Below are 57,201 nucleotides of genomic sequence, written 5' to 3' on the forward strand. Positions count from 1 at the left end.
TAAGATGCAGAGCCGCATAGGTCGCCGTCATAGAACAGATTGGCCCGCACGCCGAACCGCGAGAGCAAATTAGACAAACGATCCATTGGCCGATCCTTGACGAGTCAGAACGCACAGACCATACCATCTGCGTTGTCGTTCAGTGCCTGTAGCGAACATGCCGGCGTAAATCAGCCAACGGATAAAGTGATCACTGAGCAGCTCAGCCTCCCTTTCCAGTTCGGCTGTTAAAAAAACAACACCGTTGTTTGAAAGCACCAGCAAATCAAGTGCTCACTCTTCTATTTTACAGTACCTGGCAACAGCACTTTGCGGTGCAGTCGATCAGATATCCGGAAGGTTGATCGTAAGCTTCAGCCTAGCGCTCTTCGAATTTAATGTCGTCGAGCTTCGGCCCAACCATTCCCCCGACCTACTCTTCCCTCCCCTAGAGGGGGCGTGCCGAGATAAGCCAAAAATTAGGACATTCGTTCTGTAAGTAACTGTTTTTAAGGGAACTGCTCATGTGCTGCGGAAGGACGGTCGAGAATAGAGGGTGGCCACTTGGGATTCTAACCAGCCCTGCTTACAAACCTTGGCTACGGTTTGCGTCGTAATAACGAGCCAGCCGCATTCTCCTCGAAAGCTCCAGCTTCCTCGATATAGCCGTGTACGGTGCCATCGTGCCGCCAGCCACCCTGTCGTTTGATCTCAAGGAAATCCGCCCCAGCCCGATGCGCACTGGTAGCCAGTCCCCGACGCAGACTGTGGCTGCTCAGTTCGGGCACATACAACAGCCCTGCGGCTTCGGCACGTGCCGTCAGGATGGTATTCACGCTGCCCTCGTGCAGTGCCACCTCGCCGAGTACGCCCCAGCGGCTGATGCGCCGGAACAGTGGCCCCTGAACGATCTGAGCCGCGTCCAACCACCGGCGTAGCGCTGTCGCGGGGCAGCAGATGCTGTCGCCGTATGGGATCGCCTTGTCGAGTCCCTCGCCCTCCTGATCGGTCTTGGAACGGGGCAGCGTGATCCGTAGACCTTCCTGCTCCCACTCGAGGTATTGCATCTCCAGCGTGACCAATTCGCTGCGCCGGAACGCACCAAAATACCCGACCTGGAGCAGTGCACTGTCCCGCAGTGTCGCCAGTCCGTCGAGCGTGTTCAGGTGCACCACGATGCGTTCGAGATCCTCTAGGACCAGGGCCTTGGCTTTTTGTCGAGGCCGCCCGTTCACCCGCTCAATACCGCGCAAGGTTTTGCCCACGGTGGCGCTGGCGGTAGGGTCAGGAAAACCCTGATAACGGTGCCATTGCGACAGCGCCGTGAGGCGCAGGGCCAGGGTGCGCGGGTTCAATACTTCCGCAAAAGACAATAGATAACGAATCAGCGCGGCTTCATCGCACGGCAGCACGCCGCCCCAGGCCTGAAAGTGGCGAATGGCCGAGCGGTAGGTTCGGCGGGTGTTGTCGGAGGTGGCGGCCGCGAGAAAGCGCTGGTAGCGCTGGGCCAACTGCTCCGGGGTAGCGAGCGTACCGTTGGTACGCGCAAGGGCTGCTCGCTCGTCGAGCAGTAACGGGGTGGCTATTTCATCGTTATTTCTTGTAGTCATCAAGAAACGCCTGTTTAGGCCGTGCGTACTGCGGATTATAGAAGCGAATGCCGAGCGTGAACGCCTAACTCGCGATAACCGCGCTTATCGTGGGTCAACTGACGGTCTCAGTCGGCTGAACTATTCTGTACTTAAATCGAGGTATTACGTTTTCCATAATACGGTACGAAAAAATCCGAGGTGTTCATGGCCCGTTCCGGCGTCCTCTACCTGCATGTTGCCCAGGCGGCCACCCAACTGGTGGCTGCGGGCCACAACCCCACCATTGACAGCATCCGCGTCGCCCTGGGTGGGACGGGCAGCAAAAGCACGATTGCTCCGTTGTTAAAGCGTTGGAAAGCCGCGCATCCCGGCACGCTGGCCCAGGCCGAACTGGGATTGCCCGCGGAGCTGGTCCTGGCGCTGAAAGGACTGTACGAAAAAGTTCAGGCGGAGGCGGCCGTCCAACTCCAGCAGGCCGTAGCGGCTCACCAGGCAGAGGCCGACGCGTTGCAGGAACAGTTGCAGCAGGCATTCGTCGAGCGCGACGCGCAACTCAGCGTTCAGGAGCAGCAGGCCCAGGCACTTGCCGTAGCCACTACGCGCAGCCAGGGGCTGGCTGACACCCTGCAGCGTCAGGAGATCGCCCTGGCCAGCCTGGGCAGTGAAAAGACCGGGCTCGAACAACGTCTGGCTGACCGCGCCGCCGAGGCGGCCGCACTGACCCGGCAACTGCAACAAGCGCGGGAGCAGTTTGAGCACTACCAGGCATCGGTCGCGCAACAACGCAGCGACGAGCGCCAGGCCACTGAGCAACGCCAGCAGCGCCTGGAACACGAATTGGCAGCGCTCCGGCAGCGTCTGCTCGCGCAGCAAACCCGCCTGGGCGAACTGCAGGCGCAGGAACAACGCCTGGTGCAGGACCATGATCGTCTAGAGAGCACCCTGCTCACGACGCAAGCGACGCTCGCGCAGAGTCAGATTGCGCATGAACACGTCTTACTTCAATTCACCGACTTGCAACAGTCGCATCAGGCACTGGAGCAGCGCCATGGCCAAGGTGAGCAGCGTTTGGCTGAGACGCGGACTTACCTGGCCGTCAATGAACGGGAGCGAAGCCTGCTGGCGGAACGCTTAAGCCAAACTGAAAGCCAATTGAGCCAGTTGGCCACAGAAAAGCAGCTTCTCGTGCAAGACAACGCGGTGCTGTCAAGCCAGCTCGCAGAGTCCAGAGCGATGAAGCCGAAGACTTGTTGACCGAAAAAGGCGCCTACCTCAGGCGCCTGAAACCATCCTCCAAACCAAAGGAGCCAAACAGGAGGACAGTGGAGCAATCAACTCTTCAATACACAGCCTTGCTGGAAACCAAGGTCGTAGATGAGGAGAGTCGCCATGCGTAACGCCATTACCTACACCGTCCTTGCTACCTTCATAGCCCTTGGAACTGTTGCCACGGGATTTGCCGAACAGGCCAAAGCCCCCGCCCAAAGCAGTGCCGAGACAAATAAGGGTGAGGACATGCACATGATGGACGGCAACCATATGCCGATGATGGACATGCAGGAAATGTCCAAGATGATGAAAAACTGCAATACAATGATGGAGAACATGAACCAACACATTGGAATGGAGTCCCCGAAGGGCGATAGCAAGGCACAATAGCGATCTGGTTCACGTCGGCCGTCTCCGTCCCTCGCCGGTGTGCGCCCCGACACGGAGGCCGACCTTGCCGCTCCAGATATCGTTCTCAAAACTGCCGAGGAGCTGCTTCCCCTCATCGACGGCCTTGTAGTAATTCAAACCACCGACCAAGGCGACATCATCTGCAAGCGGGTAGCTCCAGGTAGTGCCGGTATAGTATTGGTTTCAGGCATCCTTGAGACAACTGGTGTAAAGGCTGAAGCCAAGGTTGTCGTTGGGTGTGTAATCACCGCCGACTATCCACGGAGAGCCGACTTCGCCTGCGTAGAAGGTTGCAAAATCATCCCGCATGCTGCTGGAGCTGGGTTGGCTCATCGCGTGCAGGCGTCCGCCCTGTAGCACCAAGCCCTCGACACTGGTGTTGTATGCGGTGACGCCGCGGAAGCTTTCCGGAAGCAGTCGCGAATCGCCGTACTGCACGACAGGCGTGACAGGGAAGACATCGCCTACTTTGATTTCAGTGTCCAGGAAACGGGTCTTTACGGCGCCGCCGAGCTTGGAGTAATTGTCCTCGGCCTGGCCGAGCCCGACTCGAATCGGCCTATGACTCCGTGGGCCCATTCTTCCGAGTAGCCATTTCCTGTACTGCTGGACTGGCCTTTGCGAAAATCACGGTTGAAGTAGAAATTTCGATTGAGGATGCTCAGGCTGCTGCCTTCGATGAATCCCTCGCCTTTTTCCTCGGCGGCCATTGCAGCCTGCGCAGCGCTGATGCTCAAGACGATCTGAGAAAGTCCCAACAGGGCCTTGTTGTTCATAAACGCTCTTGATGTTTTGGCAGATTTTTCATTGTGCGGTTGTGTATATGCCGAAGCGCGCCGGGCATAGCCGGGTGCGCTTCTTACATACTTCCACATGCAAAATAACGTCAGGGTGACGTGAAAATTACTTTTCCGTCAGCAACACGTCAACAATGCTCAGTGCTGGCTCCTGCAGTCCGTTCCTGATACGCGGTACTCCAGAATATGCAGGTTTCCGCTCGAATCCTCGTAGGTCATTTGCGCAGGCATCACATCGCAGTTGCCATTGGTCGACGTGACGTGAATGACCTTGGCGATGTCGAGCTTCATGCCATAGCGGTAGTGAGTGACTTCTGGCGGGTTCTTGCCTTGGGCGCTAGCGTATTCGCGCATGGATTGCTCGTTGGCCTGGATCATCTTACCGTACAGGCGATCGGAACTGCCATCGGCCCATACGGTGGATGACAGCAGAGTCGCACTCACTATCAGCAGCAGTCTTAGGTGTTTCATAACGGCGATCTCCTCTCGGGTTTTCGATCCACGATTCAACTCTACCTCCGTAGTTAAGTACGGAATCAAGGAGGGAGGAGATGAAGGTCCTGGTTTATGGCGCCGAGATAAGATGGTAGGGCTTAAGTACACTTTCGTCGGGTAACAGCAGCGCATTACTGCGCCACCGCCCCCAAAGAACCGGGCATGAGAGTCGCGCCTCATCCGGCTCAAGTCTTTCGTCAGCACCATGGTCTAGTACCGGGCAATCAATCCACGTCTATCGCAGCTCGACGTTGGGCAAAGTAAGACGACCACGCAGGATCACAGGGATTGGCCAAGTTACGTAGTGCCGTTTCTCGATCCGGCTTAGGTATGTGCGCCACGTAATCACGCTTGATCGTCTTCACGAAGCTCTCGGCCATGCCGTTGCTCTGCGGGCTGCGAACTGGGGGGTCACCGGCTGCAAGCCGATCTGTCGAGCAAACAGGCACGTCTGGTCGGCGGTGTACGCCGAGCCGTTATCGCTTAGCCATTGCACCGGCGTGGCGGGCAGTTGATCACCGAAGCGCCTCTCCACGCTTTCCAGCATCAAGTCGCGGATATCATCGCCGCTGTACCCGGTCGGGCTCGCGACCTAGCCGATGGCCTCGCGATCACAGCAGTCCAGGGCGAAGGTTACGCTCAATTTGGCTCCGTCCTCGCAGCGGAACTCAAAGCCGTCCGAGCACCAACGCGTATCGCTGGTTTGCACCGCAATACGGCCTTCGTGCCGACGCGGCACGCCGGGCTGTTTTCGTAGACAGATTCAGCAGCGGTTGCAGGTGCTCGCCGCACTGGATCACCCAGCGCGCCAGGGTTTGGCGGGGGATATCGACGCCGTGACGACCGAGGATTTTTTTGAAGCGGTGCAGCGGCAGACCATCGACGTATTTGGTGATCAACAGCATCGCCAGGACGCTAGGACTGGCCATGCTCTTTTCGATCAGTTGAGCCGGTTTGTCGGCGGTGACCGGTGCGGCTTCACAGCCGCGGCAGCCGTAGACCTTGTCCGCTGGTTCCCTTCACAACCACTGGCCAACGCAGAGCGTTTTACCCATGCAGCGAAACGATTAGCGGACAGGAAACGGTCCCGTGGCTCGCACAACAGTCGTGAACCAGTTGCACCAAAACAGACTCGATCCGTCGCAGATCCGCGAGCTTGCCACGCACATCCCCAAGCTTCTGCTCGGCGAGCACGCGCGCTTCATCACAGTGAGCGCCGTCATCGAGCCTCAACAGCCCGGCCACTTCTTCGAGGCTAAAGCCCAGCCGTTGCGCGGACTTTACGAATTTCACCCGGGCGACATCGGGGGTTGGGGAGCAATGGAACTGAAAACCAACGTAAGCCGAATTAGAGTTCGTTTTACTCGTCAGCGACTGCGAATTAACGAACTTTGATTCGTGAGAAAGGTTTATTGCACTGATTTTCGGGTGTTGGTGACCTTTCCTCGCGATAGCGGAAACGGTTTCATAAAACGGTCGTTTTTCGAAACTATCCAGACGTTGCAAGGGTTTGCGGGGCAGCGACTGAGCTTAAGTGCACTTTCTGTTCCGTTGCTCCCCCAACCCCTATTTCCAGCAGCGAGGTGATGAATTCGTTTTGCTGTTGTGCGGCGGCGACAAAAGCAGCCAAAGCCGTGATATTGAAGCGGCTAAAAAACTCGCCAGCGAGTGGAGGTCAGAATGAGCGAAAAAATTTACGACTACGACCCAGCAGCAGCCCTAGACGGCCCTGAAGCAATCGCCGTCTTCATGGCGGAGCCCTGCCATTTCCTCTCAGCGCCATAATCCAGGACCTTCATCTCCTCTCTCCTTGATTCCGTACTTAACTACGGAGGTAGAGTTGAATCGTGGATCGAAAACCCGAGAGGAGATCGCCGTTATGAAACACCTAAGACTGCTGCTGGTAGTGGGTGCGACTCTGCTGTCATCCACCGTATGGGCCGAGGGCGGGAGCGACCGAGCGATTGAGCGAATTGCTGCACGCGAGAGGGCTGAAGCGACCCTGGTGGCGGAAACCGTCAAGGAGATTAAGCAACTGGGCCCCACGGCGGCAGGCCGTAGCGAAGCGCAGCCCGCCTGTCCGCCTGCAAAGTAGAGCCTGTGCTACTCGACCAGATGCAACGTGAGCCCACTCTGCTGAGGCGCGAGGGCAAATAGCAATACCAAACTGTGCCCTTTGCAAGTGCTCCTTTGGCCATTCAGCGGCGCTCATTGAGCGCCGCTTTTTTCTAAGCGCAAGCCGACCAACAGGGGCGCCTTACGCAACGGGAAATCCTCGGTTAACGCCCGAGTTGTCCCCATGCAGCGAAACGATCAGCGGACAGGAAACAGTCCCGTGGCTCGCACAACAGTCGTGAACCAGTTGCTCCAAAACTGACTCGATCCGTCGCAGATCCGCGAGCTTGCCACGCACATCCCCAAGCTTCTGCTCGGCGAGCACACGCGCTTCATCGCAGTGAGCACCGTCATCCAGCCTCAACAGCCCGGCCACTTCATCGAGGCTAAAGCCCAGCCGTTGCGCGGATTTAACGAATTTCACCCGGGCGACATCCGCCTCACCGTAACGGCGAATGCTGCCGTAGGGCTTGTCCGGTTCGGGTAACAGCGCCTTGCGTTGATAGAACCGGATGGTTTCCACGTTGACCCCGGCCGCCTTGGCGAAAGCGCCAATGGTCAGGCTTTCCAAATTGTTTTTCATACCGCTTGATTCCGTACATGACTACGGGACTAACCTTAAACCATCGATCAAATGCTCGAAAGGAGAAATGCATGTCTGAACCATCAAACGGGCGCGCCCCTCTTGTCGCCGGGGGGCTTGCGGCGATTCTCGCCTCGGCTTGCTGTCTCGGGCCGCTGATTCTGATCGCACTGGGATTCAGCGGGGCCTGGATCGGTAACCTGACCGTGCTGGAACCGTACCGCCCGCTCTTCATCGGCGCGGCACTGGTGGCGCTGTTCTTCGCCTACCGGCGCATTTTCCGCCCCGCTCAAGCCTGCGCACCGGGCGAGGTCTGCGCCATCCCTCAGGTACGTACCTCCTACAAGCTGCTGTACTGGCTGGTGGCGGCCTTGGTGCTGGTCGCGCTCGGCTTCCCCTACATCCTTCCCTTGTTCTACTGATCAGGAGTTCACCATGAGAAAACTGCTCGCATCCTTAGCCCTCGCCAGCCTGGTCGCCACACCCGTCTGGGCGGCCACGCAGACCGTCACCCTGGCGGTGCCGGGCATGACCTGCGCCGCCTGCCCGATTACGGTGAAGACGGCGTTGACCAAGGTCGATGGCGTGACCAAGGCTGAGGTGAGTTTCGAGAACCGCGAGGCCATCGTCACCTTCGACGATACCAAGACCAATGCCCTGGCGCTGACTAAGGCGACCGAGGACGCTGGCTATCCGTCCAGCGTCAAGCAATAGGAGGGACTTCCGATGGCAAATCCTCTCAATCTGTTCACGCGGATCGGTGACAAAGCCGGCTCCGTCGGCGTGCTGATTTCTGCCATAGGCTGCGCCATGTGCTTTCCCGCCCTTGCTAGTCTGGGGGCCGCGTTCGGTCTGGGCTTTTTGAGCCAGTGGGAAGGCCTGTTCATCACCACGCTGCTGCCTCTGTTTGCTGGACTGGCTCTGCTCGTCAATGCCCTCGGCTGGCTCAATCATCGGCAGTGGCGACGGACTGCGCTCGGCCTGATCGGTCCTACCCTGGTACTGGCAGCGGTATTTTTTATGCGGGCTTATGGCTGGCGGAGCGGTTGGCTGCTCTATATCGGCCTGGCCCTCATGTTTGGGGTGTCGATATGGGATCTCGTGTCGCCCGCTCATCGCCGTTGTGGGCCGGATGCCTGTCCGACGCCGCCAAACCAGTGAACCTGACAAGAGACGATCTAATGAGTAACGAAATGACCGAACTGAAAATCATTGGTATGACCTGCGCCTCCTGTGTCGTGCATGTGAAAGAGGCCTTGGAGAAGATTCCGGGCGTGCATCGGGCGGATGTTTCCTACGCCAGCGGGAAGGCCGAACTGAAGGTCGACGAGGGCGCAAGCCGTGAGCAGATGCAGGCCGCTGTCGAGGCCCTGGGGTATCGAGCGGCGTTCGAAGACGCCATGGTACAAGCCCGTCCTGGCCTGCTCGATAAGGCACGGGGTTGGTTGAGCAGCACTGACGCCGGGAAAGAGGGCGACAAGCTCCACGTCGCGGTCATCGGCAGTGGTGGCGCCGCCATGGCGGCCGCGCTCAAGGCGGTGGAAGGCGGTGCCCGCGTCACCCTGATCGAGCGCGGCATCATCGGCGGCACCTGCGTCAACGTGGGCTGCGTGCCCTCCAAGATCATGATTCGTGCCGCGCATGTGGCCCATCTGCGCCGCGAGAGCCCGTTCGACGCCGGGCTTTCCGCCATGACGCCGACCGTCCTACGCGAACGTCTGCTCGCGCAGCAACAAGACCGTGTCGCCGAACTGCGCCACGCCAAGTACGAAAGCATCCTGGAGAGCACGCCGGCGATCAGCGTGCTGCGCGGCACCGCCCGTTTCCAGGACGGCCACACGCTCAGCGTGAAACTGGCCGAGGGTGGCGAGCACATCGTAGCCTTCGACCGCTGCCTGGTCGCCACCGGCGCAAGCGCGGCCGTTCCACCGATTCCAGGACTGAAAGACACGCCGTACTGGACCTCAGACCAGGCACTGGCGAGCGATACAATCCCTAAGCGGCTCGCCGTGATCGGCGCCTCCGTAGTGGCAGTGGAACTGGCGCAGGCCTTCGCCCGGCTGGGTAGCGAGGTCACGATCCTGGCACGCAGTGCGATGTTCTTCCACGAAGACCCGGCCATCGGCGCGGCGGTGACGGAGGCCTTCCGTATGGAGGGCATCGAAGTGCTGGAGCAAACGCAAGCCAGCCAGGTGTCCCACGCCAACGGCGAGTTCGTACTGGCCACCAACCATGGTGAGTTACGTGCCGACCAACTGCTCGTCGCCACCGGCCGCACGCCCAATACCCAGGGCCTGAACCTGGAAGCGGCCGACGTGCAGCTGGACGAGCGCGGCGGCATCCAGATCGACGAGCGCATGCGCACCAGCGCAGCGGATATCTATGCGGCCGGCGACTGCACCGACCAACCGCAGTTCGTCTACGTCGCGGCAGCGGCTGGCACCCGCGCGGCAATCAACATGACCGGCGGCGAGGCCAAGCTCAATCTCGACGTCATGCCGGCCGTGGTGTTCACCGATCCGCAAGTGGCCACCGTCGGCTACAGCGAAGCCGAAGCGCAGCACGCCGGGATCGAAACCGACAGCCGCACCTTGACCCTGGACAACGTGCCGCGCGCGTTGGCCAACTTCGACACGCGGGGTTTCATCAAGTTGGTTGCCGAAGCGGGCTCCGGCCGACTGCTGGGAGTGCAGGCTGTGGCCCCGGAAGCAGGAGAACTGATCCAGACGGCGGTACTCGCCATCCGCAACCGTATGACCGTGCAGGAATTGGCTGACCAGTTGTTCCCCTACCTGACGATGGTCGAGGGACTGAAACTCGCCGCACAGACCTTTAACAAAGACGTCAAACAATTGTCCTGCTGCGCAGGGTAATGAGAGAGGGAGGTTGAAACATGAGCAACACGGCAGACGATCTCGGTAGGTGCGACAGCCTACGCAAGACATGGCAGTTGGTCAGCTTCTGGGGCCTGCCTGCCGTCGTGGCGACGATAGCGATTGTTCTGTCTAATCGACGCCCCGCGTTGTTCCTGGCAGCAGGCGCCGCGCTGGCCGTGATGGGCGGCGCCTGCCTGGTCAACGCCACGCGTTGTCGCCGCCTTCACTGCTACATAACGGGGCCTCACTTCCTGTTGCTCGCAGTTGGTGCGCTATTGGCTTATGTGTTTGACCAAAACGGCGAGCATCTCTCCAGGTTGTGGCTGCTACTGGCTCTGGGAGCTGCACCGTTGCTCATCTGGCTACCTGAGCGCCTAGCCGGAAGGAAATATCTGAGCGCCCCAGTTTGCGGTGAAGGTCGGGAGTGTCGGCGATGAATGCCTACTCCATATCCAGATTGGCCGAGGACGCGGGCGTCAGTGTCCATATAGTCCGAGATTATATGCTGCGCGGCTTGCTGCACCCCGCGCGGCGCACGGAAAGCGGTTACGGCATTTTCGATGAGCGGTCCCTGGCGCGGCTGTGCTTCGTACGTGCCGCCTTTGAGTCCGGTATCGGGCTCGACGAATTGGCGCGGCTCTGTCGAGCGCTCGATGCAGACGATAGTACCGATGTGATCGGGTGTATCGACCGCTTGCTTGGGCAAATCGCGACCCGGCTGGCAGCTTTAGACGCAGTGAAAACGGAGTTGGCCGGGCTGACTCATCGTGCCATCGAAGGTCACACCCATGCGTAATACCAACCAATCCGAATCAATCAAGATGCCCCGCTGGCACGCCTACACGTGGGGTGTGCTCGCCGCGCTCACTTGCCCCTGCCATCTGCCGGTGCTGGCATTACTGCTCTCGGGGACTGCGGCCGGGGCCTTCGTCAGCGAGCATTGGAGCCTCGCGACGCTCGTGCTGACGGTTCTCTTCGTCCTCTTCCTGAGAGCGGCTCTACGGGCCTTTCGGAAGCGGGCGTGACCCGCTCGGAGCACGGCGCGGTCTCCGCTGCCGAGTTGCGGCAGGCTTGGGAGCGTTGGGAATTGTTGCTGCACTGCCAGCCGCAGGTCGATCTGCGCGCAGGTTCGATCGCAGGTGTGGAAGAGTTACTAGGTTTTCTTGGACGATGGAGAAACCCCATCATGAACGCAAACGACACCCCCACTATCAGTTGCTGCGAATGTTGCAAGGAAATTTCCCTTGACGCCGCACTGACGCCGGAAGGTACCGAGTACGTCGTGCACTTCTGTGGCCTTGAATGCTATCAGCGCTTCATATCGCGCGCGGATAAGAGAGCGGCATCCGAGCCTGATCACCCCTGCACACCAGAGGTCAGTACCCGTCACGACGACTAATCTTTGCCTCTGGAAAGTGGCTCTGGTTTTTTTTAGAAAGCGTGAGTCCATTGAGATTTAATGCAAGTCCGCTCGTGGCTAATGTAAGCCCGAAGGCTTCGTCAGTAGTTTTATCTAGGCCGATGCCCGGGAGGATGGCAGCGTGCCTACAGGGCGTCAAAACCGGCTACCCAGAGTCAAATTCACCCCACAGTACAGCGATGCTATAGAGTTACTCGTCAGTCCTGCAGCATCAGTTTTACTCTGCACCTCCATTGTATTCAGTCTGCCGGCAGCCCATTTGCACGAATAGTCTAGTCCTGATAGTCAGGAGCAAGCGCTGCCAAAGGAGCAACGTGTTTAGAACCCGCCTGCAAGCATGAACATAAAGCAGAAATATCCTCTTGAAGGGCCATCGCCTGCGCCCAAATACTGTCGACATCACTGGTAGCCACAGTGAGGGGGAAACCTTCCAGTACCGTCATGGCCATGCCATGCAGGCGTAGGAAGTCTTCTCGAATGCTGCCGACCCCTCCGATTTCAGCAAGGCAGGCATCCAGCCGGTCGACCAAGTTGAGCAACTGAGCGGTGTCGTAGCTTGCACGCAGAGAGTCGAGTACCTTGGTATCGACGTCCCCATAAGGTGTCACGCGGAACGAAGCTGGCGGGATATGCATCAGTTCGTCACCTCAACGTTGCTGTCAGACATCTGTTTCGCACGCATTGATCCCGCAGCCTGCTGGAAAATGGAATCCTTGATCCAGGGTTCCGGTGGGCGTTTGAGTTTCAGGTTGAACTCCCCAAAACGTTTGACATTGCTGGTTAGGTAGGGGCTGAGAAACGATACGTCGTCGTCAGTGAACTGCCAGCCATCACGGGCGAGCTTCTGCAGGATGCGCATCATGTCCACGGTGTTCTGCAGGATCACCGACGAGGCCACCATGTCGTTGTAGCGCAGGCGTTTCTGTTGCTCGTCCGGATCGTTTTCGGCGATCACGTCACCGCCAAAGGACAGCCACTTAGAGAAGCCGTTGTAGGACTCGATCTTATTGGTGTTGGCGGTGACTTCCTGGCGCAACTCGCGGCTGCCGATCCAGTTGAGTAGGAAGATCGTCCGGATCACGCTGCCCAGCGCTTGCGCGGCATGATAGAGCTTGTTGCGCCGACTGTAGGAGCCAAGTTTGCGCAGCAGCATAGGTGAGGAAATCTTGCCGGCCTGGATTGACAACGCGACCTGCATCAGATCCTGCCAGTGGGTTTCGATCAGGTGCCAGTCGGCGGTGTCGGTGAACAGACGGTTGATGTGTTTATACGAAACGCCGCGATCTGGCCGGCACATCACCAGGTCGCGCCAGTTGCGGATACGCGGCATCAGATTGATGCCCAGCAGATGAGTGAAGGCGAACACCGTGGCCGACTGGCCCTGGGTGTCAGAGTACACCGTATCGGGTTCGACGCTGAGGTCGACCTTGAGCAACCCCTCAATCACATAGATTGCCTCCCAGATACCAGGCGGGATGAAGTGCTGGAACACCGCGATGTAGTTATTGGCCACGTGTCGGTACGCCACGGCCCCCATCTTGCGATAGCGGAAGTGGTAGCCGGCCAGCAGATTGTCGTCATAGAAGTCGAACTGCGTACCGTCCGCGGCCACCGCCTTGCCATCGCCCCAGAGCTTGGGCAGGTCAAGTTGCAGATAGAGTTCCACCAGCTCGCGGTTAGCCTTGTCTAACTTCTCAAGCGAGAGATGGCGGCGATTCGTATAGGACAGCATGTGCGGCGTGACATTACCGGCCAGATGCCGTGCGGCCTGGTTGGGGCCAAGGTTGCAGCCCATGGCGAAGATCGTCATCAGGTAGCGCTCGGCCGGTTCTTTGAGCTTTGGCTCGTTGCCGGACATCGGCCCGAAATGCCGAGTGAACTGAATCCAATGCTCAATGTTGGCCATGATGTCGAGCACGTGCCTGGCCGGCATGCGCTGCATAAGCGCCGTCTGTAGCGAGATGGCCGAAGGCGGGATGTCCCGCGCTATCACTCGGCGTAGCACCGGTTCGCCGGCTTCATTGATCGATACGTCACCTCGGCAAGAAGGGAATTTTTCATCCAGATGCTGCGCGGTTTCCTCCAGCTGAATCTTGAGGGAGGCGACAAACTCCTTCGCCGTGCCAGGCAGCCCCACCTTTTCGCAGTAGGCCGGTAGACGATGGAAACATTCTTCCCAGGGCAGCAACTGCTTACGGTAGTCGGCGAAAGATTCCGACCCCAGCACGCACATATCACCCGAGCGCAGCTCACTGGCCAGGTAAGAGAACACGCAGACTTCCAGATAGCGCCGGTTGGTAGGTGGCCCTTCACTGGCAGGACGACGCACGACCTTAACCCAGCGCTCCGACGCAAACGACAAGTCGACATGCTCGTCGATCCACTCGCGGTGTAGATTTTCGCTGTCCTGGATGAGCTGAAGCGCCTGGATAAGTGAGCGATCCTGAGTCGTGGGTTCCAGTTGAAGAAGGTGGCTCAGACGGAACAACAGCGAGCGATGGGACTTGAAGTGCTTCCAGATCAGCGGCAGGTAGTTGTTACCGCCCGTAGCCTGGACTTCGGCGCAAGTCTCGCGCAACCGATCCAGGTTGCCATCGGGAGAGAGGAATTCCCGGATCAGACTGCCAGCCTCCTGGTCATCCGGTTCCTGAACAAGAATCTGCACCACGCCATCCAGGGTGGCCGCCAGTTGCTCCAGCTTCTGGCGTTGCCGCGCCTGGATTTGCTCCAACTCCTCCTTGGCGCGTTTGTGGATCGTCGAAATCCGTCGGATGAACATCTCGGCCAGGTGATCCCGAGTTCGCACCCGCATCCGATAGATCAAGGCCAGCATCAGTGTGTAGCGTTTCGGCAGCGAGCAGTCCTTCAGCTCGGCGACGTCCGACGCGGCGGCTTGGGTGGCGAAGTGGCGGATCTTAGCATCGACGACCCCCTCAAGAATGGCATCCAGATCTCCGAAGCTCTCTAACCACGCCAGGTGGTCGATCAACACCTCCAGGTGCTTGCGGGAAGGCTTCTTGGGTGCCTGCTTGAGTGCGTTGAAGTCACTCTGCCGACGCCCGAAATCCGTGTCGAGCAGCTCCTTTAGCTTGTAGATCACCTCGATTGGCGCTCGGAGCACGATCAGGTTGAAGGTAACTTCCTGAGCACTCGCCAAAGCGGTTTCTGCGATGTTGTTGAGCGTCGAATAAGCCGGAAGCTCATAGCCACGCTGAATCAGCTCATCAAGCATGGCATTAATGAGATCGACTCGCTGCTCAAGCACTACAGCGCAGTCACGTGCGATTTCCTAAGTGATCGCTAGCCCGTCGCTGCTATAGAAGGGTGTAACCTGCAGGTACTGCCGAACCGCCGCTTGGTGTCGGTAAAGGGTGCGGGGGTTGCTGTAGCGCGGAGCTATTCGTGCGCCGTAGCGAAGGCATTGTCGGACATGACTGATGAGCTCCTGAGGAAGCTCCTCGAACGGAACAAAATAGTGTAGCTGCTGAAACACCTTTAGTTGGATTGCCAGCCCAATCGATAGCGCTGGACTCTTAGCGGTGTTATTGACCCATTCGATCTCTGAATCAGACAGGGAATAGCATCGATGCAGCTCCTTAGCTGGCAACTGACTGGGCAAGAGCGGGTAGGCTGTCCTTTCCACCGAAGCCATTGAGTTCATCCCCCAAGTAAGGCAAAACATCAGCATAGACGGCTAGTCAGGCGGGGGATGACCAGCAATCAAGAACTCAATAAATTTCCTTTTAGTTCAATATCTTGCAGAACGAATGTCCTAATTTTTGCCTTATCTCGGCATAACCCCGAGCAAGCACGATACTTTGCAAAAAAAACGTCAGACTTGACACAAATCCAACTCTGTGAAAAGCAACAAAGAGAAAGTCTGGACCTTCTAAAATTCATGAGGTCCAGACATGCCTCGTAAACTTTACACACTGACATCTGACAAGCTAGAAATTCCATGGTTTTTCGATGAAGGCTTTATTTACATGTCCGACGCGTCGGCGATACCGATGCTCCGCTATCCTGACGGCTCATGGTGTCATTACTCGAATAACTACATGTACAGCCTCTTTAAAAGAGGCCTCTCCCGAAAAAATGGGGGCGGTACTCTCAAGGCGTATGCTGCAAACGTCAGCCACCTACTACGCTATTGTTTTTCAAACAACATCGACCTTCCGCAAATGACGGATGCACGATTTTCTATGTTCATTCGAACGCTCTCCAGCTTCGACGCACCTTTCTCCAATAGTGAACCCAGGTCCCGGAATAGCGTAATTAATATTGGAAGAAACTGTCTTGGACTGCTCTCGCATGTTGGAAAGATGCGATTCGATGATAACTTCGTATCATCCGATGGAGCGATAAAGGGAGAACGAAAACTGGTGAACATCAAAAACAACGAAAAGGGCACCACTTTTAGTAAATCCTACTGGTTTCACAGGTCATTTCCGGTCCCATCACCGTTAAAAAAACGATTCCCAATATCTGAAGTAAATATCAAAAAACTTACGATCGCAGCAGCTGCGACTGAGGATATTTTCATCCGAAAGCGGCGATTCGCGATGTTGAGACTTTTGGAATCAACTGGCTGCCGGCGGTCAGAACTTGTGGCTATGAAAGTTCAGAGCGTATATTCGGCATTGGGTGAGCAACCCCACCTATTAAGGATGCCCACATCCAAAGGTGGTGGCAACCGCTCGAGTACCAGGCTCGTACCTGTATCCAAAACAGACCTCAAACTGTTGGAAAATTACATAACATACAATCGATCGCCGCTAGTGAAAAAGCTAGGCTTAGAAGATCACGGCACTTTGTTTATCAGCTCGACAACGGGTCAAGCATTGCTCGCAAACACAGTCACCCAAGAAATCTCAACATTGTCTAAGTATGGTGGGATCACTGAGCGGACGTCGCCTCATATGTTTCGCCACCGCTTTATCACTCAATATTTTGTCAAGTTGATTAAACAACATGATCTAAAAAACATTGATGACTGCAGACGGCTTATGATCAACACTGGCGCCCTCAAGCAACAAATACAGCAGATCACTGGGCACAAACTTCTCAGCTCCTTAGATGTGTATATCGATCTGGCGTTCTCCGAACTCACCAACCATATAGAGGTTGTTGACGCGGCCACAAAAGACATGAAGTTGTCATCCTTACAAAGAACACTCCAAATGATGAAAACAGAGCTTAGCGCCTCCAAGCGCGAAAAGGGACTGGCTGAGCTTCTCGAGGTTATTGCAGATGAGCTAAATGACTTACTATAAAACTAAACTGGATAGGGGCTCAGCAATTATCGGATGATGGATATAACGATCTACCATCATGATGGTGTCAGGGTGCGATTTAGGCCCTGTTGAGCCCGGAGGGTATCAGCCTGAAAGCCACCTACTCCCGCGTCGACCCAAGCGTAGGTCAGCCGATGGCTTACCCGAGCACGATTATTCCTCCCAGAGCAGGGGTATCTCTGCAAAAGGTTCAGGTAGGTAAACCTGTGCAGGAAACTGCTGCTCCTTCAGAATGAATCGTCCTTGGTTTTGTAGACACTCTCCAAGCTCGTACGGACTACCCCTCCTTAGGCCATTACTGGTAACGGCCACGTGCCATAGATATCATCGCCAGCTATTCTCGAAAGTGCGAGCTGATGTCGATTTTACAAAACCATCGGAAGACTATGGCGCGCGTGTTGATGCGCTACCTGGTGGACCGCCAGCTGGTACCTCGCGACCTTGCCCAACCCCTGCATATCGTGCTTCCCCGCTGGGACGCCAAACTGGGCGACGCGATCGTTTCTTCATTCTTCTTTCGCGAAGCGCACAAGCTCGGTGCCCGGGTCACTGTGCTCACCGTACCGGAACTGGTCGACCTGCATCGGCTCGATTTCGGCGTCGACCGGGTCATCCCTGTCGCTTGCGCACCCACGCTGACCGGGCTGGGCCCTCTGGTACGGGAATTGGGATCAGTCGATGTGTTTGTCCACCTAGTTGGCCGTATCCAACCCATCGAGATACTGTTCATCCGCTTGCTTAAGCCCGCCCGGGTCTACTCGCTGGATGATGCCTTGCATTGCGTCAGCGGCAAGCTTGGTGAAGCAACCGCGCAGCTCAACGTGGTCGAGCGCTACACCCGGGTCCTGCTCGACCTCGGTGCGACCCGGATCAACCGCGACTATATCGTCCCGCTTCCCGAACGACAGGACGGCAACAACGTCGCGCACATCCTGGTCAACCCCTATGCCAGCCGACCTGATAAAAGCCTTGGGTTCGCCAGAGCGCTCTCGCTGGTCCGTGCCCTGGCGGATGCCTGGCCGCAGCACCATATTGGCATTCTGTGCAGTCCCGCCAGCCGTGCCGAGGCACTGCAGCTCGAGCACGCCATCGCCCGCAGCAACGTCCGGACACTGGTCGAACTGGATACGCCCCGCGCGGTCGCGGGTGCCATCCAGCGGGCCAGAGTTGTTGTCAGTGTCGATACTGCCATCGTGCACATGGCCGTCGGACTGAAGGCGGCATTGGTCGCGATCTATCCGGCCAGCAACTCTTCCAATCCCTGGCTGCCGCCGCTTTCCCCCCATACCCGAGTTGTGTTTAGTCGCCAGGGACCACGTCAGTACCCGCACATCGGCAGGAAAAACATGAACGAATTCTCTGATGTCGACGTGATTCACCCCGTCGCCGAACTGCTCCAAGAGTCGATCGATGCGGCCCTCGCAGTAGATGCGCAAATCGTTTCAGGTCTGGGCGTGGCCACTGGCACGCTGGCCCGCCAGCTGCCCTTGATCAGCCGGTCCTTTCCTGAAGTCGCCGATTGCCATCCGGGCACGCTGAACCTTCAACTGTCACGACCGCTGCGTTTGATCCATCCTCATCACCGCAGCGCTCCGCTGGCTTGGACACCGAGCGGACGTACCAGTGAGGTGTTCGACTTGCTGCGCATCGAGCTGGAATTCGACCACCTTGCCCACCGCGTGCCGGCCTGGCTGTACGTCGCCCATGGCTCGCCACACCGGCAGACCCCGACGGTGCACGAGGTGATCGCGACTCGACTGGAGCTAAACGGGGCCCAACGTTGCCGCGTGCACCTGCCGGCGCATGCGGTGGAACTGGCCTGAACACCTTCAGCCGCAGCGTTCGATCAAACGCTCACTCTCCCCCAGCCAATAGCCACGATCGGGTTCGATATGCAGGAAGATGCGTGACAGCAGGGTACCCTCGCCAAGGAATTCCTCTACCGACTCGTCGCGTGTCACTGTCCGCTTGAACCAGGTGTTGTACAGCTTCAGCAGGCTTACGTCGTGGAGCAGGAAGTCGCTCACTGCAATGTCCGTGCGTCTCATCACCGCGCAACTGTCGAAGTTGTACAGCGGTCGATAACCCGGGTCGCATAACGAGGGCGAAATTGGCACTAGCTGATGCGGCGACCTGGCGACAAGCTCCTTGATCCCTCCCGGGTTGCCCCAGGCATGTGTCTCGACAGCGAGCCCGGTCGCCAGTGCCTCAGCGAGATCGGCGTTTCCCGGCAGTGAGGCGAACAGGCATTCACTGTGCCAGTGCAGTCGCCCGTCGAGTCCCGTCGGGAACAACAGGGAGGTCGGGTCGCGTAGCAGGATGCTGTCCGCGTCGATCCAGGCCCCGCCATGGCGATGAACGTAGGCCATGCGGATGAAGTCGCTCCTGGCGACGATCGCCTCGATCCCCTTGTCCATGCTGAAGGTAAGCGGCTCGAAGCGCCAATCCTTGCCGAGGATAGAAGCATCTATGCAATACTCCAGGCTGTCCGGGGTTAGCAGGGTGAAATTGTCCCCCAGCGCCCGCTGCATGGAGACCAGGGCCAAGGCGATCCACGGCGGCATGCTCTGCCCCGCCGCCGTTTCCCAGTAGCTCACGTAGTTCACACGCACAACGTGGCCCTCTCTGCCGTCACGCCGCCACTGCCCAGCAGTCCGAGGTCCTCCAGGTATTTCCGCAGCAGCGTCAGCGAAGGTATGCATTCGGCCTGGCGCAGGAACTCGTTTCCCAGAGCCGCCTTGTACAGGCGCAACCAATTGGCCGCCGGCACCCGCGCCAGGAATGCCGGCAAGGCTTGGTAGTTGTCCGTCGAAAATAGTAGACGCAACGTGCGCAGGATCGGTTGGTAGTCCTTCGCCCCAAGCAGTTCGGCCAATGTGTCGTCCAGCTGATGGCTGATTTCCACCATGTTCAGGCGCTCCTCGACGGTGGCATCCGTCAGGGCGACCCGCGGATCGATGGCAACCGGGTAGATCGCCTGGAACGAGCGGGCTCCGGCTAGCAGCGACTCACGCAACACCTTGTCGGCGGTCGATCCGGTAACCAGCACATCGTCGCCGAAGATGACGTGCACGCCGCTCCAGCGATAGAAGTTCTCCGAGGGAATCACATGGTCCTGGACAAGATTGACCCGCTCACGCTCTTCAGTACTCAGGCTTGCGTAGTTCTCGCAGGGAGGAGCGATGCGCGGCAGCTTAACGTTGATCAGGGTGGGCAGGCCCATATGGGCGAGCTTGACGTTGATCTCCTCCACCACGATGTCGTAGAGCACGTTGGCCGTCGAAGGCACGTTGCGCCAGCCAGTGGTCATCAGCACCACATTCTCATTGCGCTCCCGCGCGGTGGTGAACAGCCGTGCCCAGTGTGATGCCGGGGCATCCAGCTGCCGCTCCAGATAGTTGATCACCAGGCCGGCGAGAAAACGGATGTCCTTCTGGCTACCGTACTTGGCACGGCTGTAGATGGCCGTCAGCTCGGAGGCGCTTGCGCTACTGCTCATGTCGCGGAATCCGTCGGTGCCGTCGATCGTCAGACAGTTCAGGGCATGACCGCCGAACACCGCAACATAGCTGTCCATATCGATTAGGTCTTGCGCCAGCAAGCCGCCAGCGAACGCGCGCAGACCTCCATTCACGTCCTCCGCCTGCGGCCGGGCCACGGCCTCGCGAAAGCATGCCAGCTGTTCGTCGACAGGCGCCGTGGCGAGTAGTTTCCAGTCATTCGATCGGGAATTCACGGGAAAATCCTTGTATCGGTTCCAGATGACGGGCTGAAGAAGTCCAGTGGCATGTCGATGCGTCGACGCCCTTCGAAGTAGCTGATCCGCTCCAGACCCAGCGGTTGCAGTTCATCGACCAGGGGGCGGATGCCGGCCCCCGCGTCCCGCGGATCGTGGGTGTCGGAACCTATGGTGAACGCCGCGCCATGGGCAATCAGTTGGGGCAGCAGGGGGCGTGATGGATAGCTCCAGACGCCCTGAACCTCACGAGTCGAACCGGGCAACAGGCTCGACTTGCGAATACCCGAGGCATTCAGTTCGTAGGCCACACCATTGCGGGCGAACAGCGGCAGCAGCGGTTCCATCCGGCGCAGCACTACATCCTCCACCACCCCGCGCAGCAGCGTATCGGCGTGCCCGACTGCGTCGAACAGTCCGCACTCCAGCAAGGCTTGCAGATGGGCGAAATAACGGTCGAGAAAGGCCGGTGCGGACAGCCGGGCCAACTCCCAAACCTTAGCCATGGGCTCGCCCGGCAACTCGACGTAGTGGATCGAGCCGATGGCGAAATCCAGCTCGTACCGCGCCTGCAATTCGCGGTTGTAGGCATCCGCACCCGGCATGTAGTCGAACTCCAGTCCGCGCAGGATCTTGATCTGCCCCTGGTGCTCCTGTCGTGCCCGCTCAATATCGGCGAAATAGCGCTCCAGTTCCGCCTCCAGCAGGCGATTGTCGCTGTCCACCGGAAACGGCGCGTGGTCGGTGATGGTGAGGATCTTCACTCCGGCGGCGATTGACGCCCGCACTAGCTCGTCCACCGTACCGACAGCATGCTTGGAATAAAAGGTATGGCTGTGGGAGTCGATCATGCCGGCACCATCCGTTCTAACAGGCCATCGTGATTAGCCAGTTCCTTGACCAGCCAATAGGGGTTATTCGCCTTGCGTAGGATCTTGTGCACCAGCTCAAGGTCGTCGAGACGCGCCAGCAGGTCCCTCAGCGGTTGGCTGTAAAGGGCACGGACCAGGGGGGTGTCGCGTACGTGGCTGGCCAGTCGCTCCCAGCCGATCCGGTCGAAGTGGATATTTCCCAGCCGCTGGTGCTCGATGCCGTACAGGTAGACGTCACCATTAGGTTTCACTGTCAGGTCCATGCCGTTGGCGTGGGGAGGCGGGTTAAGGCTGCCGAGGGTGAAGCGCTTGTTGACCCGGGCTTCGATCGCGTCGATGTAGCCATGCAGGTCCAGGTAACCAGGTGGCGTGTCGGCCGCCGGGTGGACGAGGTTCTTGTAGTCGATGCCGAAGCGTTCCTCGCCGACCACCAGCGTATCTTCCAGGGCATTGCCCGCGACAATCCCGGCGTCGAGGCCCCAGCGCGCCAGTTCCTCCCGTAGGTAGTCGCGGGTGAACTCCCGATCAGTGTCGATCGAGCGAAACGAAAAACTCAGCCCGGCCGGTCTGTTTCGTCGCAGGTAATCCAGACTGAAGCCATGAGCCCGCCATTTCACCTTGTCGATATGGTGGCTGTCCGAACTCAGGCGGATATTGCAGGTGTCGCCGCGGCTGAGCACGATGCGATTGGTGTTGTCATAGAACTCCGCCATCTTCTCGTGGGGAAAGAAGCCGCTTGTGATGAACTCGAAACGCTTGCCGCCCTGGGAAAGCTCAAGAATCTCGTGGAAGACTCTGGCGTTGTTGAGGGGTTCGCCCTCTCCGCTGATAGAGATGCGCTTGACGTCGGGGGCGTTGATCAGCGCCGCCAGGTTCTCCCGGGCGAGGCTCGATAACTCCATACTCATACCCGTCTTGTGCTTGTCGGCGTACATACAGAACGCGCAACCAATGCCGCAGATTTGGGTGATGTCGATGTACAGCAGGTGGCCTTTCAGATCCATCTTTCTTGACTCGTTGCTAGCCTGCGCGAGCGCGCAGGCGTGGGTTGCGCATGACCGGTGGTCACCGGTCGCGTATGTTGGCGCCGACGCCGAATTGATCCAGTTGCCGAGATGTCAACGTGTGCGGAAGGGCTATCTCAGAATCTCAACTAGCCCTCTTTCAACTCGGTTTAGAAACTAAACCTGTATGGAAAATGCCCTGCGACCAAGGGAATGGAAATCCCTTTTCCCCGCAACAACCTGGTCATATACGCGCCCACTTTTTTGCTGCCGTAGATAGCGCTCTGTCCCACATTCTCCACAATTTGCCTTGAAGCCTGAGGGGCTCTGAAAAACCAGCTCGGTCTTTTCCTTGCACACCGGGCACTTTTCAAGAGAGATGATCTCTTCACGTAGAAGCTCCAGAACAAGCCCCTGCTGAGTTGCGTTGGCTGCTATCAAAGCTTTCTTCAATTTATAAAGGTGTTCATCGGACACTGTCTCGCGCACTTCCAGCACATGTGCCTGATGGTCGACATGTAACCCGGGGACTCCCTCAGCCATGGCAAGTACTTTTACTGGGATTTTGGTAAGCGGTTGCCCATATACCTGCAGTACCTTTTGGTACAGCACTCGATCAATTAACTGGCCAAAGCGCTCCACGCAGTACATGTCAGACGGAGAAAGGGCAATCCAGTGTCCGTGATACGCAGACTGATGTGACTCTTGCCCAATAGCCGGCCAAGCAATGAACCTATGTTCGGGCAGTTGCAGGGATTCGTCAGCTAAAGATGCACTGTTCAGCCAAGGCACCACCGAAAGCAAAACCTCCTCAGCAGGAGATCTGCCTTGGGCGACGCTGACAAGGTTCCATTCCAGCCCGCTCTGCTGCAGCCGTATCTTTCTGCCAGCCCATACACCCTCATCTTGCCCATGCAAATACGGACGTAATGCATGGAGTAACACCAGACCGGCATAACGCGAATAGGCATGCGCCAAGTACTGGTTCCGCTTGAATCGTTCCTCAGGAGTTGCTTTTGTACCTACTTTCGTCCTATCCAAAAGCTCCCAAAGAATCGCCAGATGTCGATAATGAGGATCATGGCTGAGAATATTCGTCAGGTGGAGCGCTCCAACGACCTGCGCGTTACGGCTAACCAGCGTATACAAGCCATCTTGTTGCAGGCCCGAAACGGTCTTATGCAGAAGCTGAAGGGTTTTGAGCGTTTTGTTCAGAAGGCTCGACGTCTCACTTGTTGCATTCTGATCAAACGTATCCCCCCAAAGCTTGCAGACCTCGTTAGAAAGGCGGAAATCAATGTCTGCTGATTGGTAAAACTCCAGTGCCTGATTTAGGGTGGCCTGAAGACTCGTCAGGGTCGATAGGCGGCCTCGCAAATGGCTTTCGATCTTTTCCAATAGGCGTGCATAGACGCGGTTCTCGTAGATGCCGTAGTCATCTTCACTAAACCGTGCCAGAACTTTCTTTGGAATTACTCCGCTAAGAGTCTGCCGCTGCCAGCATTCTGAGTGCGATGCCAGGTGCACAAGTGCGCCTTTTGCAAGGCGCCGCGCGCGCGCGATATCAGCAACTTCGTCTTCATAATGAAGGTCTAGGCGCGGACGCTGTGATATTTGATGCAAGTGTCCTCGTTGCACTACATCAAGCAGACGCTCCTCAAACAACAGGAGGTGGATTTGATCATCAATAATCTCAGCAGGCATAAGGGGTGAAATCAACTCCGACCGCTGCTGCATTTCGAGGCTTATAGTCTCGATAGCCTTGAATAGTAAATCCAAGTTGCTGGCTTGAGCCTGCTTGGGCATTACAAAAGACCGCACCTCATCACCCAGTTGGCAACGCTCACCTCCATCCCCCACCAAAATGCCTGAAAACTCTGGTGTATGGCCATTAAAGATCAGGTTGGAAACACTAACTTGATAGCGCCCATGTTCAATAAGCGGTGGCAGCTGACGAAGCCGCTCACCCGACAGTCGATCAAGCCACATCAGCTAAGGCCGTCCAGGCGCCGAATATCTGCATCCAGCAGCTCAAACGATTTGCGCGGATCACCATCAAGGTCAGCCTTAATCCAGAAGGTCTCCAGAGCATCCTTCAGGTCTCTTACTGCACCTACACCTACATTATAGCGGCCGGTAACCTTGCCCGATCGCATGACACGAGTAGACAGTAGATGATCCAAGGCCTCACCGGCCGTGGCTCCAGTTGCCAACATTACTGGAATGAAATCCAGTGCCTGTTTCTCAAATCTGTTACCCCAACCCAGAGCGAACTGATTGCTGAGCTGCTCAGTGAATGCATCCTTGGTCAGCCTTTCCATCAACTCAAGCACCTCCCCTTTCCGCTCAACTCGAGCACGCTCAAAGGCTTGGCGTAAGGAACGATAGGAATAGCTCGCCTTTTCTAATTTTTTTATCTCGAAACGATGATCCTGCTTGGGCAGCGTCATCACATGGGCACGGTCATAGGTCTTATCCGCCAGTTCACTGGTAGTTTCATCGTGGTTGGCCGTACCGATAAACCAGACATTCCCTGGCACCAGGATCTTGCGCCCATCACGAAGCATTGCAGGCGCGTTAGGCAGAGCCGTTTCGGACAGGCTAATCAAACGCTTGTCCTTGTTGTTCTTCTCCATTGCAGAAAGAAATTCGGCAAAATACTGCTCAGGGCGAGACAAGTTCATTTCATCGAGCAGGATGACGTTGCAGGTATCCTGCCACCGCGGTGTCTGAGCCTGGTACAGGGCCTGTAGGCAATCCTTTTCGTAGAAGCGCCGCTCAAAAGCGTTGTAATGACCAAGCAGATCGTCCCGGTCGCGCCAGCCCGCCTGAACAGCAATATCCGTACAGAAGCCGCCCATTGCCTCAGCAAAGGCCTTTGCCAAGCTGGTTTTACCGGTTCCGCTGATACCCTGGAATACATGGAGCTGGCTCATGGCCAAACCACCGAGCAGCACTCGAATGTCTTCGAGGGGATAAAACAGTTCTACGTGCTTTTCAGCCTGGGCAATTCGATGCTGAAGCTCTTCGGCAAATTGCTTGAGGTCCGGCAGTGTTTCTAATTCCATGCTCGCGCGGTATTCCTTATCGGAGTCCATAAGCGACATAGCAGGGAATGGCGTCTGCGTTTTCTGATTGTTAGTTAGCTGTTCAATTCGGCTTTCAAGATCGTCAATATGAACAGCTAGCGTATTTTTATGCTGCTCCAGCACGCGCTTTTCGCGTGCCACAGCTTCCAATTCAGTCGCAGCGACGCGCTTGGTACTTAGTTCACGCCGAACATTGTCCAGCTCAGGCCGCAGCGTTGAAACATCACGTTCAAGATCAGACTTACTGCTGCGCAAGTATTCGTTTTCCCGCAGCAGCTCAGCAGTATCAGACTGATCTAGCGTGCGTTTCAGAGTTCTGTTTTCTTCTCGCAAGCTTGCGATTTGCTCAAGAATCTCTGCGGCTGGACGCTCACCCAGCGCATGTTTGAGATCCTGAATATCCGCCAGCTGCTCACTCAACTCCTCGGCCTTTTTCCAGGCTTTATCACGTTGGCGCTCCATTCTGACTAGCTCTTGAGCATGACTCGCACGCTCTAACTCCATTTCAGCGGCAATGCGCTGCTCAAGGCTACTCTCTGCTGTCTTGATATCCCCCCACTCTCGATTCAATCTGGAGCGATCACGATCAAGGTCTATCTTGCTTTGATTGATTTCATGCTCGCGTTGATCCAGCAGCCTGGTGCGTTCGGCTTCTTCTTCAGTACAGTTGTACTTGATCTCGGCCAAGCGTCTAGCAGACTGGTTGATCTCATTATCAAGCCTGCACTTTTCTTCGTGTATTTGCTGTAGATGAGTCTGATGCAGCTTAGTCAACTGGCGCTGGCGCTCATCAAGCTGACGCAGAGCGTGCTCATTCTGCTCAGCGAAATCAGCCTCCGCGTTTGTCTCGCGCAGCTTCAACGAGCGCTCGATATCCAGCAGCTCGGAATTCTTCCGAGATAGGCTTACTTCCTTGCCTTCCAGTTCTGCTGCCCTGTTCTCAAAAGCACTTTTGGTGCACTCGAAATCAGCCAATTGCGAGGCAAACACCCTCTCTTTTTCTTCACTGGCCAGCACAAGCTTATTGGCCTCATTCCACCGGGCAGAATATTCTTCGTGTAGTTTTTCCTTGAACTTCACAAGCTCTTTGCAAAGCTCCGCAAATTGCTCGATCCACCGAGCGAACTCTTTAGAGCCCTCTGCCTGGAGACGCTCACACACTCTACTTAGCCAGCCTTGGTCAACATCTATATCGAGACTCATGTCGAAAGACAGATAAACCTTGGATGCGCTCTCAAATGACGCACTCCAAACAGACAATTGCTTTTCAACCAATGAGCTCTGAACGCCTGCATTGGTAGCTGCTACAGCTGGCCCCTGTTGCGGGCCATACTTATTCGAAGTCTTCTTTCCCATTACATCCATTCCTTAAAGCGCGCAGTAAAGCTCAGGGCGTACTGGATGCTGTCCAGTGCCATCCGTGTAGTAAGTTGAACAGCTGTTTTTCCAGTAAAACTGCTCTGGCCGTGGCTGCTCTGATTACGCAGATCCGCGAGTTCGAGCAGTGTTGCCAACTGTAGCTCTTGATCACTCAGCATCTTAAGCGGGTGCTGCGCCGAACTAAGAACGCCCACAGCAGCAGCAAAAAGGAGGGTCTTGAGTGAGTCTGATGGGCAGGAGCAGGCCCGGACGACCTGATCGATCTTCTGCCTGGACAATAGCCTGATGACATCCTCGGTAAACGCGGGAATTTTCAGCGCAGAAAGGATTCGCTGATTTAACTTATGATCATGTCTTTGTTGTTTTGGAAGTTGTCCTACTTCGGCAGGATACGTGCGAATCAGCCATTGCATTACGACTTCCAGCAACTTCTGGCATTCCATAATCGCAGCAGCCATCTCATGCTCGCCGCTGTCACCTTGCGAGAGCTTCTCCTTCCGCACCAGAAGTGCCGCTATATAGCGTTTAAGGTCAGGCTGGCGTTCTACCCAGGGATACTCAATCAAGACCTGAAGGTCTGTCTGCTTGTGCAATGACGTCAGCCATTCCTCGACGCTCTGGTTATCACAGCGTGGCACAGCCACCAATGACTCAAGACGTCTAAGCAAATTTGAGTTACGTTCAACCATCTGCTGCAGCGAAGACTGGAGCCACCATGCGTTATCACGCAGCTCAAACGGGTCCTTTACCGACCATAGATCAACCCCTTCGCTGTCCGCCGCAATCCAAACAAAAATCCGCGCAGGTTGAGGTGCATCATCCAAACGTTGCACCCCCTGAAGCTTGACTTGTTTCGGCGACTGGCTGCTTTGGTCGAGCTGCTGGCTTGAGCGAAAGTCTTCACGGTAGTCCCGATAGGTCCTCATCAATGACTCATGATCGAGTTGAGGTAACTCAATCCTGCTGCCTGCAATTAGGAACGGTTTAATCGATTTACCGGTTTTTCTTTCGGCCATGAATTCAGGGTACTTAGCCAAAGGATCCGTTGACTCAATCTGTCTCAGTTCTGCAACTAAACGAGGCCAGAACCTACCGGTTATAGCGTCCTGCAGCAGGTACCCAGACTTCAGGTTGGAAGCGTCCGAATCTTCATCATCTAACAAACGCTCACCCAGCGAGGTCAGTGCATCTGCGTTTGCAACAAGCCACCCGTTACTCACTCCCTGCGCCAAAATCAGCTTGATCAAGGTCCTATGCAACCCGGTGAGTTCAGCAATTACTTCTGATCGGACAGTGCGTGCACGAATCAACCCCAGAACAGCACGCTGGAACAAATTCAGCTGTGGACGCGTAACGTCTGGGTACAAGACCCGATGGACCATCACTGGCCAAAGCACGGGCTTGCAATTTGCTCTCGGCTTTTCTCCGAACTTCAAATAAGTGCCGGTTTCAACGAAGGATGCCATGTTCACCTCCGCACATCTGATAGAAAGCCGCCAGCGCTGGTACTGCCTTTTCTGCTTCTGGAGAAGTTGCCAACGCGGCATCGCCTACACAAATCAGCATTTGCCGCTGACGGCTCATGGCGACGTTCATGCGGTTCGGTAAGCGCAAGAACCCGAATTGGCGATTCAATTGCTTCTCGCGATCTGTCTCTTCATCCTCCGAGATGGAATTTGGCTTTGCCGACTGGTAGGTCCGGACACAGGACAGCAGAACAACATCAAACTCCTTACCCTGGAACGCGTCGACAGAGCCAACACGTAGTCGCTCTTCCAAAGATACAGAGCCATCTCCCCGTACCTTTCTTACCCACTTAAACTGTTCATGCGGCTCGTATGAACCATTGCGCAGTTCCATCAACGGAACATCGTCTATCCGCGACAGAGCAAGCTTTTCCATAATCAGATCGCGCTGAGCTGCGTAGAATGTAATGACGCCAACCGAGAGGCTATCCCCGCCAGCCTGCATGAGCAGTACGACTTCATCAGCTATGCGCTCAGCCTCAATCTCCCGTACACGACTCGTCCCTCTATGCTGATCCTTGCCCAGCGTAACGGGCATATCGATCCACTGACACACTCGGTCACGGTAGTAAGCTTCATGCGCCCCTAGAGCAGCTAAAAATGTTTCATCGAAGGCAAGATCTGCAGCAGTTCGGCCAGAGAACACCTCTCCCATGCCAACAGCCTCGTAGAAGTTTTTACTGACGAAATCACCCAATATCGGATGCATACGGAACTGGGTGTCCAGCATCACAACCCGGCGGAAATTGTCCTTTTTTTCAAGCTCCTGCAGCTTTACTCGCATACGTTCGAACAAGCTGGAGCGGAACGCGACCAGTTGCAGCTCGGTAAGCTGATGTTCCTCTTGCAACTGCCCTTCGATGTCTGGCTCGAGCATATGCGGCAACTGTCGGTCATCACCAACCAAAACAATGCGCCGTTTAGCCATAGCCATCGGTACAAATAGGTCCAAGGGATTTGCACGCGCCGCTTCGTCGACCACTACCGTGTCGAATTCGATTTCGGAACTATCCAACCCTGCTACTGACTTCAGACTTGCCATCTGTTGTCCAGCAGCCTGCTGGCAAGTTGCCCCCACCACCATGGAATACTCGTCAACAACTGCGTGAGCAGCTGTCCGATCAATCGCAAGACTATCGGCAAGCTGCTCCAGCACCCATGCCACGCCCTGCTTCCTTTGACGTAACTTGTCCTCAAGATGCCTGTCAATTTCATCGAGAAGCGTCAATCCTTCAGGGTCAGCTTGGTATTTCAACTCCGCGGGTCGGTAATCCGGCAAGAATTGCTCGAGCAAGCGCGCCTGCCAGACCGCAAGTGCCTGCAAGGAAGGTTCCGGTAGTTGCCGGCTATCCGCAGCTTCCTGCAGCAGTGCCAGTAATTCAGCACCGCAATTCTGGCCATGACGTTTCAGCCAGTTGAGCAGATCCCAGGCGCGATCTGAGCCATCGTCATTGAAAGCCAATACATCAACTCTCAATGCGCGAATGCGCCTCAGGGCTTGCACGTCCGGTCGGCTCTCCGCCGAACTTGGCCCTCGCTGTTGTAACTGTTCGATATAATCTTCGAGCTGACTTTCGAGCTTTGGTGGCAGGACCAGGCCATTGCAATCCAAATCTCGCAACCCGTGCAGAATGCTGCCGAACGCTTCTGCTTGTTGGCTTGGTGATGCGCCAGCAACCCGAGCGAGAGCTAGCTTGTATGACAGATCCCTGATGTGCCCAAGCTCCGGGTACTTGTTGTACTCGATAGCAATCTTTTCTTGCAAGTGAGCCGAATGCCGTTCGAGCCAAGGATCGATGAGAGATTCATCATCTCCAGCTCCGCGCTTACCGCCTACACGCGCACCAGGTAAGCCGTATACATCGCTACGCTCAAGTGCGTTGTCCACAGCATCGTGCTGAAAGCTGCTGATCAGAACCTGCGCAGCAATGTTTTGATCTTGCGCTTCTTCCGCTAATCGACGCTGGAGCGCTGCAATTACTTGCGTCTTGCCCGTACCGGGTGGGCCGATAATGATGGCTAAATCCGGCGTATTCAGCGCGGCATAAAGGGCTTTCTTTTGGTTTTCAGTGGGTTTTCCGCCTTTGAAGGTTTCCTGTGCATAAGGCGTTAGTCCATTAATCGGTCGGCGCCTGGCTGCTGGTACCGGAACGCCTTCCAATAGCCATTTCAGCTGAGGCAGCCGCTTGCCCGAATCAATCGAGCGCTTTGCTGCAAGACGTCGTTTGCCCACAGTGCGATGGCCCGCTAACGAGAGATAAAGCCAACCCTCAGCTTGTTTAGGGCGAACATCGCGCCGGTTTGAAGCAGGCTTGAAGACAACACAATCCTGCTCAAAACGTATAGTGCCACGCGGTGTGCTTACTGCCGTCTTCGCCTCATCAGTAGCCAGTTCTTCCGCCCAGTCGGGGCGCTCGTTACTCAAGTCAACTTGGGTGCTGGTAGTCAATTCGAGGTTGCGCCAACGTTCACGAAACTCTCGGTAGTCATCCTGTGATTTCGGGGTCAGGTGCCATGTGTTTTCCCGGCCATCTTCAACTCCCACGCATTGCACGAAACGCAGCGAGCGCAACGTCTCTGCCACTTTAAGAGCGCCCTGCCACTCTTTGTCGTTGTACAAATTCCATAACTCGAGGTAACTGGCATTATCCCGCAGCGCGGCGTCCAGCAACGCTTGCTGGCTGGCACTGTTGAGTACCGCTGCGACCGAGGCATCACGAAACTCGGACTGACCGACTAGCAAAGAGTAAGCACCATCGCGCCGCACCTGCCGGGTAACGCGCTTGACCAACAGTCCGCGATTCGCGCCTTGCTCTACATCAGCACGCCAGCCCTGGCCGAACAACTGAAAGCCACCCTTGGATGTACTGTTAGCGAAGCGTGCAACCGTGAGCCAGTCGCCCTCAGCAAGCCCTCGCACTAGAAACTTTTCGGCAAACCAACGGCAGGCAAGGTCGATGTTCATCTCCGCAATTTCATGCTTGTTGTAGATATCCTCCACAATGAGCTCGTCGACACCCAGCTCAAGTTGCATGACTGAGACTTCAACCGGCGCGCAGTACTGAACCAACAGCTTCCCGCTCTGCTTGCTGGTGAGTAGCCAGCGAACCTGGTCACGCAAAACAAGTCGGCTAAACAGCCCATAATCCGCTGGTGCACAGTTGACCCTGATGCGCGAGTCTCCCTGAACCGCCAGCCATTCATCCTGGTAGTTCTGAAGGAAAATCGCCTGTCCTGCCTGAAAGTCGTCGATGCGCTCGTCCGTGGAGAGCACCAGAACATCCACGGACAGCATGGGAAAGTCTTTAAATTCCATAAGCCATCACCACCTGAACTGCCAAACGACATGGGACTCTTCAAGCTCGCCCACATGGATCTGATAAGGCTCCACATGCTGCCCACGCAGACTTTCCTTGATACCCTGGTAGCGCTCCAGCGGCTTCATCGCCTCACCACGCTGAAGATGCAACGTGGCCTCTGGTAATGGGTGGATACCCAGCCCCTGCTCGGTGTACTCAATGCGGATATTGTCAGCAGGCCAGCGGTCATAGCTGAACGTCGGCATCAATCGCTTGAGTTCCAGATTACCTCCCGGTTGCAGCCATACCTTGCGCCCGGTCGCGACCCAGTTGCCGGGCTCACAAGACTGCCCCTGATCGCCTTCCACCAGAGCAATGAATTCCTCGAATAGCACCAGCCTGCTATCAGCGGCTTCATCGCAGAAAAAACATGACGTGTCATGGATTGAGTCCAGCTCAACAGGCAACAACGTGCTACCGCCGCAGCTCGCGCAGTCAAAAAGACGTTCATCTATTTCCGTCAGCGCTTCCAGCCACTCCGCCATGCTCGGACGCTCGCTAGCGCGATGCCGGCCCTGCTCGAAACAACGACTAAAAAGTTCGGACAGCCGACTGTGCTCGATAAGCTGAATAGGCAGGTTCGCAAAACACTGATTCGCATCGTCTTGCGATTCATAAATCCAAGGATGCGCACCACGCAGGGCTGCCTCCTCTTCTTCGGGCTCGCCTTCACTAACCAACTCACCCTTGAAGGGGTGGTTGTGTGTAAGTAACTGATAGGAAATAACCGCGAAACTCCAGCTGTCTGTCAGACTGGACAGCAGCGCATCGCCACGGACGATCTCTGGGGCACCATAGTCAGCGGTATGCAAGGTCAGGCCGCTATGCGCTTCGAGACTGATATTGTCGCAATCGATCAACCAGGTTTCCGCATAGGCCGGGTCATCCGAGACGAAGATATTGCTCGGCGACAAATCTCCATACAGCATGCCACGCGCATGCAACTGATTCAGGGTTCTCGCCAACTGGCTCAATATTCGAACACGCCGCCGCAAACCACCCTGATGCAGATAATCGGCAACGGCCTCTTCCTCTGCATTTACAAAGCTGTCAAACAGGCTTTGCAAAGGAACCAAACCGTCCATCAGCTCCATGACATAGCCAAAGCGTGGCTCAGCCAAAAGTACCAAGGGTCTGGCCAGCTTCAGTTCACTAAGATCCTGGCGAATCAACCAGGCGATATGACTGCGCCAACGTTGACGAGCCGGCACATCTTTTTTGGTAAACCCCTTTATAAGAACCTGAGGAAACTGAGTTCGGTAGACAATTCCTTGTCCCCCTCGACTCATCTCTTCCCTCAGCTCATAAGCCGAGCCTTTCGTGTCCTGCACGCGCTTCTGTTGCGCTGTCGTAGTCGCGGTCATTTGCTTCAATCCGTTCTGAAAATTCCAACGATGGACTTGTCATCGCCATGGCGCGGCGTGGACCAGCCATTCAGTTCTCTCGTCAGCCATTGGCGCATACGACGTTTACTGCAGCGCAAGCGGCGCTGGTAAATAGCATCGAAGAAAGGCTCCAACTGCTCAGGAATCAGGTCGTCCGATATGCCGTCAGTCATCAGCAGCACACCATCTCCGGACCTGCTCAAATCAATCTCGGCGCTGTAGCATTCCTGAGAACTAGCCTGCGCCAGAGTAGCGGTCTGATTACAGAAGCCTCCACGTCGGCTTGTCAGAACCCTGAACACCCCCTGACTTCTGACCAACAGCAATCCATCCCCAACCTGACCAACCACACCGCGTCCCGATGCATCTAACTTTGCCCACAGACAGGTTGTTTCGTGTGCCCTGTAACGATCACCGAAGTGCGCCAGCCAGGCATCACGCAGGGTTGAGCCGACCGTTTCATGTGACATTTCTTCTCGTTGACGGGCTAACTGCCTGAACAGTTGTACGGCTTTCTGTGAACCGATATGGCTGAGCGGGCGACTTCCCAGCCCGTCAGCCACAGCTAGACACCAACCACCGCGAATACCTCTGATACAGAAAGCATCCTGATTGGGCGTACCCTCCTGCTGATGCGCGGGGCCTCGCACGGAGGCCCCACCCGCCAACAATCGCATCAGAATTCCCAGTCTTGATCGTCGGCGTTAGGAATCTGCAAAGGCATTGAATGATTAGGCGTAGCCGACTGGCTACGTGCACTGACACTCATGCTCACCGCACGGAAGAAACGGTGGATGTCACGAGCATTCTCGGCGCGAAACAACGGTGCCTCAGGATCGTTGGCGAAATCGCTAAGCATGGCCTCGTCCGCATCAGCGCCAATGGCCATGGCAAAGCGAGTGGCCTTGGATGAGCGCTCGCCATTGACCAAGCGAGCAAGAGGAACTTCCCAATCATCATTGGGATAGCCATCGGATACCAGCACGATAACCGGCGTGTAGACACGGGTAGAGTCTTCGATCATCTGGCTGGCCAACGACAGGGCGCCGCCCAGAGGGGTCATGCCATCTGCAAGCAGCGGCGTGAAACTTTGCAGTTGATGAGCCGGGGTCAATGGCAGGTTCACCTCAGCCTGGCTGCCGCCAAAGGTGATCACACTGACTTGGATCTCAGCACGCAAACGACTTTCGCTGGCAAAGCTGGCGATCATGTCCTTGAGCCCCTTATTCAGGGCCTCGATCTTGCCATCGACCGACATACTGCCGCTGGTGTCCGCCAGCACGATGATCGGCAGTGGGCGAGCAGTTTGGACTTGGAATTTTTTCAGTTCTGACATGTGTACTTTCCTTGTTAACTAATAAGAGACTCTTACCCTTTAGCGCATTTCATGCCAAAAGAATAAAATCCATTAAAATCAATAATTTAATAACTTTTGCGTTAAGAGGAGCCCAGAACAAAAATAAACATACTTATTAATTGGTAAATATATTTATCAAAATCATCAGTAGATTTTCACGCTAAAACCAAGTGCCCGGAGAGCCTTGCTGGTTCGGCCATTACGGGGTGGAACGACTTCCGGCCGGGCCCATCCAACTACCTCAGCGAAGGAGTTCAGGCCGTAACGCGAAATGCCATACTCCGAATCACGACCCGCATGGTAAAGACGCCCCCAAATCTCTTCATTTGGCCCCCCATAAAGCACGTAGTGGAGCAATTGGCGCACATCCCAGCCTTTACGGTTGCGCTGGCGTAGGATCAGCTCTGCGAAGGGATCAACGCGTGAATCCCGATCCAGTGTATTGAGCTCCGGGCGCCCGAGCACCGTCAGGGGAACCTTGATGATATGGTCCATGGTGGCGTGCGTGTTACGACACAGGGTGGCGAACTCTTCGCATGTCAGCGCCATTACTTTGTCTTGCGCCAGTAGAGCACGCACCGTCGGAGCACTATCGTAGAGCGCGTAATCCTCCCTTGAGGGGGCTTCCGGCAGTGATTTCCACCAATTCAGCTCAGTTTCCAGCGCCGCTTGTGGGTTGCCCTTGTTGCGCTGGTGATAGTCCTCGTAGGGTTTATGAAGGCTGTCACCAACGTGGTTGTAGTAATACGCATGCAGGAACTGATCGACCTGCCAGGCTGCTGGAACATCGGCGCTAACCCAGGTGGGGCGATGGTCACCTAGCTGTTGCTGGATGCTTTGCAAAATCCCCAGGGTACTCAACCATTCGTGCTTAAAGGCCTCCTTGCGCCGATCGATTGCTGACTTCTTCTGTACGAAGCTAGGCCCCTCCCATTCGGGATGTTGCCGTTTCTTGATGGCGTCGACATAGACACCTTTGTTCAGGGCATTGAGCCGTTCCATTTCAGCGATGTAATCCGCCGAAATGGGTATGGTCACATCCAGCTCTCGTAGGTATTCGAAGAAGTCCTCCAACTGGTTATCCATGCCGTTGGCGACCAGCTCATCTTCCGAAAGAAAAACCCCCGCCTCGACATTCGTCAGCCAGCCGTTATCCGTGTGGTTGGCTGAGCCGATGTAAGCGCCATAGCCTTTCCACCAGATAAGTTTGGGGTGAAAACAATCCGGGACGAATCGCGTGAAGATGTTGTTCTGTTGATGCCTGAGTAGACGCTTGAGCAACTCCACCGAGACTGGCACCGTATGGTCGTAGCGCATCCACAGGTCCAATCGCAGCTTGTTAGCCACGCAATGCCCAACCAGGTCCTGGGTTAAATCAGAGGCACTGCTGCCGTAAGCCACAGCAGCCAATACGACATCCACCTGAACCTCGGTGGACAGCTCTGGCAGCAGATCGCGTAGGTGCGTTCCGTTAATTCGGTTGGCGATCAGTTTCATGCCGATTCCCTTCAACATATTGGATAACCAGGCTGTTCAACAGCCACTTAGCCGCAGAAATAGGTGAGCTTGACAGATTCGAGGCGCATGGTGACTTCCTTATCTACAACTGCCCTGTAAAAGCTTTTTTGGTTAATGCGCCAAAGGCATTGTTCAGCTCATCACTAGAGCAGGTGATTTTCCCCTCCAGAGAAAGTACGCTTGCCACAATCGAGCTGAATCTATCTTGCTCCGACTTTGGCGGGACCGGCATCGAGAGACCTCTCAAAATTTCAAGATTTATATTTTTTTGAGCGGCTTGTGGCGCGTTTTTTTCAAGGTTTTTTTGTAAAAATCCCAACCAGTGCTGAACGAACTCAACCGTTACTTTTCTGTTGGGTATAAACCCCACCACGCTATCCGGAAAGCAAGCTGGAAATGTCAAAATCCCGGTTTTGGCAATATTGGCAGCGATAGTGATACACAGCGTTCCAGCATCCCATTTTTTGCTCTGTGTCAATCCAAGCTCCGAGTATGTGGATGAGTACTGTTTTATATAGCCTCTCGAATTGGCTACTTCTCCAGTCTGGATTAGAGGATGAATTCCCCCCAGAAGGGCAGGATCATTTCTTGGCCTGTGTTTTGATTTACCTCTGTCTAAAGTACCTACAGACGCGAATGTCTGGGATTCCCACCCTTTCGGATTCGTCACTGGGTCGCCGAACATGTCTAAAAACACGGCTCTAAGGAAGTCATCGGCGAGCTGGATGGCTTCCTGGCGTTTACAGCGGATAGCGTCTGCTTTATTGAGGATGGCGACGATGCGTTTTTGCTCAGGTAGGGGGGGGAGGGGGATTTTGTGCTGCCAGAACAGCTGCATTGAAACTCGCGGCATTTTGGCACCTGCTACCTGCGAACTGACCCAATCTACAAAGCCTTTTGAGCGCAGGTAGTAGGCCAGATACCTACGATCAAGACGCCCAGCATCTGGCAACATCGGGACGAGCTCAGTAGTAGCAAGCCCCTTATCGTCAGGCAATACCACCTTATTTAGATATGGCCGCAGCTTAGAATAAAGAACATGCCTTTCATCAAAGCCATGCGTAGAGGTCCCTGCTACTGAAACAGGCGCGATAATTTTCTGAAGAATTTTTCCTGTATCAGCCTCCACCTGATCTAGATTTAGAGTCCACACGTCATCCGACTCGGCAAAAGTATGCTTGCTAGCCTTCGCTGGTGCAACGTCGCCCAATTTAACTAACGGCCAACTCACAACATCCCCTCCAGTTCATCTAGATTCGCCAGAATCTCCCCCTCCAGCACCTTGAGCCGTTGCAGAATGACCTTGGGGTCTTCGTATAGCTCCTGCTGGTGCAGCACTTCGTTGTAGCGATTGACGGAGAGGTCGTAGTTATTGGCTGCGATAGCCTCGGCCGGCACCACAAAAGCCTTTTTGGTCTTGTCACCGAACACAGTATTGATTGTGCTGCCGCTGATATTGCTTTCAACCATCTGCCGGTAGCGCCGCCACTGGGAAATAGCATCGGGCAGGTCGTTGCTTCCCTCACCCTTCAGTTCTGTACGTTTATCATCCAGAGAATACCCATCGGCCTGTAGGTCATAGAACCAAACCCGTTCGGTGCTCCCACCTTTTGTGAATATGATGATGGCGGTGCTAACCCCTGCATATGGTTTGAACACTCCGCTGGGCAGGCTGACAACGCCTTCGAGCTGGTTGTTTTCGAGCAGTTCCTGGCGTAGTTGCTGGTGAGCCTTGCTGGAGCCAAACACTACGCCATCGGGCACGATCACCGCGGCGCGACCGCCGAGTTTGAGCGAACGCAGAATGTGGGCGACGAACAGCAGCTCGGTCTTCTTGGTCTTCACCAAACCCAGCACATCAGGGTTGGTATTACTCTCATCCAAACTTCCCTTGAACGGCGGGTTCGCTAACACCACGTCAAAGAAGTTCTGTTCCTGCCGTGGGTAATGCTCCTTGATAGATTTGCTCAGGGAATCTTGGTAGCGAATGTTCGCGCCGTTTACCCCGTGCAACATCATGTTCATGCTAGAAACACGTAGCATTGTGGTGTCGAAGTCAAAACCCCAGAACATCTGCGTATTAATGTGCTGACGGTAGGGCTCGAGCTGGTCACCGGTGAAGTGCTGATTGCCATCTTCATCGGTGAAGATACCCGACTCACTGGAGTGCTCGCGGTTGAGGTATTCCATGGTGCGAGCGAGGAAGCCCGCCGTTCCGCAGGAGGGGTCGCAGATCACGTCTGTTGGTTGTGGAGCAATCAGCTCGATCATGGCATCGATAATGTGGCGCGGCGTGCGAAACTGCCCATTGATGCCGGCGGTGGTGAGCTTGCTTAGCAGGTATTCGTAGATATCGCCCTTCACATCGCTCTGAGTCAGCGGCAGGTCGTTGACCATTTCCACGGCAGAGGTCAGTACGGACTCGTTCTTGATCTCCAGGTCGGCGTCCTGCATGTACTCGCTGATATGGCCAAGACCTTCACGCTCACCTCCCTCGCCGTCGGCGCTGCCGAGCTTGGCGAAAAAGGGATAGACCTTCTGTTTGAGGTGCTTGTGCAGCTCCTTTCCACTCATATTGCGGAAATTTTTCCAGCGTAAAAGCTGCCCTTCCGGAGTATTGGGGAAAAGGCGGTCGAAAGCCTTGCCAGTGCGATTGGCTTTGCGCTCAGCCACGTCTTCCTGTATGTCGAGCATACGGGCGAAAATCAGGTAGCTGATCTGCTCGATTACAGTCAGCGGGTTGGTAATACCACCCGTCCAGAACTTTTCCCAGAGCTTGTCGATATCTGTGCGGATTTTACCAGTGAGCATGCGAGGTACTTCTCTAATTCAGAATTTTGGAGATCAGAGCTGGACAGCCAGCTCTTCTTCGGATGATTGTTGAGCGATTATCTGCACAGCTTCGGTTGCCTCTGGAGCTTCGTCGATGGCTTCGACAATCAATGACAGCCGCTCGCTTTCAAAGTCCATGTGAGTAGGCTCCAGCGCCGGCAGAATTTTGCTGACTTTGGCTGAGAGCTTGTTGAAACGCTCAACTTTGCCGTAGAGACCCTGCTTACCGGCTAGAGCCTTGACGGTTTCGTTGTAGTGGTTGCTGACGGTATTAAGCGTGCCGCCCAACTTACCGAGGCGCTCAGCCACAGTGCAGACCTGGTTGTAGATCTCGCCAGCCTTCTCGCTGATTTCCCGCGCCTCGGCGTTGCTGCGTTCGATCATCCAAAGGTTGGAAACCGTGCGCAGGATGGGAATTAGGGTGGTATGCGAGACCAGCACGATGCCCTTCTTGTAACCGTACTCAAACAAATCCTTGTTGTGCTTCATAGCCTCGATATAGGCCGGCTCGATAGGCATGAACATCAGCACAAAGCTGGGGCTGCGCATGCCAACGAGGTTGGTGTAATCCTTGGATGCAAGGTCATCAATATGCTTGCGTACGGCTTTGATGTGGTCGGCCATAGCAAGCTGGTATGTCTCAGGTGACTCAGCGCCGACAGCGCGATCATAAGCGTTCAGTGACACCTTACTGTCGATAATGATGTGCTTACCATCCGGTATCTTTACCAGGTAATCGGTCTGCTTACTTCTACCCTCAGCATCCTTAAAGGCGCTTTGTACCTCGAAGTGTGCTTCTTCGATCAAGCCGCTCATTTCAAGCGTCCTACGCAACTGGGCTTCACCCCAAGCGCCTCGCTGCTGCGAGTCGCCCTTGAGTGCTGAGGTGAGGTTATTGGCCTCTTTGCTCATTTGCAGGCCGATATCAAGAACCTTTTTGATTTCACTATTGAGGCTGGTGTTGCCCTGCTGAGAGGCGTCATGCACGTCGTTGATACGCTTCTGGAAACCCTCGATCTGCTCACGAAAAGGCTTGAGCAGGCCATCGATACTGGCCTGACTGGTATGAGTGAACGTCTTGCCTTTCTCTTCGAAGATTTTGTTGGCCAGGTTTTCAAACTCCTGGGTGAGCGATTTCTTGGTGTCAGACAGTTGTGTCATCTGCTCCTGAAAGTGCTCCTCGCGTTTCTGTAGGGTGGTTTTGAGTTCGGTATGGTCGGAACCGAGCTTATGCAGACGCTCCTGCAACTGGTTGAAAGACTCCATCTGCTGGGCAAGCGTTTGTTTGGTCTCTGCCAGTTGCTCGCGCACTTCTCGTTCGGATGTTTCTAGCGCCTTAGCCCGTTTGCCTTCGCTCGCCAGCTCGTCCTTCAGACAGTCGCGCTCAGTTTGCATGGACGCGTTTTTCGTTTCTGCAGCAGTAAGCCGCTCACGTAGCTCAGCTACCTGCTCTTGAAAGCCCCGCACTTCGGCCTGGGCTGTTTCCAAGCGCTTGGCCGTCTCATGATGATGTTGGTTCGCCTCTTCCAGTTTCAGCTGCAATGCCACGCTTGTGTCTTTGCTAGTTATCAAGTCAGCAGTGAGGCGTGTCGCAGTATCGGCTGCAGCGTGCAGCTGTGTCTGAAGCCTGCCTTGTTCCACCTGCAGGTTATGGCATTGCGCTTCTGCCGCTTTGAGCTGGCCTTGCTGTGCGGTCTGTTGGGTGTCAGCAGACGCTTGGCCTTGCTGTGCCTGTTCTAGCTGCGCAGTCAGCGTGCTGACCTGTCGCCCCTGCCGCAGAGCCGCGATGAAGTAGCCAATTACCGCACTGGCAATGGCGAGCACTACGCTGATCACGATAATTTCCATCGTCCATTGGCTGGCTAGCATGATTGCTCCTAGAGGGCACTTAGCGGGGTAGTTCCGCGCAAAAAGGGTTTGAGCACTGCCACCAACTCGGTGACATCAGTAGGTGCGAAGACGCCGTCGATACCCTCGTGTGAAATGCTGTCGAACGGTGGTTCGTAGAGTTTTTCCACTACGATGCTGCCGTGCTGAGCGATGTAGTTTTTAAGCAGGTTCATGAAACGTACCTGCTGGGCCGTTAGGCTTGGATGGGCATGGAGGAAGCTCTTGAAATGCTCCTCGATGGATTGCGCATCCAGACCGATAATCTCACGCACGGTTAGGTGCAACTGATCGGCCGTGCGACCGTAGAACTCATTGAGCACTGCCAGACTGACGCCAGGGTGGCTCGTGAGGATGGTCGACGTGAGCGTTTTCAGCTCCGGTTCGGCAATGGGTTCGCCCTTGTGGATTTTCTGCAGGGTCAGGTTAGCCGCGAGCATGCCGTCGAGAATGTCCTTGAGGCGACGGCGATAGATCATCGCTTCGCTGGCACCGGCGATGTACACCGCTCGCTCCCCGCCCTGCACGTTGTCATCCCTGGTTTTGGTAGTATCTATGCCGTACCCCGTGCTGGTTCCTGTTTGCCGGTATTTCATGATGCCACGAAGTTCTTTACGCGCGTTTTCAAGTTTGTCGATGCTCGGGTTCTGCCAGAAACCGGCGCTGCGCACTTCGGCAATCAGCACATCCTTCTGACGCACGGCCTGGATGTTGACCGCAAGCTTGTCCAACTCGGCCAGCAGGATGATCTTGCCATCATCGAAACAGCTGGCCTTCTCGACCAGGCAACGCTGGATGCCAACAATCAACTTGTCCAACGCCGTGGCGTGTTTGTCGCGCAGCACTCGGGCCGACATCAGCGGGGCAATGGTATTGCTGAGCAGGTGCTGGGTTTTAGCATCGAAATGTTGCAGCAGATTGGTTTGCTGCAACTGGTGGACGACACGGAGCTCGCGCTTCACCGCCACGCTGTTTTCCGGCAGATCATTGATGTCTGCACGTAGCAGTTCAATGGCTACGTCGAACGCCGCTGCATGACTCTGACGGAGGGCGGCTTGAGCAAGCTCCAGACGAGCTTCGAAAGTGGTTTGCATCAGGGATTTGCCGCCGGTGTCATCCGGCTCCTGGTAATCCTGCTCGAAGAAATCGAAGTTGCCGTAGTGATCGAAGATCAGGAACTCGCTTTTATGTTTACCAGTGCCGAACAGATTAGGCCGCAGACGCGTGCCACGACCTATCATCTGCCAAAACTTGACCCAGGATTTGACAGGCTTGGCGAATACCAGATTGACCACCTCCGGAACGTCGATACCGGTGTCGAGCATGTCTACCGAAATGGCGATGCGGAAGTGGTTATCCGGCTTCTTGAATTCCTTGATTAGGGTGTCCACATGCGGAATGTCGTTGTGGATGACCTTACAAACCTTGGCCCCATACTGCGGGTAGAGCTTGCAGAAGAGCTTTTCCAGATGCTCGGCGTGGTCCTGGCGTTGGGCGAAGACGATGGTCTTGCCGACCAGTGAGCCGGTCTCATCCTTGATGCCGTTGTTAATCAGATTTTCCAGGATAATGCGATCGGTGTCCTCACTGAAAATCTTGCGACCAATGTCCTTGCCAGCAATGGTGGTGCGCTTGGCCTCCTCCTCGCCGAGATCATCTTCAAGCTGCCGCTTCTGTTCATCGCTTAGGTCGTTGTAATGGATTCCTTCGCGCAGGAAGTCGGTAGTGAGATCGCGGACACGGAACGGTGCGAGATAAGGCGGCTCGTTGTTGATGGCGGCATCCAAACCGAATTCGAAGGTTGGATCGGTGGTTTCACAGTCGAAAATATCGAAGGTGTTGCGGCTGATGAACTTCACCGGAGTGGCGGTGAGGCCAACCTGTAGGGCATCGAAGTAATCGAACAGATCGCGGTACTTGTTGTAGATGCTGCGGTGACTCTCGTCAGCAATGATCAGGTCGAAGAAGCCCACATCGAGCTGAGCGAAGCGGTTCATCATGCCCGGGTAGGTTGCGATGTAGATGCGTGCGGTTTGATCCACCTTGTTGGTTTCACCGATCACGCAGCGCGGCTCACTAGGCAGATTCTGCTTAAAGGCCTCATCAGCCTGCACGCGAAGCTCCTTACGGTCGCAGAGAAACAGCACCCGTTTGGCCCAACCAGTGCGCAGAAGCAGCTCGGCCAAGGCAATGGCCACACGGGTTTTTCCGGTCCCGGTGGCCTGGATGATCAGCGCCTTGCGGCGCTGCTTTTGGAAGTGCGCAGCAACAGTCTTGATTGCTTCAATCTGGTAGGGCCGGTCGGCAATGCTTAGCTCCGGGTTGTGCTTTTCCAGCTCGGCGATGCGGTACTGACGCTGGTAGTTCAGGTATTCAAGGCTGTCCTTGCTGTAGAGGCCGTACACCGGGCGATAGGTGTTGTACTGCTTGTCGTCCCAGATGAAGGTTTCGTAGCCGTTGCTGTAGAAAATCACCGGGCGCTGCATGCCCATGCGCTCGAAGCCGTCGGCGTACATACGAGCTTGTTCACGCCCTGCCTGCAGACTGACATTGCCGGACTTCTTGGCTTCGATCACGGCCAGGGGCTGACCGTTGTCACCCCATAGCACGTAATCCGCACGCCCTTTGCCGGACGTGTTTCCGGGGAAGTCGACTTCCACCTCATGGCCGACCTGAGCCGGGTTACTGACATCCCAGCCGGCCTGCAGAAGCATGGCGTCGATCAGCAGTGCGCGGGTCTTGGCTTCATTCCATTGCAGGCTGTCGGCAACCTTCTGACTCTGCTGCTGACGCTTTTGTTGATCTGGCTTGACAAGCTGGTCGAGGTTGCGGGTGCGCTCCTGCTCCAGCTTGTCCATAACTCGCTGCAACTCTTCCTGCTGCTTCTGCAGTTCTTTCTCGTAGTTGGAAACTGATTGCTGAAGCTGACTCAGCGCAGCGGTCGGATCCTTGACCTCAATGAATTCCGGCAGCGCCGCTTGAGTAACGCCGTAGTATTTTACAGCCATGTACTTGGCAAGCTCATGTGCTGCATTCAAAGCCAGCTTGGCATTGCGCAAGTCGCCCTCACCACCATGGGCAGCGTCGTTACCCTGAATACGCAGGAAGTTAATCTGATAAACCAGCGATTTGCTGACGCAATCATTGAACACGGAGTCTTTCACCAACTCATAGAAGCTCGACTGCGGCAGACGCGGCAGCAGTTCCTCTTTGTAGATGGTTTTGGTCAACTCCTCGGCAAAGCTGCGCAAGCGGGTGAGCGCGCTGCCCGGATCGATGTGCAACACCGCCTCGGCAAGGCCAGCCAAGCTGGTCAGCAGCTGGTTGCCGGAGCGAAGGAACTCGAAGTTAACTGATTTCATAAAGGCGATTCTGTCCATATCGATCCTATAGCGAGGACCGTGCCAGTTTTATTCGATGCCGTATTTGTCCATCCAGTTGCTCAGCGTTTGCTGGCTTTTAAGGCCTAGCAGGCTGGCGGCCCGAGTTTTGTTGTTCCCAGTTATCGCAAGCGCCTTACGCATATAGCGGCCCGCAACGACAGAAATTATCTCTTGTATATCAATACCTTGAGAAACATCCACGGCCAATAAGTCGGCTTCCGTCTGCGGTAATTTGAACAATGCCTGTTCGATATCGCTAGCTACTATCAAATCGCCCCGGCACCAGAGAGCAGCGCGGAGCAACGTGGATTGCAGCTCTCGGACATTGCCACGCCAAAGGTGCTGAAGGATAAGGTTTTTTGCATCTGCGGAAATTTTCTTATTGCCGAGACTGGAGTCTTGGCTGGTAATACCATCCAGTAGTTTCTCGGATAGCAAAAGCAGATCGCCCTCCCGCTCCCTGAGCGGTGGGAGATGCAAAACGCCGACGGCGATGCGGTAGAACAGATCTTCACGGAAGCGCCCTTGGGCAACTTCCTGCATTAGATTACGGTGAGTTGCAGTGATCAGCCGCACATTAACCTTAAGCTCTTGGCTGGCTCCCACCGGAATAAAGGTGCCTTCCTGCAACACCCGCAGGAGGCGCACCTGCACATCTGGCGTCAGCTCCCCGAACTCATCCAAAAACAGCGTGCCGCTGTGTGCTCGCTGAAAAACACCCGCTCGATCTGCTACCGCTCCCGTGAATGCACCTTTCAAATGGCCAAACAATGTGGAGTCGATCAGCTCAGGCGCAATGGCGCCACAGTTGACCGCGACAAAAGGCCCCGCAGAACGCGGCCCTGCATTATGAATGGCTCTGGCAAACAACTCTTTACCAGTACCAGTTTCGCCGTAAATCAGTACCGGAACCTGCTTCAGTGCCAGAATCTGCGCCTGCGCCTTGAGCGCCAGCAGGCGCTCGCTCTGCGTGACGATACTGTCGAAGGCGGCATCCACTGGCGCGTCTAGCCCTGCAAGCTGAACGAGCTTATCGGTGCTGATCGCATTAGCCGCCGGGACATACTCAGCCGCGATTTCGAACGGCACCTCAACTTGCTGAACGCCTTGTTCAAGGGAGGATTGGTAAAAAGTTGCCGGGTAGCGAGTCTTACCCAGAAGAATCCATACCGCTTGCATGGCGGGTGTGCCGGGGCTGAGCAGAATAGACAATTGAGCACTTGAAGCACTCAGACGCTTTAAATGCTGATTAGCAGCCTGGTAGATCTCCCCAAAATGAACGGGAGAAGACAATTTTTCATAGTACGCAGTGATCGGCACATCGACCTGATTGCGGAGCCAGGCAAGATAGGGCTCAACGCGCTCCGCGGGATACGAGCAAAGCAACTGGACGCTATCGGTAGGTAAAACTTTTAGCGTGGAAAGAATCGGGCCTGCCTCACCGCCTGAAATTGCGCTGAGATCATTTCCGCCAACCCAGCTGGCCAACACGCGTTGCTTTGTCACCACTGTCCCTGTTCTCCCTTTCGGCCTCTTGCCCATTAGCAGGCTGGGGTAAATTTGCTCTGATTCGCGACGTGGATAGTAATCCATCAGTCGCTTCGGGTCTTGATACGACTCCCAAACAGCAGGCGACAATAGATTTTACCCCTATCGTTCTGGACTTAGCTGTATCGACAAAAAGTCGCTTTCCGAACGGGACATTTGCATAGCTCATCGATCCTGCGAACCTGCAAGCCGCCTGGGACATTCAGAAACAAGTGCGCGAGGATGCCAGCTTCACCAAGGATCATTGATTTGTATTGGTACAGAGCGCGCGAGCTATTCACCTAAAAGTCGCCGCTCCCCCGCGGTTGTCCGCCTATAATTCCATTGAACGGTACCAAAGGAGCGATTGACAATATGACAATGGTCCATGAACGTACCCGCAGCGTTGTCCAAACAGAAGTGTTTCTCCGCGACATTGTCAGAGACGTTACCCTGCCTGAGAAAATGCGGCTTCGAACCGAAGGTCTTCTGCGCCACTACCCCGCACCCAATTACATTTGGCTCGCCGGCAAGCTAGAAGAGCATCGGAAGGCCGAGCTATTTCGGCAGGACGAAAAGCACGGGCCGTTGCCGCCGGTATTAGGAACTTGGTTGACTGTAGAGCCTATGTTCTGCGACGACTCCAGCTCAGCTCCTGCCCCCCCATTCATCCTCGTAACCTAAGGGTATGACCTTGGCGAACCCTGGGGAAAGCGGCGCGCTCATACCATCGAAGGCGTCTGGATTGATGTCGCCCCGGGTAAGTTCGTTGGCGAGCCTGGCCATTCACCTTGATCTAAGGTAGGCCATTTCACTGATTTCCCCTAGCGGCAGCCTATACCCTGAGGCTTCGAGGCCGATGTCAACAGCTCAGTGTTGATGCTTGCCAGCGGAGAAAAAGATCACGGCGGACGTAAGAAATTAGAGAAGCAACGCGCAACGGTCATTTCTGATCGTCATGGCCTTTTGACAATCCCTCAGCAGCCCTTCGACTTCCAGCGAGTATCCCAATAGGTTCGTCAACCTCCGCCTGTGCCGCAGCGTGGATAAAACGCCCAATATCGGGTTTAGAAGCCAGGGTGGCCCTGGCATCTTTGATGAACTGATCTTGCATCAGCCACTTATCTGTTCTGACCTTACGGCGGCCCTTCATTTTCTACCTCGCAGGCCGAATTCACTAGGGCTAGTTATCAATTCGAAGATGCCTCGCCAGTCGCCCGTATCAGCGACCGGACTCCTTAAAAAAGTCGTCCCTAGCAACGATACCAAGATCGCTGGAGTGTTCCGGCGGATCATCGCTGAACATGTGTTCCGCTCGCCGTTGCTCCTTGAGATTTTCCAGTGCCTGGAAGAAGCAACGTTCACAGAGATGGATCTCGTACCGCTCTCCATCATGCAGAGTGCCATATCCCCAGTGCGCTCGTAGCGTTCCGAACTGGTATCCGCTTTCCTCGATGCGCGTTGAGGTGCCACATACGTCGCACTTCACATCGATAACGCTCTCCACCTCTACTGGCCCAGTGATCTTCATTGCCAGCATCTCCATAAGCGGTTGCTGGCTGAGGAAGAGGCTGGCAGCAACGCCTCATGGAGCCGCCAGTGACCCGCTGGCCATTGAGTCTTAGGCTGTACGAGGTTCATTCATCAAGACTCGAGCTGAACAACTCAGGGTATCCGCTGATTGCCAACTCGCGCCGAGGATCACCAGGCTCCGTCGAATGAATGACCTCATCAAGCCACGCTGCGTGGAGCAGCAACCTGGGCTCCGGGTAATGGCGAAGCAGCCGCGCTGCCTCAATGCGGAAAGGTTCAGGAATCTGCTGACTTTTCGAAAGCTCACGCAGGAAATCTCCCGTCTGAATCACACAGCGGGTACGCTCCACCGGCATCGTCATTTGCGCACTCCCACAATAATCGCGCGGGCCAATACTGTAGCCTTGCCTCAAGCAAGACCTTGTCTGTTGCGTGCCGTATAGAAAGGCATCATGAGTTTAGCTCTGCCTAAACGGGAAGCCGTCGGGCCTCTTTACCTATCTGCGAGTCAAAGCGCATAGCCTTCGGTAAGCTGTGATAGCGTGTCCTCTATCAGAAATGCACCAACGGTGGTTGTAAGCATGCCGACAGGACTGTTACCCCAAAAGCGTCGTTTGGGTGCGTTCAGCCAGCGACGTGCTTTGTCCCTGCCGCCAAAGGCAACTCTGCCAAGGCAATCACTCGGGCAACTCTAAACAGTCGATCGCTTTCACTCACCGACAGTAGCTGACGGCGGCTGACGCGCGCATCGAGTGCCCTAAGAGAAATGATGATCTCGCACGCCTCCCGACTGAATGAGCCCGCATCAACGAGCTCCTTCAGAAGCTCCGCTGGGAAACGGGCTTTAACCTTATGGTGGATTGCCAGATCCGCTGCCTGTGCCGGTATTTGCAAGAATGTCTGCAAAAGAACTCTATAGGCCGAAGACGTGCCGACGTTTTCGTTTAGGGCGTGCATATGTTCTCCGCCCGTTTCATCCGATTGATGATCTGCCTCTCAAGGCCATTGACCGGATGGTAGGGCATCGACTGAGAAAGCACACTGACCTGTCGGCATCAGCGTACAGCCGCGTATAGGTGTGGCTCGTCCGAATCGAAAACTCGCTCGGAAAATCGAGGAACGTGTGCATTAAGGCGCTGCTCTGAATACCAGACCTGCCGTGTTTTTCTCCTTCTAAGATCGAGATCACCAAACTTATAGGTGCCCATCGACGTCTTATAAATTACTGCACCCTCATCCGTTTCGATCCCTTGGTAGCAAATTATTTGATCGAGCTCTTCCAGACTCCAGGCATCCCGACCAGTTAGATTCGGTGGGCATAACATCTGCACTGCCATGATGGAGACATCCTGGGCGTGAGCAAGATAGTGCTGAAGCTCGTAGGCGCAACGCACAAGGGCAACTCGATCGCGCTTACCCGTGTGAATTGAGGTAATCGTTGCGAGGAAGCATAGGCCTTCGATCTCACAATGCAGCCCCACACGTACATCGCGGCTCTTATGATCAAGCACGTAAATCACTAGTTACACCATTGCGAGTGAGCCGGCTCGCCTGACACGGCTTAAGGTTGAATAAATCGCCAGCACTTGGCGCGGTACCCTCTCGAAGTGGAGACCCCGTGATACCAGCACTCAGATTGTAAAGTTGATAGCACTACATGAGAAAACGCCCCGATTATACATGTTATAGCTCCGCGATGCGGGGTGTTAAAGCATGGCCTGATAATCTCTTTTGTGGCTGCACGGAAGAGAGATGGAATATCTGCAAGCCCTCGGGCACGTCCTTAGGGAGATTCGAGTCGATGCTGGATTGAGGCGTGAGGATTGCCTCCGCGCATTGAGCCGCGAATATCTGGCCAGTGTTGAGCGAGGCAGCCAAGCGATATCCATAGCAAAATTACGGGCTCTGTGTGAATGTCTAGGGGTGACCCCAAGTCTAGCGCTTTTTGCCGCAGAAGCCCGGCTGGCGGCCTTGAATCTTGAGGAGTATCAAGCAACCCAGGAACGGTTGCTCAAGGAATATGTTGTGAACAAAAAGCTTCGTAACGAAGCCGGTGCTCCTGCTATTCAGGGGGTGCGAGGCAGGCAGGCGGAGATGAACCGCAAGGCAATCCAATCGCTGAAGCTTGAAGGACTGACCAAGATCGAAGTAGCTCGTAAGCTTGGTATCGGTACTACAACCGTTGATAGACATTGGCACTCAGCCAAGGACGATGAGTGATCTAAAGCAGAGAGCTGCTCGAAGATGCCCCCTCCTTGAGCAAACCTCTCAGGTCCCGACTGATTCAATCAGTCGCCCCTTCAGCGCCCCCAGACAGCTGCAGCTAACTCGCCCGAAGATCGATCCGTCACGCGGGAAAAGAGACTCGTACCTCCAGCGGTCAATCAGACGGAAGATATTGTGCGCTCAACTGAGGTGAGCGCTATCACAAAAGCATGATACCTGCGCCTAATCCGTGAGTTTGAAGGACGATTAACGGCGATTGCGCGGCGATGAAACCGGCACACTTGTACTCGGGCCCAAGATCAAACGTGATCCCGACATGCTAACGAGAATCGTCCAATCCTTCGTCAGGCGTCCAGAGCAACCGTGGCCGCCCAGAAATCCACTGCGACCTTCATTTTTGACAATTTTTTCGTGATCCCGGTCTCAAAAAGTAAATTGAAGGAGTTCTATCGAGCATTGAACGAGAAAGGATCGAAGCGGTTCCCAGCCTCGAAACTGGTTTCTGCTGGTTCTTACCGTGGCCCGCTGTCGCTTGCGCAGGCTATCAAAGGGGGTGAGTAATGAGCGTTCATCCGATCACAGCTAAACAATTACCAATCTATAAGACGCCAGCGTCGTGGCTTGAACGCGCACCCCGAATTTTGGTTATTGGAGCGGGCGGCAATGGCAGCGAGGTAGTTGATGCGCTGGCCAGCTTCCATCATGCACTTCGTTCTCTAGGACACCCAAAAGGCTTGGATGTCACCGTCATTGACGATGCCATCGTGCGCGAGCCTAACCTCGTGCGTCAGCGTTTCTGGCCGTGCGATTTGGGCCAATACAAGTCAATCAGCTTGGTGAATCGTTACAACCTCATGCTGGGTACTACTTGGGTGGCCCTGCCCTTCCGGTTCCCTAGTCATGAGAGCAAAGAAGTGATCCGCGCTGCCGACGTGATCATTTCCGCCGTTGACCTTCCTTCTGCGCGCCGCGCAATTGCCAGCAGCCCTCTCCTACCCCGAAATTGCATGTGGCTTGACCTGGGCAACGAGGCACGCCATGGGCAGGTTGTGTTCGGAGCCGCGCACGTAGACAAGCGGAGCATCTATCCCAACGTAATGGATGCTTATCCGGAAATCGGAACGCTCGAGGATGACACGAAGAAGTCCTGCTCAGTAGCGGAAGCCATTCGCTCGCAGGACTGCTTGGTCAACCGGGCAGTTACGACTGCCGGAATGAGTATTGTGTGGGAGTTGCTACGAACGGGGGAAACTGACAAGCACTGGATCACCGTGGATCTGGCGTCCGGTTGCCAAAATGCATTTCCGTTCCCTGCTGTTCAGCACTGCGCCTAAATCAACGGCCACCGCCTTCGCATTGATCCAGTTGCTGCTCCATCTGCGATATCAGGTAAGCAGCTTTAACATCGAGCGCTTTGGACAATCTCATGATCAGGGGAAGCGTGGGGAGGCTCTCCCCACGCTCAATTTTTCCCAGGTGCGCCCGCTCCACCCTAGCCAGGAGAGAAAGTTTCTCCTGGGCCAGGCCCGATTTTAGGCGTTCTTCGCGCACAACGTTACCGAAAGCTTTTGCTACCCGAGGGTCAAAGCTCGATTTTCCTGCCGGTCGCCCGCGTGTTGGTGGTCGCTTCTCCATAGACAGAAGCGTTATCGGCAGGAACAATTAAAACCACGTTTAAGAATACCCATTTTACTGGATACGCTATTGCTTCAGTGGTTCGCCGATCTGCTTACTTGCTTACCACCTCGGCAAAAGGAACATGCATATGAACCGAGTTACTAACTCCATCCCCCAGCATTTGCTGGAGCTTTATCATGAATTGAGCGCATCGCGGGCTACCCTTCTTGCATTGATTGAGTCCGAGGGAACCGGCATTCATCGTCGTTCGTTGGTCCAGATTGACCGCATGATTGCGGAGATTTTTTTCCCGGTTGGGTTTGTTGTGTACCAGGAGAGTGAGGATTTGGCCTTGGCCGAGGCTGCACGACCAAATCAGACAGGTCTAGCGTGGTGTGTGATCAGTTGCGAGCGCGACGTTCGGGTGCTGCTGTGTCATGAAACCAAGGAGGAGAATTTGCTTACGATTGAACAGGTCATCACCGGCTATGCGCTGGTACCAAATCATCTACCTGAGTTGTATCAGAGCGACTTGGAACTCTCCCCTAAGCAAATGGAGGAGAAATACTCTCATCTCGGAGGTGAACATCCCTTCTTGAACAATTACCAATGGCTTCAAACTGTCCGTCACAACCAGACCCAGTTGGGCTACTGGGAATGGGTTCGTGGAGAACTGCTGACCTTGCGCCGTGACCTTCTTAACTAATTTTTAACTTGGCTAGCTACTTCACTTCGACCGAATAATCTTGTGTTGGCTTGTATTGCCTGAGCACCAGACTTTGACAACGTTGGTCGTAGACCAGACCATGCAAATATCGCTTGGGCGCTATGCCCGTGCAGCTCGCCCGCATCAGCCGCGCCGTCTAACTAAGGAAATCGCTCAGCTGCACCCTCAAGCCCGCCCCGTGCGGGCTGAGGTCGTAAAGGGTTAGCGATTTTTCGCGCCCATTTCAGAAGGATAATTTCATGTCGATCCAAGCATTGCGCGCTGTATGGGGTACTCAATTCCCGCTTCTGAGTGAGCGAGTAAAAGCGAGTTTGTTCAGCCAGCTCGCTCACATCCAGGACGCAACCACCGAAGCCGCCGTAAATGAAGCAGTATTCTTGGCTAAAGGCTTTATCGTCGCGCTCCTTGAGGCTGAACTGACCGACGAACAAGGTATGCATCTATTAGGCACAAGCCTGTTGCGCGTTGAGAGCGAGGCTTTGGCTCGAATCCGCGCTACCCGCTGAGTCCGGTAAGTATCTAAAGTATTCGAGGAAAACCTATGGCCATCTACGACGAAATGCGCGCCCAACTCCAGGAACTGATCGAGCTGTTGGAGCAGGATACGCAGTACACCGCTGCTGTTGCGCATGGTGCGATTGTGGCCGACCAAGGCACAGCGCAGTCCCACCAGCAGCGTGCTGCTCGCATCGTCGAACTGAAGCGTAATTACGGGCTCAAGTGACCCCTCACAGCCACAACGGAAAAAGCCATGCTCAGAAAAATGGTTACATTTAGTTTGATCACTTTGATAAATGGATGCGCGTCGAACAATGTTGCACCAGTTCTACTGTCTAATCCGAACGTAAAAACTGTAGTAGGTGCTCAGGGCTATCCTGTCTTGGACGTTATTCGCTTTGAACGCCACAAACCATCTACCCTCGAGCAAGCATCGCAATGCATCAAGGCGAGCGTTGATGGTCTAGAAGCTGCTCCAATTTTGATAGCCCAGAACGTACAGGCTTCAGGTACAAGCTCATTCGAGCCGCCACCTCCATCGATTGGTAAGCCGTTCCGCTTCACTCTGACGGCCAGCACTGGAACCTCAACTGTCTTCACTTTCGAGCGAATCCGCTACACAAACGCAGGGCCTATTGGCGCTATAGAGGGGATTGGAGCAGAGAACGCTTACGAGGTAATGCGAGATATTGCAGATAGAATCGAACGATGTTTGCCCCTTGCCAGCACTTAATAATTCACAACGTGCAGTACCCAAAGCCCTGCCGTCGAACGCTGGGCAGTGGCAGTAGAAACATGCCAATTCAGGCACTCGGCTAGAGCAGGAAAAATATGCCTCGCACTTACCCTCCAGGGTACTGCCCTGATAGATGCTCCGGCGGTCGATCAGATCGACAAATGACCGTACAGGAAGGAATGCTTTACCAGCTTCCAGATACTGTTCGTGCTGAGATCACGGCACACGGCGGCGCTAAGCGGTGCACATACTGCGGTCTGGTGTATTTGTCAGCACCGCTCCAAATGGGTGGCCGCCTTGGGTTCTGGAACTCTGGTGTTCGGGGCCAAGGCTGGGCAGATTAGGAAAAAGCCGTGAAGTTTCGCGATGAGTTGAATCTCCACCATTGGGGAGATGTGGCAGAGATAACCACGACCAGCCCCGCAGATTTGATCGAAGCAGGGGACAACGAACTTCATGCGCTGCGCCGCAGCGCGATATCGCGTGTTGCGTGAGCACTGGTTGCGGATCGAGGAAGGATCGACAGTGCACCGTACCCGGGGATTGGACCTCTGGTGCGACAAGCGTCTACCAGCCTCAAAAGATCAATCACCGAAAAGTTGACGGATAAGCACCATGGACGTGAAAGCCAACCTTCACCCTTGCGCTCATTGCGAGCGCACTGGCACATGCAGTAAAGCGGCTAATGGGGCCACATGCGCCTCATGTGTGCAGAGCAACGACCTGAAAGGATCTGGGCACGTTGGGCTTCCATGCGGAATCTGCGGCGGGCTGGGCCATGCCGAGCCGAAGACGGAACGAATCAACAAACGTATGCAGCCGATTTTGGCCATCGTGACGTTGTACTTCTTAATGGCGGCCATTTTGGTAAGTGCTACCGTCAAGAGTCCCTACTTCTCAGAAATTCTGGCCTTCGCCAGTCCCCTGATCGGTGTAGTGCTGGCATTTTACTTCAGTGCGCGCAGCAGCACTCGACCATAGGAAAAGTCGCCCAGGTTCACCTTGGGCCTCACCATTGTGCGGGCCCGGGTCACTACCTATTTCTCATCTCGATATTAGGAGAACGCCTCCTCCTGCGCCCATCATTTGGGTTTATCTGTTGCCGTCATAGGTTGAGTCTGTAAGCACCAAATAGGTGTTATGAGGACAGCCAATGAACGCGTCAATCTCCCGCGAACACCAGTTCGACGACCAGGTAGTTATCCCAGCGCTGGGCCAGCAGCTCAACTTGCTTGGGTTCGAGCCTGAGCCTGCTGTGCTGGCAGAGGGAACCTATTTCGATGCCCCGACAGTGGATCTCGACAGCTATGACCACGTTGTAGTCTGTGTGTCTGGCAAGGACAGCATCGCTTGCCTGCTGGCACTGATCGAACAGGGTGTGGATCTGCGTCGTGTTGAGCTCTGGCACCATCGGGTGGATGGTGCAGAGGGGAGCACCCTCATGGACTGGGCTTTCAATGACAGTTTTATCGAGAAGTTCGCTGCTGCATTCAATCTGCCGCTCTATTTCTCATGGTTGCAGGGTGGCATCGAGGGCGAAATGCTCAAGATGGAAGCCTACTCCAAGCCTCACGTGGTCGAAACTCCAGCCGGAACTATCTGCCTGGATCGCGATACCAGTCGGACTTCTCCAGCGACCCGCCGCCGGTTTCCTCAGCAAAGCGCCAACCTGGCAACGCGCTGGTGTAGCTCTGCAGCCAAGATCGACGTGGGCCGCCGGGCCATCACCAACCAGGGGCGCTTCCTCGGTAGCAAGACCTTGTTCGTTACTGGCGAGCGCCGCGCTGAGTCGAGCAACCGCAGCAAATACAACCAGTTGGAGCCTCATGCAGTTGACCGGCGCAAGGGTCGCCTCGGCCGGCACGTAGATGCTTGGCGACCGGTACTGCACTACAGCGAAGAACAGGTGTGGGAACTGCTTGCTCGCCATCGGGTAGAGGCACCTGTTCCCTACCGTTTGGGATGGGGGCGCTTCAGCTGCATGACGTGCATCTACAACTCACCAAAGGTATGGGCCACAATCCAAAAATACTTCCCAGAACGGGTCACCCCGATAGCAGGTTACGAGGACGAGTTCGGCTGCACCATCAGTCGACAGAAAATCAACGTGGTGGATCTGTCGGCCACAGCGGACGCGTTTGATATCACCGATCTGGACGCACTTGCCCAAGGGCGCCAGCGCGAGTACACGCTGCCGATCTTCACGCCCGAGGGCAAAGCCTGGCAGTTGCCAGCTGGAGCTTTCGTAACAGAAGGCTGCGGATCGGTTTAAAAAACTCCTCTGCGGTTTCCTCACGAACCGAGGCCGTTCTCAATCCCTTGGGATTGCCGATGCCTGCCGTACCTTGAATCCATCAGCTCCAGTGAGGAGTTGGATTCAAGCACGGAGCTTGTCATGCAGCTGTTCGATTTCGATCTATTCTCTTCTGCTGGCGTCCAGGAGATGCCTGCCAAAGTTATTCGTGGGCCTAAGAAGACGTTGGCCGAGAAGATTGCCGAGGCGGTCGACGCTGTGAAGCGCGTCGTGCGAGCCGGCAAGCAGCCTGTTGTGGCGTGGAGTGGCGGCAAAGACTCAAGCGTTACGCTGAACATCGCGTTCACTGCAATTCGCGAGTTGGCCACCGAAGGTTTCGAGGTGCCAACCTTGAACGTCATGCACTCCGACACCCTCATGGAAAACCCGGTGATCCACTGCTACAACCAGAGCCAGATGCAGCAAATGCAGGCTTACGCGAAGGCTGAGGGCATCGAGTTGAAAGTGTGGGTAGCGAAGCCAGGCCTGAGCAATGACTACTTAGTTAGCATGGTCGGTGGGCGCATCATCGCCAGCGTTGGCTCCAACGCCAAATGCCAGCAAATGACCAAAGCAGACCCCATGAAACGAGTGAAGAAAGCAATCCTTCGCGATGTTTCGGCGCGCCTGGGCCGAAAGTGTGCTGATGACGATATCGTTTCGCTGATCGGTACCCGGTTCGATGAGTCCGTGCAGCGCGAGCGGAAAATGTCTGAGCGCGGCGAGAGCGCCTTTGAAGCTGTGAACCTCGGCGCCGGCGCTGGCTCGCACGACTGGGTACTCAGCCCAATCGCTGAAATGACCACCATGGACGTGTTCAGCTACATCGGCCAGGTGGTAGCCGGTCGGATTGAATGCTACGACCGCTTTAATCGGTTGGTTGAGATCTACCGCGACATGAATGGCGGTGACTGCATGGTGAACGTCTACCTGGCAGGGAAACAATCAGAGCGCCCCGCGTGTGGCCATCGCACAGGCTGCTGGTCATGTACCCGTATCTCTCGAGACTCGTCCGCCGAGAGCATGATTGCCAAGGAAGGCGGCGAGTACGAGTGGCTCAAGCCCCTGAACGACTTGCGGAACTACATCAAGGCCCGCCACTTCGATCCGAGCGCTCGATGCTGGCTGGCGCGCACGGTTGATAAGGAAACGGGGACGATAAAAATCGCTCCGAATTCCTACTCGCCGGCATTCACCAAAGATTTGCTGGGAATCATGCTCACGATTCAGCTCGATGAATTTGACGCTGCACATCAAGCCGGTATTGAGCCCCGTTTCACACTTCTGGACATCCAGCAACTGCTGGCAATAGAGGCGCTTTGGGGGCGGTATGGGTACCAAAAGCCTTTTACGGCAATGAGGGTGTTCCTGGAGGTCTACGAGCAAGGGGTTCGCTATGAAGTCCCGAATATAACGTCGCTGCCAAAATATACCGAAGCGGATCTGAGATACCCAGAAGTCGAAGTCCCGTTCTGTGATGATCAGTACCTGGGAATGTTCAACGGCTTACGCAGTATTTCCCATGCGGCTGCAGATGCAGAGCTCCTGACCAGAACACGCAATGGCATGTTGGTCATGGACGTGGTGACCAGCAGTGGGTTTGAGATCGATCGCGAGGGCGCAGAGCTATTCGTGAACCTTGAATTGGACAACGCCCTGTCTCGAGTTACCTTTGACCAGTCTCCGACCGCTGGGCTGCACTACCTGCTGGGGTTGGGAACAATCGCAATCTTCAAGGGTGATCATTCCGACTGGGACCGGATGATGCGCATGTCCAATCAGATCTTCAGAAGCGATCTGCAGCCCATCTTGCACGATCGGGCTAGGCTGATCAGGAAACTTGGCGGTCATACCCTTGGCCAGCTTGAATTATTGCCAGTTCCAT

The 57,201-nt window shown here is 55.4% G+C and carries 52 protein-coding genes and 6 pseudogenes (1 of these 58 only partly in view); 25 read left to right on the forward strand and 33 right to left on the reverse strand.

Annotated elements, in window-relative coordinates; translation table 11 throughout:
- Positions 1-578: 578 nt before the first annotated feature.
- Positions 579-1,589, reverse strand: coding sequence for a tyrosine-type recombinase/integrase (locus AC19YY_RS28375; protein WP_491789816.1), 1,011 nt, complete (start codon positions 1,587-1,589; stop codon positions 579-581).
- A gap of 186 nt (positions 1,590-1,775) precedes the next feature.
- On the opposite strand from AC19YY_RS28375, the gene AC19YY_RS28380 reads away from it, so the two are divergent.
- Positions 1,776-2,825, forward strand: a complete 1,050-nt coding sequence (locus tag AC19YY_RS28380) for a DNA-binding protein (protein ID WP_011154388.1) — start codon at positions 1,776-1,778, stop codon at positions 2,823-2,825.
- 135 nt (positions 2,826-2,960) lie between these two features.
- Complete coding sequence (locus AC19YY_RS28385) at positions 2,961-3,230, forward strand: hypothetical protein (protein ID WP_033979952.1); 270 nt, start codon at positions 2,961-2,963, stop codon at positions 3,228-3,230.
- A gap of 36 nt (positions 3,231-3,266) precedes the next feature.
- Here the strand turns inward: AC19YY_RS28385 and AC19YY_RS28390 are convergent.
- The 5 genes and pseudogenes from AC19YY_RS28390 to AC19YY_RS28410 all read right to left on the reverse strand — a co-directional run.
- Positions 3,267-4,027, reverse strand: a pseudogene (locus tag AC19YY_RS28390) (OprD family outer membrane porin); the annotation flags it as partial.
- 159 nt (positions 4,028-4,186) lie between these two features.
- Positions 4,187-4,519, reverse strand: a complete 333-nt coding sequence (locus tag AC19YY_RS28395) for a DUF2790 domain-containing protein (RefSeq protein WP_033979951.1) — start codon at positions 4,517-4,519, stop codon at positions 4,187-4,189.
- A gap of 314 nt (positions 4,520-4,833) precedes the next feature.
- Positions 4,834-5,288 (reverse strand): annotated as a pseudogene (locus AC19YY_RS28400) (DDE-type integrase/transposase/recombinase); the annotation flags it as partial.
- A gap of 13 nt (positions 5,289-5,301) precedes the next feature.
- Positions 5,302-5,547, reverse strand: a pseudogene (locus AC19YY_RS28405) (IS66 family transposase); the annotation flags it as partial.
- A gap of 43 nt (positions 5,548-5,590) precedes the next feature.
- A pseudogene (locus AC19YY_RS28410) lies at positions 5,591-5,848 on the reverse strand (MerR family DNA-binding protein); the annotation flags it as partial.
- A 262-nt stretch (positions 5,849-6,110) separates the two neighbouring features.
- Here AC19YY_RS28410 and AC19YY_RS28415 point away from each other — a divergent pair.
- Both AC19YY_RS28415 and AC19YY_RS28420 read left to right on the forward strand, forming a co-directional pair.
- A pseudogene (locus tag AC19YY_RS28415) lies at positions 6,111-6,227 on the forward strand (type II toxin-antitoxin system RelE/ParE family toxin); the annotation flags it as partial.
- Positions 6,228-6,422: 195 nt separating this feature from the next.
- The gene (locus tag AC19YY_RS28420; protein ID WP_017849619.1) at positions 6,423-6,638 is read left to right on the forward strand and encodes a co-regulatory protein PtrA N-terminal domain-containing protein; all 216 of its coding nucleotides are present in this window, start codon (positions 6,423-6,425) and stop codon (positions 6,636-6,638) included.
- A 162-nt stretch (positions 6,639-6,800) separates the two neighbouring features.
- On the opposite strand, the gene merR is transcribed toward AC19YY_RS28420, so the two are convergent.
- On the reverse strand, positions 6,801-7,241 hold the full coding sequence (gene merR, locus AC19YY_RS28425) for a mercury resistance transcriptional regulator MerR (RefSeq protein WP_003131870.1): 441 nt from the start codon (positions 7,239-7,241) through the stop codon (positions 6,801-6,803).
- A gap of 71 nt (positions 7,242-7,312) precedes the next feature.
- On the opposite strand from merR, the gene merT reads away from it, so the two are divergent.
- The 8 genes from merT to AC19YY_RS28465 are packed head-to-tail and all read left to right on the forward strand — an operon-like array spanning position 7,313 to position 11,516.
- Positions 7,313-7,663 (forward strand): mercuric ion transporter MerT, encoded by a 351-nt coding sequence (gene merT / locus AC19YY_RS28430; RefSeq protein ID WP_017849617.1) that lies wholly within the window; start codon positions 7,313-7,315, stop codon positions 7,661-7,663.
- A 13-nt stretch (positions 7,664-7,676) separates the two neighbouring features.
- Positions 7,677-7,955: a mercury resistance system periplasmic binding protein MerP gene (merP, locus tag AC19YY_RS28435; protein ID WP_003131880.1), complete on the forward strand. Its 279-nt coding sequence runs from the start codon at positions 7,677-7,679 to the stop codon at positions 7,953-7,955.
- Between the two features lie 12 nt (positions 7,956-7,967).
- On the forward strand, positions 7,968-8,402 hold the full coding sequence (gene merC, locus AC19YY_RS28440) for an organomercurial transporter MerC (protein ID WP_003131881.1): 435 nt from the start codon (positions 7,968-7,970) through the stop codon (positions 8,400-8,402).
- A 32-nt stretch (positions 8,403-8,434) separates the two neighbouring features.
- The gene (merA, locus tag AC19YY_RS28445) at positions 8,435-10,114 is read left to right on the forward strand and encodes a mercury(II) reductase (RefSeq protein ID WP_031633059.1); all 1,680 of its coding nucleotides are present in this window, start codon (positions 8,435-8,437) and stop codon (positions 10,112-10,114) included.
- Between the two features lie 20 nt (positions 10,115-10,134).
- The gene (locus tag AC19YY_RS28450; protein WP_017849615.1) at positions 10,135-10,554 is read left to right on the forward strand and encodes a hypothetical protein; all 420 of its coding nucleotides are present in this window, start codon (positions 10,135-10,137) and stop codon (positions 10,552-10,554) included.
- Positions 10,551-10,913: a mercuric resistance transcriptional repressor MerD gene (merD, locus tag AC19YY_RS28455; protein ID WP_017849614.1), complete on the forward strand. Its 363-nt coding sequence runs from the start codon at positions 10,551-10,553 to the stop codon at positions 10,911-10,913. The genes AC19YY_RS28450 and merD overlap by 4 nt, the downstream gene beginning before the upstream one ends.
- Positions 10,906-11,142 carry a broad-spectrum mercury transporter MerE gene (merE, locus tag AC19YY_RS28460; RefSeq protein WP_017849613.1) on the forward strand — a complete coding sequence of 79 codons (237 nt, stop codon included), beginning with the start codon at positions 10,906-10,908 and terminating at the stop codon, positions 11,140-11,142. Before merD ends, merE begins: the two co-directional genes overlap by 8 nt.
- Entirely contained in the window at positions 11,139-11,516 is a 378-nt protein-coding gene (locus AC19YY_RS28465; protein ID WP_425274543.1) for a DUF3330 domain-containing protein, read from the forward strand. The genes merE and AC19YY_RS28465 overlap by 4 nt, the downstream gene beginning before the upstream one ends.
- A 293-nt stretch (positions 11,517-11,809) precedes the next feature.
- Here the strand turns inward: AC19YY_RS28465 and tnpC are convergent, their stop codons facing one another.
- Complete coding sequence (tnpC, locus tag AC19YY_RS28470; RefSeq protein WP_017849612.1) at positions 11,810-12,172, reverse strand: Tn3 family transposase post-transcriptional regulator TnpC; 363 nt, start codon at positions 12,170-12,172, stop codon at positions 11,810-11,812.
- A pseudogene (locus tag AC19YY_RS28475) lies at positions 12,172-15,189 on the reverse strand (Tn3 family transposase). Before AC19YY_RS28475 ends, tnpC begins: the two are co-directional and overlap by 1 nt.
- Positions 15,190-15,448: 259 nt before the next feature.
- Here AC19YY_RS28475 and AC19YY_RS28480 point away from each other — a divergent pair.
- Both AC19YY_RS28480 and AC19YY_RS28485 read left to right on the forward strand, forming a co-directional pair.
- Positions 15,449-16,810 (forward strand): tyrosine-type recombinase/integrase, encoded by a 1,362-nt coding sequence (locus tag AC19YY_RS28480; protein ID WP_169991149.1) that lies wholly within the window; start codon positions 15,449-15,451, stop codon positions 16,808-16,810.
- A gap of 377 nt (positions 16,811-17,187) precedes the next feature.
- On the forward strand, positions 17,188-18,654 hold the full coding sequence (locus AC19YY_RS28485; RefSeq protein ID WP_169991147.1) for a glycosyltransferase family 9 protein: 1,467 nt from the start codon (positions 17,188-17,190) through the stop codon (positions 18,652-18,654).
- 6 nt (positions 18,655-18,660) lie between these two features.
- On the opposite strand, the gene AC19YY_RS28490 is transcribed toward AC19YY_RS28485, so the two are convergent.
- From AC19YY_RS28490 to AC19YY_RS28570, 17 genes are all read right to left on the reverse strand, one after another.
- Positions 18,661-19,443: a glycosyltransferase gene (locus tag AC19YY_RS28490; protein WP_169991145.1), complete on the reverse strand. Its 783-nt coding sequence runs from the start codon at positions 19,441-19,443 to the stop codon at positions 18,661-18,663.
- The gene (locus tag AC19YY_RS28495) at positions 19,434-20,567 is read right to left on the reverse strand and encodes a hypothetical protein (protein ID WP_169991143.1); all 1,134 of its coding nucleotides are present in this window, start codon (positions 20,565-20,567) and stop codon (positions 19,434-19,436) included. The genes AC19YY_RS28490 and AC19YY_RS28495 overlap by 10 nt, the downstream gene beginning before the upstream one ends.
- Positions 20,564-21,418, reverse strand: a complete 855-nt coding sequence (locus AC19YY_RS28500) for a histidinol-phosphatase (RefSeq protein WP_169991141.1) — start codon at positions 21,416-21,418, stop codon at positions 20,564-20,566. Before AC19YY_RS28500 ends, AC19YY_RS28495 begins: the two co-directional genes overlap by 4 nt.
- Entirely contained in the window at positions 21,415-22,443 is a 1,029-nt protein-coding gene (locus AC19YY_RS28505; protein ID WP_169991139.1) for a radical SAM family protein, read from the reverse strand. Before AC19YY_RS28505 ends, AC19YY_RS28500 begins: the two co-directional genes overlap by 4 nt.
- Positions 22,444-22,620: 177 nt before the next feature.
- Entirely contained in the window at positions 22,621-24,432 is a 1,812-nt protein-coding gene (locus tag AC19YY_RS28510) for a hypothetical protein (RefSeq protein WP_233101128.1), read from the reverse strand.
- Positions 24,432-26,888, reverse strand: coding sequence for an AAA family ATPase (locus tag AC19YY_RS28515; RefSeq protein ID WP_169991136.1), 2,457 nt, complete (start codon positions 26,886-26,888; stop codon positions 24,432-24,434). Before AC19YY_RS28515 ends, AC19YY_RS28510 begins: the two co-directional genes overlap by 1 nt.
- Positions 26,888-28,378, reverse strand: coding sequence for a hypothetical protein (locus AC19YY_RS28520; RefSeq protein ID WP_169991134.1), 1,491 nt, complete (start codon positions 28,376-28,378; stop codon positions 26,888-26,890). Before AC19YY_RS28520 ends, AC19YY_RS28515 begins: the two co-directional genes overlap by 1 nt.
- On the reverse strand, positions 28,362-31,754 hold the full coding sequence (locus AC19YY_RS28525) for a DEAD/DEAH box helicase (RefSeq protein ID WP_169991132.1): 3,393 nt from the start codon (positions 31,752-31,754) through the stop codon (positions 28,362-28,364). Before AC19YY_RS28525 ends, AC19YY_RS28520 begins: the two co-directional genes overlap by 17 nt.
- A gap of 6 nt (positions 31,755-31,760) precedes the next feature.
- Positions 31,761-33,161 carry a protein kinase domain-containing protein gene (locus AC19YY_RS28530; protein ID WP_169991130.1) on the reverse strand — a complete coding sequence of 467 codons (1,401 nt, stop codon included), beginning with the start codon at positions 33,159-33,161 and terminating at the stop codon, positions 31,761-31,763.
- A gap of 5 nt (positions 33,162-33,166) precedes the next feature.
- Entirely contained in the window at positions 33,167-33,859 is a 693-nt protein-coding gene (locus AC19YY_RS28535) for a PP2C family serine/threonine-protein phosphatase (RefSeq protein WP_169991127.1), read from the reverse strand.
- Positions 33,859-34,518 (reverse strand): vWA domain-containing protein, encoded by a 660-nt coding sequence (locus AC19YY_RS28540; RefSeq protein ID WP_169991125.1) that lies wholly within the window; start codon positions 34,516-34,518, stop codon positions 33,859-33,861. The genes AC19YY_RS28535 and AC19YY_RS28540 overlap by 1 nt, the downstream gene beginning before the upstream one ends.
- 165 nt (positions 34,519-34,683) lie before the next feature.
- Entirely contained in the window at positions 34,684-36,036 is a 1,353-nt protein-coding gene (locus tag AC19YY_RS28545; RefSeq protein ID WP_169991123.1) for a phospholipase D family protein, read from the reverse strand.
- 103 nt (positions 36,037-36,139) lie between these two features.
- A complete protein-coding gene (locus AC19YY_RS28550; RefSeq protein WP_169991120.1) occupies positions 36,140-37,288 on the reverse strand; it encodes a restriction endonuclease subunit S in 1,149 nt (382 codons plus the stop codon).
- The gene (locus AC19YY_RS28555; protein WP_169991118.1) at positions 37,285-38,868 is read right to left on the reverse strand and encodes a type I restriction-modification system subunit M; all 1,584 of its coding nucleotides are present in this window, start codon (positions 38,866-38,868) and stop codon (positions 37,285-37,287) included. The genes AC19YY_RS28550 and AC19YY_RS28555 overlap by 4 nt, the downstream gene beginning before the upstream one ends.
- 33 nt (positions 38,869-38,901) lie before the next feature.
- Positions 38,902-40,758, reverse strand: a complete 1,857-nt coding sequence (locus AC19YY_RS28560; RefSeq protein WP_169991116.1) for a DNA recombination protein RmuC — start codon at positions 40,756-40,758, stop codon at positions 38,902-38,904.
- Between the two features lie 8 nt (positions 40,759-40,766).
- Positions 40,767-44,138 carry a DEAD/DEAH box helicase family protein gene (locus AC19YY_RS28565; protein ID WP_169991590.1) on the reverse strand — a complete coding sequence of 1,124 codons (3,372 nt, stop codon included), beginning with the start codon at positions 44,136-44,138 and terminating at the stop codon, positions 40,767-40,769.
- 48 nt (positions 44,139-44,186) lie between these two features.
- Positions 44,187-45,752 carry a sigma-54 interaction domain-containing protein gene (locus AC19YY_RS28570; protein WP_233101132.1) on the reverse strand — a complete coding sequence of 522 codons (1,566 nt, stop codon included), beginning with the start codon at positions 45,750-45,752 and terminating at the stop codon, positions 44,187-44,189.
- Between the two features lie 315 nt (positions 45,753-46,067).
- Here AC19YY_RS28570 and AC19YY_RS28575 point away from each other — a divergent pair, with 315 nt between their 5' ends.
- Entirely contained in the window at positions 46,068-46,370 is a 303-nt protein-coding gene (locus AC19YY_RS28575) for a BPSL0761 family protein (protein ID WP_332875360.1), read from the forward strand.
- Positions 46,371-46,629: 259 nt separating this feature from the next.
- Here the strand turns inward: AC19YY_RS28575 and AC19YY_RS28580 are convergent, their stop codons facing one another.
- From AC19YY_RS28580 to AC19YY_RS28605, 6 genes are all read right to left on the reverse strand, one after another.
- A complete protein-coding gene (locus AC19YY_RS28580; RefSeq protein WP_169991114.1) occupies positions 46,630-46,839 on the reverse strand; it encodes a hypothetical protein in 210 nt (69 codons plus the stop codon).
- 69 nt (positions 46,840-46,908) lie between these two features.
- Positions 46,909-47,217: a hypothetical protein gene (locus tag AC19YY_RS28585; RefSeq protein WP_169991111.1), complete on the reverse strand. Its 309-nt coding sequence runs from the start codon at positions 47,215-47,217 to the stop codon at positions 46,909-46,911.
- A gap of 106 nt (positions 47,218-47,323) precedes the next feature.
- Positions 47,324-47,581: a BPSL0761 family protein gene (locus tag AC19YY_RS28590; RefSeq protein WP_169991109.1), complete on the reverse strand. Its 258-nt coding sequence runs from the start codon at positions 47,579-47,581 to the stop codon at positions 47,324-47,326.
- Between the two features lie 146 nt (positions 47,582-47,727).
- Entirely contained in the window at positions 47,728-47,847 is a 120-nt protein-coding gene (locus AC19YY_RS28595; RefSeq protein ID WP_233101136.1) for an antitoxin Xre/MbcA/ParS toxin-binding domain-containing protein, read from the reverse strand.
- Positions 47,844-48,176 (reverse strand): antitoxin Xre-like helix-turn-helix domain-containing protein, encoded by a 333-nt coding sequence (locus AC19YY_RS28600; RefSeq protein WP_233101133.1) that lies wholly within the window; start codon positions 48,174-48,176, stop codon positions 47,844-47,846. Before AC19YY_RS28600 ends, AC19YY_RS28595 begins: the two co-directional genes overlap by 4 nt.
- Positions 48,177-48,274: 98 nt before the next feature.
- A complete protein-coding gene (locus tag AC19YY_RS28605) occupies positions 48,275-48,739 on the reverse strand; it encodes a hypothetical protein (protein WP_169991107.1) in 465 nt (154 codons plus the stop codon).
- 232 nt (positions 48,740-48,971) lie between these two features.
- Here AC19YY_RS28605 and AC19YY_RS28610 point away from each other — a divergent pair, with 232 nt between their 5' ends.
- From AC19YY_RS28610 to AC19YY_RS28620, 3 genes are all read left to right on the forward strand, one after another.
- Positions 48,972-49,439, forward strand: coding sequence for a helix-turn-helix domain-containing protein (locus tag AC19YY_RS28610; protein WP_169991105.1), 468 nt, complete (start codon positions 48,972-48,974; stop codon positions 49,437-49,439).
- Between the two features lie 369 nt (positions 49,440-49,808).
- A complete protein-coding gene (locus AC19YY_RS28615) occupies positions 49,809-50,006 on the forward strand; it encodes a hypothetical protein (RefSeq protein WP_500605192.1) in 198 nt (65 codons plus the stop codon).
- A complete protein-coding gene (locus tag AC19YY_RS28620) occupies positions 50,006-50,779 on the forward strand; it encodes a PRTRC system ThiF family protein (protein ID WP_038445892.1) in 774 nt (257 codons plus the stop codon). Before AC19YY_RS28615 ends, AC19YY_RS28620 begins: the two co-directional genes overlap by 1 nt.
- Position 50,780: 1 nt before the next feature.
- Here the strand turns inward: AC19YY_RS28620 and AC19YY_RS28625 are convergent, their stop codons facing one another.
- Entirely contained in the window at positions 50,781-51,080 is a 300-nt protein-coding gene (locus AC19YY_RS28625; protein ID WP_038445891.1) for a helix-turn-helix domain-containing protein, read from the reverse strand.
- A gap of 130 nt (positions 51,081-51,210) precedes the next feature.
- Here AC19YY_RS28625 and AC19YY_RS28630 point away from each other — a divergent pair, with 130 nt between their 5' ends.
- The 7 genes from AC19YY_RS28630 to AC19YY_RS28660 form a co-directional block, all read left to right on the forward strand.
- Positions 51,211-51,768, forward strand: a complete 558-nt coding sequence (locus AC19YY_RS28630) for a hypothetical protein (RefSeq protein ID WP_198800221.1) — start codon at positions 51,211-51,213, stop codon at positions 51,766-51,768.
- Between the two features lie 260 nt (positions 51,769-52,028).
- Positions 52,029-52,295, forward strand: coding sequence for a hypothetical protein (locus tag AC19YY_RS28635; RefSeq protein WP_076965114.1), 267 nt, complete (start codon positions 52,029-52,031; stop codon positions 52,293-52,295).
- Positions 52,296-52,330: 35 nt separating this feature from the next.
- Complete coding sequence (locus AC19YY_RS28640) at positions 52,331-52,513, forward strand: hypothetical protein (RefSeq protein ID WP_076965113.1); 183 nt, start codon at positions 52,331-52,333, stop codon at positions 52,511-52,513.
- Positions 52,514-52,540: 27 nt separating this feature from the next.
- Positions 52,541-53,020, forward strand: a complete 480-nt coding sequence (locus AC19YY_RS28645; RefSeq protein ID WP_130898276.1) for a hypothetical protein — start codon at positions 52,541-52,543, stop codon at positions 53,018-53,020.
- 356 nt (positions 53,021-53,376) lie between these two features.
- Positions 53,377-53,517, forward strand: a complete 141-nt coding sequence (locus AC19YY_RS28650) for a hypothetical protein (RefSeq protein ID WP_154220710.1) — start codon at positions 53,377-53,379, stop codon at positions 53,515-53,517.
- Positions 53,518-54,176: 659 nt separating this feature from the next.
- Positions 54,177-55,295: a phosphoadenosine phosphosulfate reductase domain-containing protein gene (locus AC19YY_RS28655; protein ID WP_083743128.1), complete on the forward strand. Its 1,119-nt coding sequence runs from the start codon at positions 54,177-54,179 to the stop codon at positions 55,293-55,295.
- 123 nt (positions 55,296-55,418) lie between these two features.
- Positions 55,419-57,201, forward strand: partial view of a phosphoadenosine phosphosulfate reductase domain-containing protein gene (locus AC19YY_RS28660; protein ID WP_500605193.1) — the 5' portion only. Its footprint extends 2 nt past the window's final position; 1,783 of the gene's 1,785 nt are visible here — the first part of the coding sequence; the start codon lies at positions 55,419-55,421; its stop codon straddles the right edge of the window (only 1 of its three bases is visible, at position 57,201).

It is taken from the genome of Pseudomonas sp. MF09156 (genome assembly GCF_059862305.1).

Excerpts from the sequence above, each read along its gene's own strand:
- merP (WP_003131880.1), top strand. The coding sequence starts at position 7,677 with ATGAGAAAACTGCTCGCATCCTTAGCCCTCGCCAGCCTGGTCGCCACA.
- AC19YY_RS28540 (WP_169991125.1), bottom strand. The coding sequence starts at position 34,518 with ATGTCAGAACTGAAAAAATTCCAAGTCCAAACTGCTCGCCCACTGCCG.
- AC19YY_RS28575 (WP_332875360.1), top strand. The coding sequence starts at position 46,068 with ATGGTCCATGAACGTACCCGCAGCGTTGTCCAAACAGAAGTGTTTCTC.
- AC19YY_RS28600 (WP_233101133.1), bottom strand. The coding sequence starts at position 48,176 with ATGCACGCCCTAAACGAAAACGTCGGCACGTCTTCGGCCTATAGAGTT.
- AC19YY_RS28380 (WP_011154388.1), top strand. The coding sequence starts at position 1,776 with ATGGCCCGTTCCGGCGTCCTCTACCTGCATGTTGCCCAGGCGGCCACC.
- AC19YY_RS28510 (WP_233101128.1), bottom strand. The coding sequence starts at position 24,432 with ATGTGGCTTGATCGACTGTCGGGTGAGCGGCTTCGTCAGCTGCCACCG.
- tnpC (WP_017849612.1), bottom strand. The coding sequence starts at position 12,172 with ATGCATATCCCGCCAGCTTCGTTCCGCGTGACACCTTATGGGGACGTC.
- AC19YY_RS28590 (WP_169991109.1), bottom strand. The coding sequence starts at position 47,581 with ATGACGATGCCGGTGGAGCGTACCCGCTGTGTGATTCAGACGGGAGAT.
- merR (WP_003131870.1), bottom strand. The coding sequence starts at position 7,241 with ATGAAAAACAATTTGGAAAGCCTGACCATTGGCGCTTTCGCCAAGGCG.
- AC19YY_RS28645 (WP_130898276.1), top strand. The coding sequence starts at position 52,541 with ATGCTCAGAAAAATGGTTACATTTAGTTTGATCACTTTGATAAATGGA.
- AC19YY_RS28450 (WP_017849615.1), top strand. The coding sequence starts at position 10,135 with ATGAGCAACACGGCAGACGATCTCGGTAGGTGCGACAGCCTACGCAAG.
- AC19YY_RS28525 (WP_169991132.1), bottom strand. The coding sequence starts at position 31,754 with ATGGAATTTAAAGACTTTCCCATGCTGTCCGTGGATGTTCTGGTGCTC.
- merD (WP_017849614.1), top strand. The coding sequence starts at position 10,551 with ATGAATGCCTACTCCATATCCAGATTGGCCGAGGACGCGGGCGTCAGT.
- AC19YY_RS28535 (WP_169991127.1), bottom strand. The coding sequence starts at position 33,859 with ATGCGATTGTTGGCGGGTGGGGCCTCCGTGCGAGGCCCCGCGCATCAG.
- AC19YY_RS28610 (WP_169991105.1), top strand. The coding sequence starts at position 48,972 with ATGGAATATCTGCAAGCCCTCGGGCACGTCCTTAGGGAGATTCGAGTC.
- AC19YY_RS28520 (WP_169991134.1), bottom strand. The coding sequence starts at position 28,378 with ATGGCATCCTTCGTTGAAACCGGCACTTATTTGAAGTTCGGAGAAAAG.
- AC19YY_RS28620 (WP_038445892.1), top strand. The coding sequence starts at position 50,006 with ATGAGCGTTCATCCGATCACAGCTAAACAATTACCAATCTATAAGACG.
- AC19YY_RS28625 (WP_038445891.1), bottom strand. The coding sequence starts at position 51,080 with ATGGAGAAGCGACCACCAACACGCGGGCGACCGGCAGGAAAATCGAGC.
- merC (WP_003131881.1), top strand. The coding sequence starts at position 7,968 with ATGGCAAATCCTCTCAATCTGTTCACGCGGATCGGTGACAAAGCCGGC.
- AC19YY_RS28385 (WP_033979952.1), top strand. The coding sequence starts at position 2,961 with ATGCGTAACGCCATTACCTACACCGTCCTTGCTACCTTCATAGCCCTT.
- AC19YY_RS28560 (WP_169991116.1), bottom strand. The coding sequence starts at position 40,758 with ATGCTAGCCAGCCAATGGACGATGGAAATTATCGTGATCAGCGTAGTG.
- AC19YY_RS28500 (WP_169991141.1), bottom strand. The coding sequence starts at position 21,418 with ATGATCGACTCCCACAGCCATACCTTTTATTCCAAGCATGCTGTCGGT.
- AC19YY_RS28485 (WP_169991147.1), top strand. The coding sequence starts at position 17,188 with ATGTCGATTTTACAAAACCATCGGAAGACTATGGCGCGCGTGTTGATG.
- AC19YY_RS28580 (WP_169991114.1), bottom strand. The coding sequence starts at position 46,839 with ATGAAGGGCCGCCGTAAGGTCAGAACAGATAAGTGGCTGATGCAAGAT.
- AC19YY_RS28570 (WP_233101132.1), bottom strand. The coding sequence starts at position 45,752 with ATGGATTACTATCCACGTCGCGAATCAGAGCAAATTTACCCCAGCCTG.
- AC19YY_RS28545 (WP_169991123.1), bottom strand. The coding sequence starts at position 36,036 with ATGAAACTGATCGCCAACCGAATTAACGGAACGCACCTACGCGATCTG.
- AC19YY_RS28565 (WP_169991590.1), bottom strand. The coding sequence starts at position 44,138 with ATGAAATCAGTTAACTTCGAGTTCCTTCGCTCCGGCAACCAGCTGCTG.
- AC19YY_RS28530 (WP_169991130.1), bottom strand. The coding sequence starts at position 33,161 with ATGACCGCGACTACGACAGCGCAACAGAAGCGCGTGCAGGACACGAAA.
- AC19YY_RS28375 (WP_491789816.1), bottom strand. The coding sequence starts at position 1,589 with ATGACTACAAGAAATAACGATGAAATAGCCACCCCGTTACTGCTCGAC.
- merE (WP_017849613.1), top strand. The coding sequence starts at position 10,906 with ATGCGTAATACCAACCAATCCGAATCAATCAAGATGCCCCGCTGGCAC.
- AC19YY_RS28505 (WP_169991139.1), bottom strand. The coding sequence starts at position 22,443 with ATGGATCTGAAAGGCCACCTGCTGTACATCGACATCACCCAAATCTGC.
- AC19YY_RS28635 (WP_076965114.1), top strand. The coding sequence starts at position 52,029 with ATGTCGATCCAAGCATTGCGCGCTGTATGGGGTACTCAATTCCCGCTT.
- AC19YY_RS28585 (WP_169991111.1), bottom strand. The coding sequence starts at position 47,217 with ATGAAGATCACTGGGCCAGTAGAGGTGGAGAGCGTTATCGATGTGAAG.
- AC19YY_RS28420 (WP_017849619.1), top strand. The coding sequence starts at position 6,423 with ATGAAACACCTAAGACTGCTGCTGGTAGTGGGTGCGACTCTGCTGTCA.
- AC19YY_RS28395 (WP_033979951.1), bottom strand. The coding sequence starts at position 4,519 with ATGAAACACCTAAGACTGCTGCTGATAGTGAGTGCGACTCTGCTGTCA.
- AC19YY_RS28655 (WP_083743128.1), top strand. The coding sequence starts at position 54,177 with ATGAACGCGTCAATCTCCCGCGAACACCAGTTCGACGACCAGGTAGTT.
- AC19YY_RS28630 (WP_198800221.1), top strand. The coding sequence starts at position 51,211 with ATGAACCGAGTTACTAACTCCATCCCCCAGCATTTGCTGGAGCTTTAT.
- merA (WP_031633059.1), top strand. The coding sequence starts at position 8,435 with ATGACCGAACTGAAAATCATTGGTATGACCTGCGCCTCCTGTGTCGTG.
- AC19YY_RS28515 (WP_169991136.1), bottom strand. The coding sequence starts at position 26,888 with ATGGGAAAGAAGACTTCGAATAAGTATGGCCCGCAACAGGGGCCAGCT.
- merT (WP_017849617.1), top strand. The coding sequence starts at position 7,313 with ATGTCTGAACCATCAAACGGGCGCGCCCCTCTTGTCGCCGGGGGGCTT.
- AC19YY_RS28555 (WP_169991118.1), bottom strand. The coding sequence starts at position 38,868 with ATGCTCACTGGTAAAATCCGCACAGATATCGACAAGCTCTGGGAAAAG.
- AC19YY_RS28480 (WP_169991149.1), top strand. The coding sequence starts at position 15,449 with ATGCCTCGTAAACTTTACACACTGACATCTGACAAGCTAGAAATTCCA.
- AC19YY_RS28640 (WP_076965113.1), top strand. The coding sequence starts at position 52,331 with ATGGCCATCTACGACGAAATGCGCGCCCAACTCCAGGAACTGATCGAG.